Genomic DNA, 57671 nt, shown 5'->3' with positions numbered 1-57671 from the left:
CAGTTATTTATATTACACGATATACCATTAATTAATGTATCCTCTAGATGGTTTCTTTCACCAAAACTTGTTTATCTTGCTTCCTTACAGATTATTTTGATACCTATTTTAAATGTAGTTTATCCTAGAAAAAAGAAAATAATTTTAGTGTTGTTATTGTTCTCTTTAATTCTATTATCATTATTAGGAGCTAGAAATCTCCCTATTAAACTTCTAATTGCTTTTTTCATCACTGAAACATATATTAATAAAAAAAATATATTTAAAATATCAATTTTTTTTACGATAGGTGTACTAGTTATTGCTTTTACTGTTGGAATACTTACAAAAAGTGGGATTTATGGGATGAAAACTTCTGCATTATTAGGCCTTGGTTTGTTTTATACTGATAGTATAGGCCCCTTATACAATCTACAAGAGATTATAGAAAAATCTGGTCCTTTAGGTTATTTTCATGGCAAATTACTTTTTGATACTTTATTTGGAATAATCCCTGGAACAAATTTCGAATATGCAAATTATCAAATCGGTTCTTTCTTAAATGGCAGACAAATGGTATATGTAGGCGGAAAGTTAATTAATAGGTCAGTTTCCTTAGCTCCAACCTTCATAGGAGCTAGTTATGCTGATTTTGGTTTTATTGGGGCGTATCTAAATGTTTTTTTCTATGGCACATTACTGGGTATCTTACATAATCTAGCAAAAAAGAATATATTCGCCATTCCTTTGTTAGCTACGATATTTTCATACTTATTAGTAGGTATAAATGTAGGTTGGTATGATCCAACACTATTTATATATATTATAGCTACTCTAATCATACTGTCTCTTTTGTTTTTAAAAGTAAAATGTTTTCCATACAAATAATTTCTTAAAATAACAATACAAAAGCAATTTTCCTAAGACGGTGTTAAATCCAATAGTTAAATCCCCAATATAGCCGGAATAAAATTAAAAACCATAGTGTCATAAGAGGAGCTATGGTTCATAATTACGATAAGGGATTTTTTCAAAAGATAAGAAAGCATCCTACTTTTTGTGAAGATTTGCTTTCACAAACTGCGCGAATATTTGACTCAGATCCTTTGAAATCATACTCATCTACTAATCTTCGATTAATTCTTGCAGCTGTATGTTTTTGTTTTTCCCAACGTATAAGATCATCTTCGAGCCATTGATCAATGATCGGTAATACACGTTTCGTCTCATCCGAATAATCCTTGATACCTTTATAGATTTTCTGCCGATTCAATGTAGTTGGGGGTTCATTTGTCTCTGGGATAACCCTTCTACCTAATGTAAAAATTTGATATTATGAAAAATAAGAAATTCCATTAAGTGTGGGTACAAGATTTTGATGCAATGGATGATGGAGACCTTTCGGTTCCACCTATGTTTACTAGTGAAAACTGTGGGGATGTTAATGTCAATCAAAAAGTTTACCACCCCGTTTAAATAAAAACCACTGATCAGTGGTCAATTTTTAATGTTCTTCTTGCAAACTTTGTTTAAAGCGGTAGCTATTTCCATTCATTGGGAAAATATATGCCCTATGAGTTAAGCGATCAATGAGGGCAGCTGTCATTTGCTCATCTCCAAAAACCTGGGTCCACAAAGAAAATTCACGGTTACTTGTAATAATCATGCTTCCACGTTCATATCTTTGTGAAAAGAATAGTAATAATTGTTCAGATCCTTTTTGGCTGTATGGAATATAGCCATTTGATATGGATAAGTGCTTCTTTAATTCACATACATACCTGCGAATCGTTGATTCGCCTCCAGAGAAATCATATTCATCAACTAATCGTTGATAGATTCTGCGGGCTGAGTGTTTTTGCTTAGGAAGAGCCTTTTCATCATCCTTAAGCCAAGAGATAATAATGTCCTTTACAGAATCAACGACAGGTTTTGGTTTAGGCTTTTCCGTTTGGTACCGTGGAATTTCTGTTGAATTTAACGCTTTTCTAATCGTTTGACGAGCGTAACCAGTTTTTCGTGATATTTGACGTATTGACTTCCCTTTTACAAAGTATTATTTTCTGATAAACTCAATATTAGCCATCTCTAGCATATCCTTTCCTCCCGTATTTAAGATCTCGTCAATCTAAAGATACAGGAAAATTTGCTAGAGGTGGTCAATTTTTTAGTGATCACAAACCACTAAAGTGGTCAACTTTTACATTATCACTGACAGGGGAAGAAATGTATCCTGAATATTATAAAGGAATACATGGTGTCGAATATCGACTAAGTGATATTAAACCTACCAAATAAAAAGGACCGGGCTTTGCCCGGTTTTTCAAACGTTTTTTTATCCTCTACAAAAATTTGCTGCAGAACTCTGTACTTTTATTTTGCAATTAACAATCTATTCAGTATCTCTTCATATACACGAATTAACTTATCTCTTTCAGAATTCCAATTATATTCATGAATTGCAGCGTCTCTCCCTTTTCTCCCCATACCTTCTGCTTCTTCTGGATGTTCCAATAGCCAATTGATGGCATTGGCAATTTCATTTGGATTCATCGGATTTACACATATTCCGCAATGATGCTTTAAGACAATTTCTTCCCATAACGGAAAGTTGGATGCAATGACAGGAATTCCTGCAGCCATATATTCAAACATTTTAATCGGAAGAGAATCAATGAAATTCTCAATGGGATGAAGGACAACTAAACCCGCTTTCGATTTCGCTAAAGTCTGAGCTACTTCTTTTCGGTCAATTTGTCCTAATTCGATCACATTCTTCCATCCATCCATCTTTTTCGCCCTTTGGTGTTCATCTTCAGTGAAAAACTTACCCGCAAGGTATAAACGACTATTGGTTTGTGTCATGGCATCAACCATTTCAAACAATCCTCTTACGCCAGTAATTCCACCAACATAACATACCGCATTTTCCTTTGTAGACCAGTCGATGGCATTGTCCAGAAATTCTTCAAGGATGGGATAATTGCTTACATTCACCGTGTTACAGCCTAATTTTTTAAAGCGTTCGTTAATGTAGGGAGTCGCAGTAACAACAGCATCAAATCGCTTAGCTGAGAAATTTTCAAATTTTTCAAATACCCAGGATATGAGTTTTCTTAGTGGTTTCTTAATCCAGTATTTACTTAATATCTGTCTGGGAACATCCTCATGTACATCATAGATCACTTTTTTCCCTTGCAGTTTCAGAAGAAGGCCAATCGGAATCAGCTCTGGATCATGAAAATGGTAGAGCTTCGCATCAAGTGAACGAGCCTTTTGATAAACGTTCCAAACCGTTTTGGTCATCCGAGCCAACCGTCCACCCTTACTTTTTTGCACGTGATGAAGATGAACGCCATTGATGATCTTTTCATCTGCTTCCGGTACGACAAAATGAGTCTCATAATCGGCAGAAGCCAATGAACGACATTCCTTCATAAAAATCCGGGTATCTAGATAATGGTGTACAGAGGAGAGATGACAGATTCTAGTTTTCGCCATGATGAAGCACCGCCTTATAGAGATCGATGGTTTGTTGAACATTTTCTTTCCAAGTCAGTTGATCATAAACCATTTTTCTTGCATTTTGACCCATTTCTTCTCCTTTTGTTGGATCTGAAAGCAAATCATCTAATGCCTTAACTAAACTTTCTACATCTTTTGGTTTTACTAATACCCCCGTTACTCCCTGTTGAATGACATCTTCAATTCCTTCTCCAACGACTCCAATCACCGGTTTGCCAAAAGCCATAGCTTCGATATAAGCAATACCAAAGCCTTCTTTCCAGCTTGGCAGGGAAAAAATCTCACACGCTTGCATATATTCTAATGCTTTTTCGTGAGGCAATCGGCCGAGAAATTTCACATGTTCCTTAATCTGAAGATCTTCAGCTAATTTTCTCAAGCGATCTCTTTCCGGTCCGTCGCCCACAATATAATATTTTAAATTGGGATATTTGTTTTTCAGTTTACTGACGGCATATAAATTCAAATCGATCCCTTTACTCGGATAGAGGTTGGATACACTTAAGATCATTCGTTCATTTGACGGTATTTTTTTACTGTGAGTTGAACTGATCTTCTCTAGGTTCATTCCATTGTGGATCACAACCGATTTACTAGAGTAGCCAATCTCTTGATCCGCAATCCGTTTTAATTTTGAGCTTACGAGGATGATTTTATCTGCTTTTTGAAAAGTTTCAGTTATTTTCGCTTTACACTTCTTATTCCGATAAATGGTATGTTGTAAGTCTTGGCCATGAATGGTAACCACGAAAGGAACATGAAATTTTTCTTTCAGTTTAATTGCCGCAACCCCATCAGGCAAAGCGACATGAGCGTGAATGAGTTCAAAAGGGAACGTTTGATAGAGCTTGGCAATGACATTTTTCATCCCTAGATAAAAAAAATCGCCGTAGTATTCGAATAAATAGGAATGAGGCAAATTTAAATATCGCGTATAAAAAACCTCAATCCCATCGATCTGACTTTTTCTTGGTATCTTCGAATATTGATTCCACTTTTTACTTAATTGATTGAAAGGAAAAGGAGCCCAAGGAATGGGTGAAATTACCTTAACTTCATGACCTTGACGAACCAAAGTTTTGACTTGTTCATGCACGAAAATCCCAGAAGTCATATTAAAGTTAGAAGGGTACATATGCGAAATTACTAAAATCTTCATTCAGCTAGGGCATTCCTTTCCTGCTTGAGATATAAATAATTTAAATAGCCAACCGTAAAGGCAAAGAAAAGCCATTGTGGTCCAAAGGCAATGATTGTGCTTGAACTCGTACTTGCTAGGAAAAATATAACTAATCCGATGATTAATGATTCTGCGATCATCTTCTCGTTTCGATCAGTCAGGGTATGATATTGTTTTTTTAATAGGATGATTAGCGATAAATAGAACAGGACATATCCCGAGAAAATAAGGATTCCATAATTGACCAAAAGCTCAAACCACCAGTTATGAACATTGACGATTTTAGCCGTGTCATAGACTCGAAAATGTGCCATGTGGTATTCCGCGTTTCCTGCACCAACGCCAAAACCATAATGATCATATAAAAAGAGTAGAGAATTCTTTATGAGATTTGTTCTTACATTCACCGATTCCTTTCCTTGATCATGGACAAATAGGCTATCAATTTGAACCTTTAATGTATCTAAAGCAGAATGGAAAGGCTCAGGAAATAGAAAATATAGTACCATAGTTCCAGATAGCGTAAGAACAATTAAAAATAGTTTTTCTCTCCTTTTCATAAAGAAAAAGAACCAAAATGCGACTCCCATTGCGATCGCAAGATAATTCGAACGAGAATAGGTTAGGAAGACTAAAGATAAATTGAGTAAAGATAAGATAATACCAAATAGAGAAACCAATAGATTTCGTCCATAGCGAATTAAGGTCAATGTAAACGGTAGACTTAACGCTAAATAGGTTGCAAAATCATTTTGGTTATGAAAGATAGCAGTTGGCGTAAAACGCTGTTCATTGGTTAAACCCGCAAGTGTCGAGACGCTTAATTGCTGTCCGGTTAATACATTCCATAACCCCACTAAAATTAATACCGTTAATATGAATATCCATAAACGATAAAAATGGATATAGTCCCGTTTCTCAATAAAAAAGAAAACAACAAAGATAATGAGTGAAAAGCCGACAAATAAATGGTTAATATGTTTTACGGCATCAATGGTTGAATCTGCCCAAAGCAAAGATATGATGGAATAAACAAACCAAAAAATGAGAAACCAGACAAGGAGTCTTACTTTTAAATTAGTAATGGATATCTCCCCATCATTTTTTAACAATAATAGAACGAAGATGACCCATAAGGCATATAACGTTATTCTAAATAAAGATAAAGAGATTGGGCCAATATTCACATTAAAAAAAGCAGGACCTAAAACGGCAGCACCTAAAATAAAAAACAGAAGTATTTTTGAAATCGACCAAACTTTCAGTTGCAGTATCTTCTCCATCTAAAACCACTCTCTAATAATTTAGAAGGATGACATCATGCCATCCTCTTTTTGTTATGTTGAATTGGTTCTACATTGTTCTCTTCCAATATTCTCTTAAAAATGCAACAAAACCAGCAATGACGAATCCGACCATTCCAGCTAAAACCACGTTTTTAACCAAGATTTTCAATAATGAAGAACTCGTTTCAATAACCGGTTGTTCCATCGATACCGTCAAACCTGTTTCTTTCGCAATTTGCGGTAATCTTTTCTCCACCTTTTGTATTTCTTCATATTGGGACTTTGCATTATTTAATGCAATTTTATTACTAGATAGATTTTGAACATACATAATGTAAGCGGGATTCGGTTCCACTTTCGAAGATTGGTAAGCAATCGTTTTATCTACAGTAGCCATTTCCTTTTGCAGTCGATCGATTTTCGTTTCTAACAGACCAATATTAAATTCTAATTGATGTTTAATGGAAGATAATTTATTATGAATCATCTCAAAGTTTTGTTTTTCAACAAAGCTTTGAAAATCTTGGTTTACGATTTCTGCAAACTTTACTGCTTCTTCTTTTGTACTTGCCGTAACTTTAATCGTTAAAATATCTGAATCAGGAACCATGTCAAATGCGATCATCGATTTTAATGAAGAACCCGTGACTTGTTTAAATCTTGGAGATATCTTTCTTACTTCCTCGACTAGTTTTGTATTATTTGTTAACTCATTCGTATACTCAGTCAGTAAGGTATCGATTTTTACAACAGGATACTTAGAATCAGGTCTTGTCACCACATCAGGAAACTGAATGTTTGCTGATGAATTATATGTAGGAACGATGACTGCATTGAGTAAAGGTTCAATCGTAAAATTGCTCTCTGCTCCTTCTACTTGCTTCACTGTAGCCTCTGTTGTTACATTGACGATCGGTTTTGTGAAAAGGAAACTATATGCAGCTGCTAAAATAACAAAGATGAGAATCGAAGATAAGATGAACTTTTTGTTTCTTAAAAGTGTCTCAATCATATCTCTTAAGGATATCTGGTCAATTTTTGAACTCGCCATAATAACCACCTTTTAATGTTTACAATATGTTGCCTTATGATATCATAGCGTTTTATTTATTTCTTTGCAACCTAGTGAAGAAACATAATAAAAGACAGGGTTTGAGTGAAATAGTAAAATGAGAATGTTAAACAGACATTACTAATATTCTATTGTGAATGGAATTAAACGTGATTGGAAATGAAGGTATCATCACATTAAAGCCAAAAAGAACACGGAAGAAATACACATTGGAAGAACTAATATCACAGATTACACCTGAAAATCGACACGAGGAAATTGATTTTGGGATAGAAGGGCGTGAATTGATTTAATGCCAGCAGACGTACCAGAGAGAGGCGATCTCGTTGTTTTAAACTTCAATCCACAAGCTGGTCATGAGCAGGCTGGGAGAAGGAATGCTATTGTTTTATCGCCTAAAGAATTCAATCAAGCAACAGGATTTATAGCTGTTTGTCCGATTACCAATCAAAAGAAGGGTTATCCCTTCGAAGTGGATTTACCAAAAGAAGGAATATCCCTTGATGGCGATGGCTATCCAATAACAGGGGTAGTTTTAACTGATCAAAGTGAACCACTCACCACTTAACTATCGCTTGAAGTGGGAGCTTCTCAGCTCCACGACGAAAGCAACCTTTCATCTCCCTGAGCGTGACTTCGGGTCGTTCCAACCCTAGATGTCCGACAATTCGGAGTTCTTTTGTACCTTGGATATTTTACGCATGGAAGGATCAGCTTGGTTTTCGCATTTTATTTTCTCCATGCAACCCCATATATCCAGTTATCAAAGAACGTATGTTCTTATTCATTATAACATATGTTCGTGTGTTTTTCAAGATGGCAACAATTCATCTCCCACCTAAATAGGATAGGGGACTTCTTGTTGCATTAGGTTAAATCATTGGATTGGAAAGCTCGTAATCTAAAAATTTTAAAGAAGTATAATCCAGAAGATGAACAAATTGAAGAAATAGATAAAATAATCGATGAATGCCTAGCGAAAATAGAAACATATCTGACTTGACATAATCCTTTCTCTTTCAGAAAGGGTTATTTTTTGTACTTTAAAGTTTCTTGATAATTTTTGAGAAGCTAATTTAGTTGGGCAGGTGTCGAAAAACAAATAAATTTATTGGTGAAGTTAGCAAAATTGAATGAACAAAAACTACGTTTGTTCCAAAAAAAATAGGAACATCTATAAATAGACAGAGTTTGAGTGAAATAGTAAAATGAGAATGTTAAACAGATATTACTAATATTCTATATGTGAAGGAACATCAACATGGGGAAATCAAATAGTTTTATTAGGAATAGTACATCTACCTTAATAAGGCAAGTGACGAGTATTCTAATTGGACTAGTCACTCAAATTCTGATTGCTAGATATTTAGGAGCTGATGGGCAAGGGAAATATGCTTTAATTACCTTATTATCGACGTTACTCTTCACTTTTTTCAACTTAGGGGTAGGGGTTTCTAGCGCTTATTACATCGGTCAGGGAAAGGTGAAGTTAAGTTCCATTTATAAAACGAACAATATTTCTGCACTCGTGTTGGGTGCGATTTCCTTTTTCGTAGGTTTAGTCGTTATTTTTTTCTTCCATGAGCAATTTTTTAGTGGAATATCACAAAGCTATTTATTGCTGACATTATTGATTTTGCCAATTTTGTTCATGAACCAATTCATTCAAACGGTCTTTCAAGGGGTTGAAGATTTTATATCATATAATGTGATTGGTTTATTGAATCAATTAACGATTTTACTAGTTTCGATTCTTTTGATCGTTGTCTTTGATTTTGGCATAAATGGTGCTGTTTTTGCCTTTTTATTTGGGCAGGTGATTACCTATATCGTAAGTGTATATCTTGCAAAGAAACGGCTTTCTTTAGGAATAAAGGATGGTGAGTTCTCCTATTCTTATTTTAAGGACTCTTTGACATATGGTATCAAAGCACATTTATCCAACGTCATGACTTTTTTGAATTATCGTGTCAGCATGCTGATTATTTCTTATTTCATCAATCCCGCTGCGGTGGGAATTTATAATAATGCGGTAAGTATTGCAGAAAGAATCTGGATTTTCTCAACATCCATATCACTTGTTTTGTTTCCAAGAATCTCCTCTTATAAGAAAGAGGAAGAAAGGAACGCTTTGACCTCAATTGTGAGTAGAAATGTTTTACTATTATCTGTGTTCATTGGCGTTGTTTTCTACCTTCTATCAGATTTCATTATCCTTTTATTATTTGGTAAGGAATATATTTCAGGATCGATGGCCCTTAAATTACTACTACCTGGAATTATCCTTGGATCGACGACGCGAATTATATCCAATGATTTGTCAGGTAGAGGTAAGGTAGAGATTAATATGTACACCTCATTTATTACGGTTGCTTTGAATATCGTTTTAAATTTAATCATGGTGCCACGATTGGGAATCAATGGAGCGTCACTTGCATCAACGATTACCTATGGTATGGATTTTTTCATCAAAGTCATTTTATTTAAACGAATTACAGGTGTTCCCTATCATAAATTTTTATTGGTAGGACAAGAGGATTTTCAAATGTATGGAAGACTCATTCATAAAGTCTCAATCAGAGTAAGGAAGGTTTAGTGTCTTACTAGCTGCTGAAAAATGTCAATATTTTGGCACAAAAAAATATATCCAAATATATTGGACAAGTGTATAATGTATTGGTGTATTTGTGAAGTTATTTATATTCATCTAGATATGGTTAAGACTATATATGAGTGATAAAACAAGGGGGATTATCTATGAATTTCGCTATTGTCGGTTGTGGACGCATTGCACCAAAACATGCAGAATCGATTATGGCGCTAGAAGAAGCAAATTTAGTAGCGGTTTGCGATATTATTGACGAAAAAGCAGAAGAGTTTGCGAAGAAATATAATGCGAAGAAATATTTGAATTATGATGAAATGTTAGAAGATCCAGAAATTGAAGTCGTCAATATCTGTACACCAAGTGGTCTTCATGCAGAAATGGCGATTAAGGCGATTGAAAAAGGAAAACATGTGATGGTTGAAAAACCGATTGCGATGACGGTGGAAGATGCAAATCGAATCATCGAAGCGGCGAAAAGAAAAGGAGTAAAAGCAGCAGCTGTCCATCAAAACCGTTTCAATGACGCAATTCAAAAAACAAGACAAGCTTTAGAGGCAGGCCGCTTTGGCAAAATGTCTCACGGAGTGGCGAGCATCCGTTGGAACCGGAATCAGGCCTACTATGATCAAGCTTCTTGGCGGGGAACCAGAGAAATGGATGGCGGTACTCTTATGAATCAATGTATTCATAATATTGACTTATTACGTTGGATGATGGGACCTGTGAAAAAAGTTTATGGCAATACAGCAACCCGTTTCCGTCGTATTGAAATGGAAGATGTAGGAGTAGCTGTTCTTGAATTTGAGAGTGGCGCATTGGGAGTGATCGAAGGCGCGTCTACGATTTACCCAACGAACTTAGAAGAAACCTTAAATCTTTTTGGTGAAACAGGGACTGTAGTTGTTGGCGGCATTGCTGTTAATCGAATTGAGAAATGGCGCTTTAGCGAGAATTTTAAAGAAGAGGAAGAAGCCATTGTCAAAGCGCAAGCAGAAAATCCACCAACCGTTTATGGTTATGGCCATCAATTGATTATCAAAGATTTTATTGATGCAATCAAAGAAAATCGTGATCCTTATGTGACGCTTGAAGACGGAAAGAACGCGTTAGAAATTGTATTAGCGATTTATGAATCAGCTGAAAAGGATCAGCCTGTTTATTTGAATCAAAAATAATTCAATGTAGGAGGATATCGCGCATATGGCTTTAACAGAAAAAGAATTAGAATTGAATCCGATAGCTAAACAGCTATATGACAAGATTGAGAATAAAACAGCAACCATCGGTGTTGTTGGACTGGGTTATGTGGGTTTACCTTTAGCTGTTGAAAAAGCAAAAGCAGGCTATAAGGTGATTGGTTTTGATGTTCAACAAAAACGTGTAGATATGGTGAATCGTGGAGAAAATTATATTGGAGACGTTGTTGATGAAGATCTCGTTGAAATTGTAAAAAGTGGACAACTCAAGGCGACAACGGACTACTCCAAAATTCGTGAAGTAGATACCGTAGCCATTTGTGTTCCTACACCACTTGACGAACATCAACAACCTGACATTTCTTATGTGGAAAATTCGACAAAAGCAATCGCTGAGTATTTACATCAGGGAATGCTCGTTGTATTAGAAAGTACGACTTATCCTGGAACGACGGAAGAAGTCGTGAAACCGATCTTAGAACAAACTGGGTTAAAATGCGGGGAAGATTTCTTCGTCGCTTATTCACCAGAACGTGTCGATCCAGGTAACAAATATTTTAATACGAAAAACACACCAAAGGTGGTAGGGGGTATTACTCCTGCATGTACCACTTTGGCCAGTTCATTATATCGTAATGTACTTGAAGGGGAAGTTCATGAGGTTTCTAGTCCTGCAGTCGCTGAGATGGAGAAAATCTTAGAGAACACCTTCCGTAATATCAATATTGCGCTTGTGAATGAGATGGCGATTCTCTGTCATAAGATGGGAATTGATGTTTGGGAAGTCATCAATGCAGCAAAAACGAAACCTTATGGCTTTATGGCCTTCTATCCAGGTCCTGGTTTAGGTGGACATTGTATTCCCATTGATCCATTCTACTTAACGTGGAAGGCAAGAGAATTTAAGTATCATACACGTTTGATTGAGACTGCTGCCGAAATTAATAACTACATGCCAGAGTTCGTAATCGAAAGAACGATGAAAATCTTAAACGAGGAAAAGAAATCATTAAACGGTTCTAAAGTCTTGTTACTAGGAGCTGCGTATAAGAATGATATTGACGACTTAAGGGAATCCCCCGTTCTCGATATTATCGAGTTCTTGGAGAAATATGGTGCTGATGTTCATTACAGTGATCCATATATTCCACAATTCACCCATAAAGGAATTGAATATCATTCGGTCGATATCACTCCTGAATCCTTAAAAGAGATGGATATTGTCATCTTAACGACCAATCATAGTGATTTTCATTATGAAATGATTGCGGAATCGGCACAAATCATCTTTGATACACGCAATGCTTTTTCTAGGGTAAAAGATATCAAAGCGAAGTACTATAAGTTATAATGGGAATTAGGTTTTAGGCACCGCACAGTTTCGGTGCCTCTTGTTTATTCTCTCATTGGATGGTGAACATCTTTGAAGATTTTGTTTTTGACACAATATTTTCCACCAGAAGTTGGCGCTCCTCAGAATCGAATCTATGAGCTTGCAAAGTTGTTAGTAAAACGTGGTCATGAAGTCACGGTCTTGACGGGGATGCCCAATTATCCAGCGTATGAGATCTTTGATGGCTACAAAGGAAAAATCATACATAAAGAAGAAATGGAAGGAATAAAAGTGGTTCGGACCTGGCTTTATGTCACGAAGAATACAGGGTTTATTCCGCGGTTGATGAACTATTTTTCTTTTACCTTTTCATCGGTATTATTGGGAAGTTTTCTTGTGGGAAGACAAGATATCGTGATTACGGAATCGCCTCCTTTATTTTTAGGAGCATCAGGTTATATCCTAAGTAAACTAAAACGGGCAAAATTTATTTTTAATGTCTCTGATTTATGGCCAGAGTCAGCGGTGAAGTTAGGTGTGTTAAAAAATCAATTATTAATTCGTTTGTCCACTTGGCTGGAGGAGTTTTCCTATCGCAAGAGTCAGTTAATTACGGGGCAAACCCAAGGAATTATTGATGATATTGAACGTAGAGGTTATAAGCATACATTTCTCCTTACCAACGGTACCGATACCAAGTTCTTTACTCCAGAAAATCGAAGTGAAGAGTTACGAAAGGAATGGAACATTTCTGATAAATTTGCCGTTGTATATGCAGGAATCATCGGAATTGCTCAAGGTTTAGACATCATTCTTGAAGCAGCCGATTTATTAAAGGAAAATAGGAAGATTCAATTTCTACTGATCGGAGAAGGTCCTGAAAAGAAACGGTTAATGGAAAAGGCGGATAAGATGGGATTAACCAATATTTCCTTTATCCCGCTTCAAGAAAAGAAGAAAATGCCGAAAATTATTGCTTCAATGGATGCTACCATTGTTCCCTTAAAACGGTTAGAATTATTTAAGGGAGCACTGCCTTCGAAAATGTTTGAAGCATTGGCAAGCGAGCTTCCGATTATTCTTGCGGTTGAAGGCGAAGCACAAAGACTGATTGAGCGATCAGGCGGTGGGATTTGCGTCGAACCAGAAAATGCAAAAGAAGTAGCAGAAGCTGTTTTAAAATTGGCTAATCATCCTGACTTTGCAAAACAACTAGGCAAGAATGGCCGTCAATTTGTGAAAGAATATTATGACCGTGAAGTGATTGTCAAACGACTAGAAGAAAAACTCATTGATCTTGTGAAAAGAGGCGTATAATATGGAGAAGAATATCCCTTATGCACTTCCATGGATTGAGGAAGAGGAAATTGACGAGGTTGTTGCTGCATTACGTTCCAATTGGTTAAGCAAAGGACCAAGAACCGTAGAATTTGAAAAACAATTTGCGAACTACGTGGGATCGGATTATGCCTTGGCATTAAATTCAGCAACAGCAGGTTTACATTTATCCCAGTTAGCGGTTGGTATTGGTCCAGGGGATGAGGTGATTACCACTCCGTATACTTTTGTAGCCACAGCCAATACTATATTACACACAGGGGCCAAACCTGTTTTTGTCGATATTGACCCCGTTACATTCAATATGGATCCTGCATTGATTGAGAGCAAGATCACGAATAAAACCAAGGCGATTATCCCTGTCCATTTTGCCGGGTATCCCGTCGATATGGATCCAGTGATGGAAATTGCCCGCAAATATAACCTTTATGTGATTGAAGATGCCGCCCATGCCGTTTATACCATGTACAAAGGACGGATGGTTGGCAGTATTGGTGATTTAACCAACTTTAGTTTCTATGCCACGAAGAACCTCGTCACCGGTGAAGGTGGCATGGTGACAACCAACAACGAAGAATTAGCTGATAAAATTCGTGTCATGAGCCTTCATGGGATGAGCAAGAATGCATGGAATCGTTATTCTGATAAAGGATCTTGGTTTTACGAGGTGGAGTATCCTGGCTTTAAATACAATATGACTGATATCCAAGCAGCATTAGGGTTAGTTCAGCTAAGAAAATTAGAGAAGCTGCAACAAATCCGTGAAGAATATGCGATGATGTATAATGAAGCCTTAAAAGAGTTCGAAGGATTAACCTTACCTTATTATGATCATATCAACCGTCATGCATGGCATTTGTATGTGATTCGCTTAAAAGATAACTACTTCACCATCGACCGTGCGCAGTTTATTGAAGAATTAAAAGAACGAGGAATCGGTACAAGTGTTCATTTTATCCCTGTACATTTACATCCATATTATCAAAAACTTGGCTTCAAATATGGAGATTATCCATTAGCTGAAAAAGCGTATGAAGCAGCGATTTCGATCCCGTTATATCCGAAGATGACGAAAGAAGAAGTGGAAAGAGTGATTGAGGCCGTTTTTGATGTGGCCAATACCTATAAAAGATAGGGTGATGCGAATGACAACACGAACAGACTCCCCTTCTATAATCACTTTATTTTTTAAAAGACTGTTTGATATTGTCTTTTCTTTATTGGGGCTTATTGGATTATCCCCAGTTTTTCTCCTGATTTATTTATGGATAAAATTCGATTCCAAAGGGCCAGCGATTTTTAAGCAAACGAGAATTGGCAAGAATGGGAAGGAATTTAAAATCTATAAATTTCGGACGATGGTTGTTAACGCGGAAAAGCTGGGAAAACAGATTACTGTGGGTAATGATCAACGGATCACTCGAAGTGGCAAATTTTTGCGAAAATCAAAGCTCGATGAGTTACCCCAATTATGGAATGTCTTAATTGGGGATATGAGTTTTGTTGGTCCCAGGCCAGAAGTACCGCGTTATACAGCCTTGTATAATGCTGAACAGAAAAAGGTATTGACGGTTCGTCCGGGAATTACGGATTATGCCTCGATCAAATATCGTGATGAAAATGAAATTCTAGCGAAAAGTGATAACCCTGAAAAAACTTATATTGAACAAATCATGGTGGATAAATTAAAGTTAAATCTGAAATATATTGAAGAAATGTCTCTTTGGAATGATATTAAGATTATCTTTCGGACCTTATTGAAGATTGTGGAATAACCACTACATATTAGGTATTATGGAGGATTTTATGATGAATATACCAATGTTAGATTTATCTGAACAATATCAACATTTAAAAGAGGAAATTTTTCAAGCTTTAGAAAAAGTGATGAGTTCATCCCATTTTATTTTAGGCGAGAATGTAAAAAAATTAGAAAAAGATATTGCGAAATATAGTCATGTTGCCCATGGTATTGGTGTGGCAAATGGCAGTGACGCATTACATATTTCTTTATTAGCCTGTGGCATTCAGCCAGGGGATGAAGTCATTACCACTCCATTTACATTTTTTGCTACAGCGGGTTCGATCGCAAGAATTGGCGCAAAACCTGTTTTTGTCGATATTGATCCAAAAACCTTTAATATCAATCCTGCTTTAATTGAAGCAAAAATCACAGAAAAAACAAAAGCGATCATCCCTGTTCATCTCTATGGACAAGCAGCAGACATGGATCCTATTCTGGAAATCGCGGAAAAACATAACTTATTCGTTATTGAAGATGCGGCACAGGCTATTGGTGCGGAATATAAAGGCAGAAAAGTGGGTGGATTTGGCGATACGGCTTGTTTTAGTTTCTTCCCGACAAAGAACCTTGGTGCATATGGCGATGCGGGTATGATTGTCACAAACGATGATCAATTAGCAGAAAAAATAAGAGTGATTCGTGTACATGGTAGCAAGCCGAAATATTATCACCATGTTCTTGGCTACAATAGTCGTCTTGATGAGATGCAAGCTGCTATTCTAAATGTGAAGTTCCCTCACTTAGATGCGTGGAGTGAGTTAAGAAGGAAACATGCAGCTTATTATACACAACTACTTTCTGATCTAAAAGAAGTCGTTACACCTTACGAAGACGAAAACAGTTATCATATTTATCATCAATATACGATTCGAGTCAAAGATCGGGATGCGCTACAAGCCTATTTAAAGGAACAAGGTGTGCAAACGATGATTTATTATCCACTACCTTTACATATGCAACCTGTATTTGCTGACTTAGGATATAAAGAGGGAGATCTGCCCGAAAGTGAGAAAGCAGCGAAAGAAGCTCTTTCATTACCCATGTATCCTGAATTAAGGAAAGAGCAACAAGAATATGTTGTAGCCAAAATCAAAGAATTTTATCATCAATCATAATCAAAATAGGTGAATGAAATGCGTAAAATTGTGACAATTGTTGGTGCGAGGCCACAATTTATCAAGGTGGCTCCAGTCTCAAGAGAGCTTCGAAAGGTGTATCGAGAAATCTTAGTTAATACAGGGCAACATTATGATTATAAAATGTCAGGAATCTTCTTTGAGGAATTAAATATTCCAAAACCGGATTACGATCTTGGGGTTGGTTCAGCGAGTCATGGCAAGCAAACGGGCGAAATGTTGACCAAAATTGAAGAAGTCCTGCTACAAGAGAAACCAGATGCGGTACTTGTCTATGGGGATACGAACTCCACACTAGCGGGTGCTCTAGCTGCCAGCAAGCTTCATATTCCACTTTTTCATGTGGAAGCAGGTCTAAGGAGCTTTAACAAACGAATGCCCGAAGAAATCAATCGAATCTTAACCGACCATGTTTCGGAAATTCTCTTTGCTCCTACAGAAACTGCGATTCAAAATCTGAAAAATGAAGGAATTACCAAGAATGTCTTTCATGTAGGAGATGTGATGTATGATGCATTCGTTTATTACTCCCAAATGGCAGCAGAACAATATGAATTAAATGATTTCGGAGTAGAAGAGAAACAATACATTTTAGCGACGATTCACCGTGCAGAGAATACAGATGATTTAAATCGGTTAAAAGCAATTTTTGAATCGTTGGCGAAGTTAAATGAGACGGTATTGCTTCCGCTACATCCAAGAACAGAGAATAAATTAAAAGAGGCTGGAATTGAATCTGTATTACAAGCAACCAATCTTAAAGTCATTCCACCCATTTCTTATTTAGAAATGGTGTTTTTGGAAAATCACGCAAAAGCCATTGTAACCGATTCTGGTGGTGTGCAAAAAGAAGCCTACTTTGCAAAAGTACCATGTTTCACTTTGCGTGATCAAACGGAATGGGTAGAAACTGTTGAAGTAGGTTGGAACCGTTTAGTCAATCCAATCGAAGAAAATTTAGCGCAAATTGTTGGAGCATGGCAACCAACTACTTACAATGAACATCTATATGGGAATGGGGATGCCTCCAGCCAAATTGTCAATCATATTCATTTATTTTTTGATGAGGAACGAGGGAGATAAAGATGGGTCAACCTGTAGAAATGGGGAAAAACGTTGTAATCGGCAATCATGTAGAATTTGGTGAAAATGTGATTATTGGGCATAACGTCATCATTTATGATGGAACGAAAATTGGGAACAATGTAGTTATCCATGATAATGTGGTCATTGGGAAACAACCGATGAGAGCAAAAAATTCAGCGTTAAAGGAATTAAAAGTGGAACCACCAGCGGTTATTGGTGATGAATGTACCATTGGAACAAATTCCATCGTCTATGCGAATGCAAAATTAGCCAATGGAGTATTTGTAGCCGATTTAGCAACCATACGTGAACGGGTTACCATAGGTAAACGGACGATAATCGGTCGAGGTGTGGCCATTGAAAATGATTGTACGGTTGGTGATTATTGTAAACTAGAAACCAATGCTTACATCACTGCCTATTCCGAATTAGGAGATTATGTCTTTATTGCCCCTGGTGTCGTTACCACAAATGATAACTATATGGCAAGGAGTAAAGAACGCTTTGAAAAATTTAAAGGTGTTGTTGTCAAAAACGGTGGAAGAATCGGAGCAAATGTTACTGTTTTACCAGGGAAAGTGATTGAAGAAGATGGTGCAGTTGGGGCTGGTAGTGTCGTTACGAAAGATGTGGAAGCAAGAGCGCTTGTCGTTGGAAATCCAGCGAAGAAATTAAGGGACGTACCTGAGGAACAATTGTTAAAAAATCAATAATTCAGAAAAAGATTTAGGAATGAATAATTTATGATATATTCTATAATTGGTAAACAAGCTTAGAAGAGGGGATCAGAATGAACTCAAAGCAGAAAAGAAGAATCATCTTAATATTTATCGATGTTGCCCTAATCTCATTGTCTGTATTATGGGCTTATTTGCTACGTTTTGAGTATTCGATTCCTTCTTTTTATTGGAAATTCGTCCCTTATGCAGCCTTATCTTATGCGATTTTAACCGTACTCGTTTATCATTGGTATCATTTATATAAAAAGGTTTGGGCCTATGTAAGTGTTGGAGAATTATATACGTTAATTAAAGCCAATGTGATCTCAACGGCTGTTTTGTTAATCATCAATCATTTTGTTCAAGAATCAATCGAGACGAATATCATTCCACGGTCGATTTTTCTCATTAGTTTCTTTATCATGACCATTGCGATTGGTGGAAGTCGTTTAGCTTGGCGTCTCTTTCATGATCGATTTTTCCTAGGTGATTTAAAGCAAGGAGATCGAAGAACACTCGTTGTCGGAGCAGGGGATGCTGGAGCGTTGGTGATCAAAGAATTACGAAACACGACCCATTTCTACCCTGTTGCCATGATTGATGATGACCCTGAAAAATTAGGCTTAGAAATTCTAGGTGTACCGATTGTGGGAAACCGTAATGATATTCCCAAAATCGTTAAACAGCTAAGGGTACAAGATATTATCATTGCAATGCCTTCTGCATCGAAACAAGAATTACGCAAAATTATTGATATTTGTAAAACGACGGGTGCACAGGTGAAAATATTACCTGCCAGTGTGAAGGATATTTTGGAAGGAAAATTATCCGTTAAGATTCGTGATGTGGATGTGGAGGACTTGTTAGGGAGAGATCCTGTAAAAGTAGATCTAGAAGAAATATCTGATTATTTAAAGGATCGAGTTGTTTTAGTTACAGGAGCTGGAGGGTCCATTGGCTCAGAATTATCTAGGCAGATCGCACGTTTTCATCCCAAACAATTGGTATTGTTAGGTCATGGCGAAAATAGCATTTATGGAATCGATATGGAACTTCGTAACCAATATCCAGAATTACAAATTGAACCAATCATTGCCGATATCCAAGATAAGAGTCGAGTAGAAAGGATTTTCCGTGAGTTTCGACCAGAGGTGGTGTTTCATGCTGCTGCTCATAAACACGTTCCTTTGATGGAAAAAAACCCCTCTGAAGCGATCAAGAATAATGTGTTTGGTACCAAGAATATAGCAGAAGCAGCCCATGATTTCGGAGCGGAACGTTTCGTCTTAATCTCGACGGATAAGGCTGTAAACCCTACAAGTGTAATGGGAACCACAAAACGGATTGCGGAAATGTTCATCCAAGCTTTAGATAAAGTAAGTCCGACAAAGTTTGTTGCCGTCCGATTTGGAAATGTTTTAGGAAGTAGAGGCAGTGTCATTCCATTGTTTAAAAAACAAATTGAGCAAGGTGGACCTGTAACGGTTACTCATCCTGAGATGGTTCGTTTCTTTATGACGATTCCGGAAGCTGTTCAATTAGTCATTCAAGCTGGAGCCATGGCAAAAGGCGGGGAAATTTTTATTCTAGACATGGGTAATCCAGTTAAAATTGTCGATTTAGCGAAAGACTTGATTCGACTATCTGGCTTAAAGGTTGATGAAGATATTAAAATAAAATATACAGGGATAAGACCAGGGGAAAAATTGTATGAAGAGATTCTTACACAAGAAGAAGGAACAACCAAAACCAAACATCAAAGAATTTTTATTGCAAAACCAACAGAGATAGATTACACAGAATTCAATCAAGAAATTCAAAAATTAACAGTGGTTTTAGATAAGGATGAACATGAAATCAAACAAGCATTAAAGGATCTTGTTCCAACCTTTCAGTATAAAGGGAAAGAAAATGTGGAAGGGAAAAGTGAACCATTAAAAGTGTAAATTTTCCTAAATAGTTAAAAAGGCTTCGATAGAAGCTTTTTTTTGTAAATTTTGTAGATATAATTAAAGTAGTTTTGATACAATATATGAGAATGTTTGCTCAACAAGGAGGTCTAATCATTGAAATCCCGTACTAAGAAACGCCGTTATAGAAAATGGGTTATACGGACGGTATTTATTTTTTTGTTCTTATCATTAGTAACCGTTGGATATTCCTATTTTCGTTTAAATAAAACGATTGATCAAATGTACAAGCCTGTAGAAAGAATTAATACAGGAGTTAGTAATGATGAGAATCAAGAGTCTAGGGCCTTTTTACTTTTAGGAATCGATAGGGATTCAAAAAAGCAAAATGATGTTGGACGAACAGATGTGATTATTATCGCGATTGTGAATGACAAAACGAAAAAAATTACACTAACATCCATTCCACGAGATACTTATGTTGAAATTGCTGGAAAAGGTTATAAAGATAAAATTAATGCAGCTTACCAGTATGGTATAGCTACTACAATCGCTACTGTAGAAAACTTTGCAAATATTTATATTGACAATTATATTTTAACAAATTATGATGGGATTTATCGCGCTATTAAGGCTATCGGAGGTATTCGACTATACGTAGATAAAGATTTATCTAAATTTGTTCAAAAAGAAATACCATATTTAAATTATCCAGATGAGGGGTACCACGTATTAAATGCCGACCAAGCTTTATATTTTGCACGTTTTCGACATGATTCAAAGGGGGATTTTGGTAGGAACGATCGCCAACAGCAATTTATAAAAGCATTTATTGATCAAAGTACTGAAATAAGATCTCCTTTAAAAATAGATAAGTTTCTAGATGCCATTGGAAGTGGGATATCTACGGATTTAACAAAGAGTGACATGATATCTTTAGCAAAACAGTTTAAAGATTATACCAGTAACAATATTGAATCGATTCATTATAAAGCGATTCCTGCAAGATTTGGTCCTCAAGACTTATGGTATGTCTTAATTACTGATCAAGAAAGAGAGAGGGTTTCAGGTTTATTAAAGGAAAGACTGAATGCAGATGAGAACACCGTACTTACTGACCCAACTGTAGGCATGGACCAAAGAGAACCTACCCCAGCAGAGATCAAAGAATTAATTAGAGAACAAACTGGCTGGGAAAATCCGAAAAGTGGAAAGAGATGAATGAAAGATGCCTAAATGCTAGGCATCTTTTTGTTCGTAGGGTATATCTACATAAATTTGATCTTTTCGTGTTACTTTCGCTTGACCATTCGTTAAGTCGATTATCCAATTGATAAAGTTTTCTTCATTTCCTTCTTCAACCAATACATGGATCGTCACGCGGTCAAGATACTCAATATCCTTAATGCGATATGCGCGGTTATTCAATTCATTTTCTATTTTTCCTAACCATGTATAATCAATGTTGATATCAATAACAGTGTGTAAAACTCGTTCAATTACACCTGCAGCTTTGATCGCTTCACTTGCTGTTTGACCATAAGCACGAATGAGACCGCCAGCCCCTAGAAGAATACCCCCAAAGTAGCGGGTAACAACAATACAAGTGTCTTTTAACTGTTGTTTCTTGATTACTTCTAAAATCGGTTTACCGGCTGTTCCACTGGGCTCTCCATCATCATTAGCTTTTTGGATTTGATCATGTTCACCGATGACATAGGCGGAACAATTATGGGTGGCGTCCCAATGCTTCTTTTTTATAGAGTCAATAAACGCAATCGCTTCTTCTTCTGTTTCTACGTGTTTGACATAACCGATAAATTCGGATTTACGTATGATTATGGATGTTTCACCGTAGTCACGAGTAGTAAGATAACGTTTAAGCATCCTATCCACCTCGCTTCCCATTCTATTTTAGTTAATTACTCATACAAGCCACCTATTTCTTTCATTTCCTTTTATTCAAAAGAAATACACGGACAAGTGAGCATCTTGGAATATACTAACCATGTCATTTGCGACTTAAAAAAACCTCTGTTTTATTTTACAGAGGTTCTGTTAAATATTTTGTTTTTCGTTCTAATTTTTCAACTCGACGAATCAGGTCTTCTATGATTTTTTTATCTTCAGAGGTCGGGTTAGCTGTAGGCTGAGATTGCATATTGGGTGTATGGTATTGTTGACGGCTCAATTGAGCTTTTAATTGTTGATTTTCTTTTTTTAGATGCTGATTTTCTTCGATTAGTTTTGCATAATCTTGGATCACTTGATCTAAGAATTCATTGACTTCATCAATATCATATCCACGCATGGAACGTTTAAATTCTTTTTCAAAGATATCATCAGGTGTTAACATGTTTAAAACCCCTTTTTGATAACTGGTTTAGCAAAATTCGACAAAAATTGAAACTTTACTTATTAGATTAACACATGTATAGAAAAATGAAAACAGGTAGGATATAAATAACATTTGTTCCATGAAAATAATAGCGTAGAAAAACAAGACGATCAAATAATAATACTACCTCAATAAAAAAGGTGGTGAAAATATGGCAAGAGGACAATGGGGAAAACAACCATTAGTGCCTGAAGCACATAAAGCCTTAGATAATATGAAATATGAAATTGCTGCTGAGTTAGCGATCCCTGTTTATCAAGGAAGCGAAGATTATTGGGGATATATTTCTTCTCGAGACTGTGGAGCAGTAGGTGGCTCAATGACTCGCAAGCTTGTTCAGAATACTGAGCAATATTTGAAGACGATGATTTAATGATGTTCTAATTAAATAACATAAGGGTTATTGGTAACTCTATACCAATAACCCTTATCTGTCTATTTAGTAGTATGAAAAAATTATTCCATTTCATACACACTATTTATTCTATTTATGTAAATATCTAATATTGACACGTCTCAATATTTCTTATAATATAAATCATTGGTAATGAATACTCTTATTGACTTGGTTATAAGAGGTAATATAGGTGGATATGAACTGAAGCCTTTCCTCTGAGGAAGGTTTTTTTTCATTTTATCGAGTACCATCAAGATGGATGATACATACTAAAACTATGAAGGAGGTAATCTCTATGGCATTACAAAAGGGGCGCCATTTATTTACATCGGAATCCGTAACAGAAGGTCATCCAGACAAGATTTGTGACCAAATCTCTGATGCGATTCTTGATGCGATTTTGGAGAAAGACCCAAATGCTCGAGTTGCTGCAGAAACATCGGTAACTACGGGATTAGTGTTAGTTGCTGGTGAAATCACTACTTCTTGTTATGTGGATATCCCAAAAGTAGTTCGTGAAACCATCCGTGAAATTGGTTATACCAGAGCAAAATATGGCTTTGATGCAGATACATGTGCAGTTTTAACTTCCATTGATGAACAATCACCAGATATTGCCCAAGGTGTCAATCAAGCATTAGAGGCTCGTGAAGGGCAAATGACTGATGAAGAGATTGAAGCCATCGGTGCAGGGGATCAAGGCTTAATGTTTGGTTTTGCAGTAAATGAAACGCCAGAACTGATGCCTTTACCTATTTCATTGGCACATAAATTATCCCGCCGTTTGTCCGAAGTACGTAAAAACGAGACATTACCTTACTTACGTCCCGATGGGAAAACTCAAGTAACGGTAGAATACGAAGGAGATATACCTGTTCGAATCGATACCATTGTTATCTCAACACAACATCATCCTGATATACCTTATGAGCAACTTGTTGAAGATATGCATAAACATGTGATTCAACCTGTTGTACCTGCAGAATTATTAGATGAAAACACCAAGTATTTCATTAACCCTACAGGGCGCTTTGTGATTGGAGGTCCTCAAGGAGATGCAGGATTGACGGGACGTAAAATTATTGTGGATACCTATGGTGGATATGCTCGTCATGGTGGTGGAGCATTTTCGGGTAAGGACCCAACAAAAGTTGACCGTTCCGCAGCATATGCCGCTCGTTATGTCGCGAAAAATATTGTTGCAGCAGGTTTAGCGGATAAATGTGAAGTTCAGCTTGCTTATGCAATTGGTGTAGCACAACCTGTTTCCATTAGCGTAGATACCTTTGGTACAGGTAAAGTGGATGAAAGTGTTCTTGTTGAGCTAGTGCGTAAGCATTTTGATTTGCGTCCAGCTGGAATTATTAAATCTCTTGATCTTCGTCGTCCAATCTATCGTCAAACCGCTGCTTATGGCCACTTTGGTCGTAGTGATCTTGATCTTCCTTGGGAACGTACAGATAAAGCGGAAATCTTAAAACAAGAAGCATTAGCATATTCGAAATAGTTTTATACTAACTTGCCATCAAGTATGATTGGCAAGTTTTTTTTGCTATTTATTCTACCCAGTTGAAGATCATCCTGGAAAGTACGTAAATTCAAATAACAACAAAAATAATAAAAATATGACATTTGTCCCTTTACTTATAAATCGATAGATTGTTATAATTCAATATGGAAATAGATTGGTAGATTAAAAGACAACTTTAAAGACCTCAACAGATAAATGGGGTCTTTTATTTTTAAATAAAGGGAGAAAAAGGGAGGAGAAACTCTTTGAGGAGAAAGATTTTGTCGGTTATTGTGGTTTTAGCATTGATCATCACGCTAATTCCCATGTCAGGTGCTGTTGCGGCTGAGCAAACGATCTCTGTAAAGTTAGTAAACTATTTAGGCAACCAATCACAAGTAAACATTTCTTACGTTGGGACGTATCTAGTTCAGAATGATAGTAACATTAAACTAGCACCAAATACAACTTATACCGTAAAAGCAGAGAATGGTCACGTTGTTCTTTATCAAGGTGCACAACAAATCAAAGATTTTGGGACTTCTCTTACTTTAGCTCCTGTGAAATATGGGGAAGAATCGATCATTACAATTAATGGCCGTAAGTATTTAGGAACAATGGAATTTCGTGTAGAAGGAGGACAATATATCCGTCCGGTGAACCAAAATATACCGTTTGAAGATTATTTGAAAGGTGTTGTTCCTCGTGAGATGCCAGCTAGTTGGAATCTTGAAGCGCTGAAGGCTCAAGCTATCGCAGCTAGAACTTATGCGATCGATGATGTTGGTCAGACGGTTGCCGATGGGCAAAGCTATCAGGTTTATGGTGGATATTATTGGGATCCTAGGACAAATGAAGCGGTTGAATCTACACGAACACAAGTTTTAAAATATGATGGGAAATTGGTAGAGGCTTATTTTTCATCAAGCAACGGTGGGAAAGTCCTTTCTAATACGAACGCTTGGGGATCAACAAGACTAGATTATCTCGTTACGAAAGAAGATACCTTTGATGCTGCTGCAACTAGCAATCCTTACCGTACATGGTCTTTTGATCTTTACAAAACTCAAATTGACATGAATGGGAAGGATTTAACGAAGCCAGAAGAATGGTGGGGAAGCATTCAAGAAAAACAGTTAGATCGAATGAACAACATTAAGGCATGGATGAAAAAATATGATTCTTCCATTCCTGCTGATGCTGAAATCAAAATTATTGGGATTCCATCTATTTGGTTTACTACTTCTTTTAATCAAGACGACACATTAATGGGAAAAATCACGATTGAATATTATCTAAAGACGCAAACGGGATTCGTTAAAGATGTAAACGGTGAAATACTGAAAAATTCCGTAACGTATACGAAAAAATCATATGATATCCGTTCTATGATAGGCAGTACTTTAATGAGAAGCCCCTATATTAAAAGTATTGAAACGAAAGTAGATTCTCAGGGAAAGGCTTACTTCCGAGTTAACGGTGGCGGCTGGGGTCATGGAATCGGAATGAGTCAGTATGGGGCAAATGTAATGGCCTCACAAGGAAAAAATTATCGAGAGATTCTTAGCTTCTACTATCCTGGATCGAAAATATTCTCCTCTATTAACACGCCTGTTCGTTTAGCTGGAAAGGATCGCTTTGAAACAGCAAATAAAATTTCCCAAAAAGGTTGGTCAACGGCAGATACTGTCGTATTAGCATTCTATAATAATCATGCAGATGCATTAGCTGCTGCTCCATTAGCCTATAAAGTGAATGGACCGATTCTATTAACGGAGTCAAAGAGTTTAACACCAGTTACGAAAACAGAGATTCAACGCTTAAAGGCGAAAAACGCAATTATCGTTGGTGGAACTGGAGTTATCTCGATAAATGTAGAGAATCAGTTGAAACAAATGGGACTTAATGTCTTAAGATATGGTGGGGTTGATCGATTTGATACAGCTAACCGTATTGCTAGACAACTTGGAACCACAGATACTGCAGTTATTGCTTATGGCTTAAACTTCCCTGATGCCTTGGCAATTGCTCCTTATGCGGCTGCAAAGGGATATCCAATCTTACTAGTCGATAAAACAAAGATTCCTTCAAAAACGGTCGAAGCATTAAAGACGATGAATATCAAGAAAACCATCATTATTGGCGGATCCGGAGTGGTAAGCGATAGTGTATTAAAACAACTACCTACTCCTAGACGTATTGCAGGAATAGACCGTTTTAGTACTGCAACAGAAGTAATCCGACAACTAGACCTATCCACAGACCTTGTCTATGTTGCAACAGGAATGGATTATGCAGATGCCTTAACAGGTGCTGTGTTAGCAGCGAAGGATAATGCTCCGTTATTATTAACATTTCCAAATGAATTGCCAGATGTTACAAGAAGAGTTGTGATTGAAAAGAATATTCTTAACTTCACAATTTTAGGTGGAACAGGTGCAGTTTCCGATAAAATAAAGACTGCTTTAGTAAATTAAATATACCAATAAAGCCTACTGTTTCTTTAGTAGGCATTTTTTATGTGCGCCCAGCATGGGCGCAAACTAGTCGGTGAAAGTCCGATACAGGGGCTGGTAGTGCCAACCGCCGTATACCGAACGGTACGTACGGTGGTGTGAGAGGACGCTGAATAAAATAATTTTCAGCTCCTATTTGATAAAAATTGGAAATAATTTAAATCTTTATTAGGAAGGAATCAGTATTATTATCGAGTATATAGATATATAGAATAAATAATAGGAGAGGAGTTATTTGATTGAAAAAATCGCTAGTCTTTATCTTATCATTACTATTATTGCTTTCAGGACCGTTTAGTGCAGCTAATGCTAATGCTGCTAGCGTTACAGATTCAGTTAAAGTGGGGAAAGTTTTCCATTTAGACAAGAAAGCGAAATTCAAAGCTGGCGAAGTTATTGTGAAGTTTAAAGATCAACTTTCTGACAAAACAATCTCATCAAAGATAAAGAGTTTTAGCGCACAACAGAAAGGTGAAATTGAGTCAATTAAAGCAAATATTATCTCTGTTCCTCAAAACAAAAATATCGAGGAATTTATTAATGAATTATTAAAAGATCCAAATGTTGAATATGCTCAACCTAACTATTTGTATCATACATTCTCTAATCCAACAGATCCTTCCTTTGGACAACAGTGGTACCTATCTAAGGTGAAAGCACCTGATGCTTGGAACACCCTTCCAGCAAATGCAGCAGATGTCGTTGTTGCAGTTGTGGACAATGGGGTAGATGTAAATCACCCTGATTTAAAGAATAACATACTTCTTAATAATTATTATAATGCAGTGAATCCAAGCGTATCAATCGATGCAACAAAAACAAATGGACATGGAACTGAAGTTGCTGGAATTATTGGAGCAACCATTAATAATAACATTGGAATAGCGGGTGTTTCACCTAAAGTCAAAATTATGCCAATCAATGTTTTTAATGGAGAAGAAGCTAGTGAAACTGATTTAGTAGAGGGGATAAGCTACGCCGTCGATCATGGGGCTAAGGTGATTAATTTAAGTCTTGGTACCTATGGATATGGCTATTCTTTAAAAGAAGCAATTGATTATGCTTATCAGAAAAACGTTGTTGTTGTCGCGGCTGCAGGAAATGATAACATTGATTTACCAACTTATCCTGCATCTTATGCTAACGTAATCTCAGTTGGGGCAACTGATAATTTCGATAAAAAAGCGGACTTTTCTAATTATGGTTCAACTGTTGATATCGTAGCTCCTGGGGTTAATATTTATTCTACAGCTCCAAACAATCAGTATAAATTTGATAATGGAACCTCAATGGCCAGTCCAATAGTTGCTGGTGCAGCAGCATTGCTTTTAGCTAAGAACCCAAATTTAACCGTAGATGAAGTAACAAATATTCTATTGAAATCCTCTTTAGATATAGGTCCAAAAGGGGTCGATGACACATTTGGCTATGGCCGTCTTGATATTGCGAATGCAATGGTTACTGCTAGTACTTATACCGATGACCAATGGGAAAGCAATGACTCATTTTCAACTGCAAAAGCGATTACATTAGGTGGCTCAATTAAAGCTAGTCTCTCAAAACCAAAGGATGTGGATTACTTTAAGGTAACGTTAAGCAAACCTCAAAGGGTAAGATTTCGACTTACACCTCAATTGGATGAAGATCTTATTTTACAAGTTTATGATGGCTCTCAAAAAGAAATTATTCGCTTGAATTCGGAAGGTATACCAATTGGGGATGAATATTACGAGGGTGGAATAGAGGAATTTAATTTAAGTTTAAATGCCGGAACATACTATCTTAAGGTTACAGACCCGAATTCAAGTATGCAATTTGGTTCCTATACACTAACAACTTACTATCCAGTAAGTACACGGATAGCTGGGAATAACCGTTTCGAAACAGCGGTGAAGGTTTCCCAGAACGGATGGCAAACAGCAAACACAGTTATACTTGCTTATTACAATGGCTTTGCTGATGCATTAGCAGGTGCCCCTCTTGCCTATCAAAAGGATGCACCGATTCTATTAACAGAATCTCAAAAACTAACGACTGCAACAAAGACAGAAATACAAAGACTAAAAGCAAAAAATATTATTATTGTTGGTGGTACGGGTGTTATTAGTACTGCTGTAGAAAATGAATTAAAGCTAAATATGAAATTAAATGTTACACGACTAGGTGGAAAGGACCGATTTGCTACGGCAAAACTCATTGCAGGTGCGATGGGAAAAACAGATACTGCAGTGGTTGCTTATGGATTTAACTTTCCAGATGCATTAGCGATTGCACCTTATGCCGCTATTAATGGTTATCCAATTTTACTTGTGGATAAGAATACGATTCCAGCAATGACAAAAGAAGCATTAAGCGTGATGGGAATACGAAAAACAGTTATAATTGGTGGAACAGGTGTTGTCAGTGATGGGGTTTCAAAACAATTACCTTCCCCTTCTAGAATTTCAGGAAAGGATCGTTTTTCAACTGCTACTGAAATCATCCGTAGGGTAAATGAGCCTACCGAGAAAGTTTATGTAGCTACAGGAATGAATTATGCGGACGCACTTACTGGTGCAGTATTAGCAGCAAAGAATAATGCACCGTTACTATTAACAATGCCTAATGAGTTACCAACAGCGACAAGAGACATTTCGCTTGAAAGAAATATATTAAATTTTACAATTTTAGGTGGAACAGGTGCAGTTTCTAACCAAGTCCTTACTGAACTATTAAAATAGAAAATGAACTAACTTTTGCACATCTTAGGATATATATATAGTAAATAAAGTAAATGGGGGGCAATGCTCCCTATTTTTTTTTGAATATCTGTTAAAATAAGTAATGTTGAATTGTCAGGAGTTATACTAGCAGCAAAAAATAAAGGTGCAATACTTTTGGTATCTCCATTTAAGCCTTCAAATAGTACGATTGAACTATTGAACGAAATGTTAGTTAGTGATGTTATTGTACTAGGTAGAATTGGTGCTGTTAGCAATCAGGTTATGGATCTGATGAAGTCTATGATCCTGATAATGTGAGATATGCTATTGGTATCAAGTCAGTTCCCGGATTTTTTTCTCAACTGAGTGAAACTTTGAGAAGTAAAGTTCAGGATATTGATTAGGCTTGTGTTGAATAGTAAATGAGGTGGTGAAGTGGTTGGTTTTATCAAATTGTTAATGGAACTTGTAAATAATATCCATGATATACTAATTACCATTTTTGATCAACTAGGGTTCCATTTAACAGATAAGGATTTACACTTTTGGATTGTAGGAGTCATTGGAATAGTACTGTTTATCCTTACTGATCAACTCTTTAAATGGTTAGCTGATTGGAATGTATCTATTATTTCTTTTATTTATACATTTACAGTTTTAATAGTACTAGTTTTCAGTATTGAAATCGAACAGAAGATTACGAAGCGTGGTCACATGGAATTTAATGATATTGTTGCAGGTTTATGGGGCTTTATTGCGGTTTTTAGTGTTTATGTTGGTATAAGGCTTATTGTTTATATCATCTCAAAAGTATTTAAGTCAAAAGAAAAGAACGTTTAAAAGAGAAAGATTTTAAAAAAATAGGAATGGGAGAGATCGTCAGTTGCGTAAATCAAAAGTTATTATTCTATTATTACCTCTATTTTTCATTTTATTTTCCACTTATTCATTTGCCCAAGAATTGACTGTAGATCGATTGGCTGGAAAGGATCGGTTTGAAACAGCAGTTGAAGTTTCTAAAAAAGGCTGGTCATCAGCTGATACAGTGATACTTGCACATTATAATGGATATGCTGACGCTTTAACGGCAACTCCACTAGCTTACAAGCAGAATGGACCTATTCTATTAACAGAAACAAATAGATTAACCCCAGTAACAAAGTCTGAAATCCAGCGATTACATGCAAAGAATGTAATTATCGTTGGTGGTGATGGTGTGGTGTCACCAACAGTAGCCAATGAATTGAAAAATATGAATATAAATGTAAAAAGATTAGGAGGAAAGGACCGTTTTGATACTGCCCTTCAAATCGCGCAACAATTAGGAACCGTTGATACCTCTATTATTGCTTATGGTCGTAATTTTCCTGACGCTTTAACAATAGGTTCATATGCTGCTCAAAATGGTTATCCGATTCTCCTTGTTGAGAAGGACACGATTCCTACAAAAACTGCAGAGGCTTTAAGGGAAAAAAATATTAAGAAAACAATCATCGTTGGAGGACCTGGGGTAATTAGTTCTAATGTCTATAACAAGATTCCTTCTCCAAGACGCATTTATGGAAATGACCGTTTTGGAACAGCGGTAGCTGTTGTAAAAAATTTAAATATGTCAACGGCTAAAATGTATATTGCAACAGGAATGAATTTTGCAGATGCATTAACGGGTGCCGTCCTTGCCGCAAAAGAAAATGCGCCATTGCTTTTAACGTATAAGGATAAGTTGCCTACAGAAACCTTAAATTTGATTAAAGAAAAAAAGGTAACGACATTTACCATCCTTGGTGGTACAGGGGTTGTAAGCAATACTTTGTTATCTAAAACCTCGTTATCGATTTTAGAGAACAGCTTCACTTTAGCAGGCAAAATTATCGTATTGGATGCTGGACATGGACCTTTTGACCCTGGAGCTGATGGAGTGATTCCGGGATATGATGAGCGCGATTTTAATCTTCAATTGGTGAATCGTATTGCAGAGAAGCTAAAAGAGTATAATCCTACACTCTATATTGCACCTCGTGATACGAGTAAAGATTCTAAGCAATCATTGAAGGATCGCGTAGATTTTGCTAACTCTAAAAATGCAGATTTATTTATCAGTATTCACCATGATTCTTCAACCAATCCAAATGCACAAGGGATAAGTACTCACTATAGTAGTTATCGGCCAGGGATTGCTGGGAGTACTGACGATGCTTATGTCATTTATTCTGGTAAACAATATCCATTCGTAAAGGAAGAAGATAGGAGAATTTACTTTAACGATAATGGTACCGTTAAAAGTGCAAGTGTCGACGATGTCATTGTTTATGATCCAACCCCAACAGAAGCTGCACAAAAGAGTAAAATTTTAGCGGAGAGATTAGCTCAAGATATCTCGGCTTTAGGTTTCAAAAAGGCATATACGGTTTCGGGGGCTAGAGACCATAATCTCTATGTGACAAGATGGACAAATATGCCATCCGTCTTGATTGAAAATGGGTTTATCTCTAACCCAGATGAAGCCAAAAAAGTGACTGATCCTACGATGCAAGATAAAATTGCTCAAGTCATCGTCAATCATATCCTTGAGTTTTTCAAAAACAAATAATATAAGATAAGATTGCTCATACGGGCAATCTTTTTTGTTTACGTTGTATGGTAAATAACTTGGGGTTGAAACTCCAGTCCTTACATTTTTGTCACTTTTATGAATACGTAAACATACTTGTTTAAATTTTCTATTTTATCTTGTATGATGGAGTGTAGGAATATTTAGAATAATTCTCGGTTGAAAATGAATTTTGGGGGTTTAAGGGGGACGATTTATGACGGTTGGTAAGAAGCTAGGGTTGGGTTTTTTATCCATAATGGTCATGTTTTTTATTGCAGTATTATTTATTTATTATCAAATTCATGTTTTAGGGACATCTGTCCAGACATTTGTGTCTCATGGAAAGGATTATAACCAAGTCATGTTCATTGTGAAAGATAAAATTGAATTAATCAAAGGTTTGATTTGGATCATTATCCCTCTAGGAATTGTGGGTGCAGGTACAATTGCTTATTTCATCACTATCAGTATCTCAAGGCCTGTTCGAAGTGTGACAGCACATGTATCGGAAGTAGCGAAAGGAAACCTAAAATTAGGGCAGATTCAAGTAAAAAATAAAGATGAAATTGGAGAACTTGCAACCCAGTTTAATATCATGGTGAATTCATTGCGGGAACTGATTCAACATATTCAAGAAAGTTCACAGAATGTCACATTGGCTGCTGAACAATTGTCTACAAGCTCCGATGAAGTGGCAAGAGCAGCTGAACAAGTTGCGGAAACGACGAATAGTGTAGCAGATGGCACAAACAAACAAGTTAATCTCTTACAAGAGAATGAGCAAATCCTTCATCGTGTTGTAGGAACCATTCATGATGTCAATGAGAAGACAAAATCAATCGAGTTAGCCTCTTACCAGTCAATGGAAACCGCCGAACAAGGGGATTATGTGATTAAAGAAACGATTGAACAAATGAGCAAAATGAATCACACGATTCAGGAAGCAGGACAGTATGTGGATACCCTAGGGCAAAAAAGTGGACAAATTGAGAAAGTCATTGAGATTATCCAATCGGTATCCGAACAGACGAATCTTTTAGCCTTAAATGCTGCGATTGAAGCATCAAGAGCAGGAGATGCTGGTCGTGGTTTTGCCGTTGTAGCCACAGAGATTCGGAAATTAGCTGAACAATCTTCAAAGGCAGGGGAAGAAATTGTACAAGTGATCCGTGAACTTCAACAAGAAACGGCCCAGGTGATGACATCGATGAAAAAAGGTGAACAAGAAGTTCAACATGGAATTGACTTTGTTGCGCAAGCTCAACAAGCATTTAAAGCCATTTATGATTCGAACGTCGAGATGTCAAGCTTGATCCAAGAAACGAGAAAAAAATCTGAAAATATGGTTGAAGGAATCGAGAAGATGACGAATTCTAGTGAAATGGTGAAACATGTGGCCGATGAAACTTCTAATTATGCTCAACAAATTGCTGCAGCTACGCAAGAAACAGGTGCTTCGATGGAAGAAATTACTGCTTCCGCCAATACCCTGAATCAAATGGCAATCGATTTACAACAGTTAATTAAAAAATTTGATGTGTAGGTATGTGATATTGATATACAATGGTGTAGGTTTGTATATTCCAACGCATCTCCGTTGTCCTTATGGAATATACAAACCTATTTTTTTTCGAAATTAGTGTAGAATCGACAAAAATAGAACAGATTTACTGACTTAAAGTGACAGTATTTTTCACGTGATACAGGTACAATACAAATGAAAGATAAATATGAAGGAGAGATGACGATGATTGTTCTTTCAAAAAAAACAGATCAACCACCTCCAAAGCAATTGATTAGCATCCGACTTGATCCAGAACTTCTTAAAAAAATTGATTTATTAGCAAGTGAGAGTAATAGTAATCGAACAGCCGTAATTACAGAGATCCTTGAGAAAGTAGTGCCTAAGATTCGAGTGATTTAAAAAAACTAAAATTAGCTGTGATGAAGTCTTCGTCTTGAAGACTTTTTCTTTTCCTTCCCACCCTCATAATCCCTGCTAAGAGCACGAATATATTATATTAAATTTAAAATATAGGTCAAAAGAACTAGAATATCGTGAATGAATAGGACAGATTGCAGACGTGTATAAGAAGTGATGGGTATGTTACAATGAAACTATAACGAGTTCGGATGGGGTGTAATATCTTTGATACAGAAAGATTTTGATGGTCAAAGTTTAGAAAGGGTGTTAAAAAAAACGATTGAAGCCATCGAAAACAGCAAAAAACAAATCTTTGAAATTACTGAAAATTCAAGGGCAGATAAAGAAAAATTGCTGCAAAAATTAGAGTTATTAAATATAGAAACAAAGAAAGTGATTGATGAGGTTGATCATTTAGAAGAAAAATATCGTCGAGCAAGAATGAATTTGGCTCATGTAAGTCGTAATTTTAAAAAGTTTACAGAAGAAGACATTCAAAGGGCATATGAAGAGGCAAATGAACTTCAAGTTCGTTTATATATCACAAGGGAACGAGAAGGGAATCTAAAAGCTCGCCGCAATGAATTGCAACTCAGTTTACGAAATATAGAATTCATGATTGAGCGAGCAGAGGTATTGATGACCCAGATTGGAGTCGTTTTTGACTATTTATCTGGCGATTTATTTAAAGTTTCAGAAGTGATTGAATCGGCACAATACCGTCAATTGTATGGTTTGAAAATTATTCAGGCCCAAGAGGAAGAACGTAAGCGGGTAGCAAGAGAGATTCATGACGGCCCTGCTCAATCGATGGCCAATGTGGTATTGCGAACAGAAATTGCAGAACGCTTCCTTCACCATCAACAAATGGATCAAGCCATGCAAGAATTACGAGATTTAAAGGATATGGTGCGGCAGAGTTTAGCTGATGTTCGTAAAATTATTTTTGACTTGCGACCGATGGCGTTAGATGATTTAGGTTTATTTCCAACTCTACGCAAATATACTCAAGAACTGGCAGCTCGAGAGAATTTCAATTTAGAGCTAAAGTTAACAGGAAGGGAACGCCGTTTACCATCCATGATGGAGGTCGCCATTTTTCGTTTGATTCAAGAAGCTCTAAATAATGTGGTCAAACATGCGAATGCTTCAAATGTTAGTGTTCATGTCGATTTGCAGGATAATTTGATTAAAGTAATGGTAAAAGATGATGGCGTAGGCTTTTCCGAAGATCGACTAAATAGAGAACGTGATCACTTTGGCTTAATGGGGATGAAAGAAAGAGTACAACTATTAGAAGGTAAAATGGATATTCAGTCAGAAAAAAATAAAGGTACCACCGTAACCTTTGTCATTCAAATCAAGGAGGGTGAGGAAAAGACCAATGAACTCAAAAAGTAAAATTCGTATTTTAATCGCGGATGACCATCAACTTTTCCGTGAAGGAATCAAACGGATTATTAATTTAGAAGAAGATATGGAAGTGATTGCCGAATGTTCAGATGGACAAGGAATTCTAAACCAATATCATGGTGTTACGCTAGATGTGATCTTGATGGATATCAATATGCCGAATATGAATGGAGTTGAGGCAACCAGAAAAGTGAAAGAGATTTTTCCGAAATCCAAAGTGATTATATTATCCATTCATGATGATGAAGGGTATGTATTTGAGACATTAAGAGCAGGGGCTTCTGGCTACTTATTAAAAGATATGGAAGCAGAGACTTTAATTCAAGCGATTCGTTCTGTGGCAAAAGGAAACGCCTATATTCATCCACAAGTCACGGGGAAAGTGATTGAAGAATATCGTCGACTAAGTAATAAAGAGCTTCATGGTTCTCAACATGAATCCGTTTTTATCGACAAATCACTCGATTGGCGTCTCATATTAACCCCACGGGAGATTGAGGTCCTTCAACTCTTGGCAGAGGGAAATAGTAATCGCCAGATTGGTGAGAAATTATTTATCAGTGAAAAAACGGTAAAAAATCATGTGAGTAGTATATTACAAAAGATGAATGTCCAAGATCGCACACAAGCGGTAATTACAGCGATTAAAAATGGTTGGGTTCACATTTCGTAATCCAATAGAAAACGTTTCTCGAACCAGATAAGGCATAGGGGCATATACTCTACTAAGGAGGGGGCCACTATGCTTTCTTTAGTTTTATGGACCATATGCCTCTATGGAATCATTCTACTTGGCTTTAAACTTTTTTATTCCTATTTTTGTATGAAATTAGCAAAAAAAACAGGAAGCAATAATTCCCATTACCTGATCTTAGCAAAAGATAATCAATCGATTATTGAATGGGTGATTCGTTCGCTTTGGTTTTGGCAATGTATCGATGGGAAACCCATCAAAATGACAATCATTGACTTTGGTTCAAGCGATGACACATTTGCAATTATCCAACGATTGCACCACCAATCTTTTCAAGTAAAGTTGATCCTAGAACAGGAAATGGCTGAAAAAGAAGAGATCATAGGAAGAAAGATAGAAGAAATATGTAGAAATGGTGAACAAGTGGAAATTATTGATCTTATGGATTATGACAAAAGGAACAAACATGGGGCAAATTCAGCGATTCGAGTATCCTGATAGGTCAATGAGAGCAGGGAATAGGGACTTAATTGCCTGAATTTTTGGATATAAGTACAGAAAACATGTGTTTTTACCTAGTAAAAAATAGGAAGTTAGAAAGATAACAAACCCTATATTTCTTCGTACAATTAAAGTAAAGAAAGGCTCAAAAGAAAACAATCAATAAAGGCAAACTACTCGAAAGGGTAGGACGCAAAGCCATGGGTCTAAGGTTCATATGAACGATGATTGCCAGGTTGCTGATTGCTTCGTTACATAGACGAACTCCTCAGCAATGTGAGGAGTTTTTTTCTTAGACTTAGCAGTCAGACCATTTGCGCACCATCTGTGCTACTCCGAATTCATAATGAGCCGATATTAAAAAGGAGGAATGGTCAAATGAAAAAGTTTTTCACAAAATTATGGGTGAAACAGTTGGATTGGAAGTCAAGGGCAAAGAAATCTTTAGAAAATGAAGCTGGACAAGGTATGGTAGAATACGGTTTAATCATTGCTCTGATTGCAGTCGTGGTGATTGGAGCGTTATCGTTAATGGGTACTAGTATTAGGGATTTGTTCACCAATGTTACCTCTAGTCTCCAACAATAAAAAGGAATGATCATGCAATAATTTATTATTATCTCTATTAACCCTATGAAAGGTCCTACTATCCGAAGTAGGGCCTTATTTACAGGACGGAAGGCGCTTCTTTTATAGAATAGTAAACCTCTTATGAGAATCGGAGGTTAGAAGAGTGATTAAGAGATTACGAAAACGGATCAAAGGGGAAGAGGGGCAATCCTTAGTAGAATTTACCCTAGTGATTCCGATCCTTCTTCTTCTATTACTAGGAATTATTGAATTTGGACATATCTTTTATGCGTATCTTCTGATTGAAAATGCTTCAAGAGATGGAGCAAGATATGGTTCCGTGTGGGCGACAGATACCGAGATAAGGCAAATCATTGATGAAAAAACCTATTCCTTAGAACCAACAAATCTTGTAGTTACCATCTCCCCAGCTTACGAGTATCGCCAAAGAGGGGAGAAGGTGGAAGTGAAGATTGATTATAAAGTCCCATTATGGGGCCCAATATGGGGAGAGCTTTTACCCAATCCTTTTCCGATAACGGCAAAGACGGTGATGCGAGTTGAATAACCAAAAAGGGAATATATCGATCATGATGTTATTTGCCATGATTGTCATTCTAGGAATGACGGCGATGGTCATCGATTTAGGGAATCTAATGTTAGAAAAACAGAAGTTATCTGATGCGGTTGATGCTGCTGCCATCTCAGGAGCACAGGAATTGGTAAATGGAGCTGAACAGGCAAAAGAAACCGCGATTCAATTTGCCAATGAAAATGGCGTGATGGATCCATCCATTACGGTTAATGTGGACAACCATAAAATTACTGTTGCTGGAAAGCGAGATGTTCCATTTTTCTTTGCCAAAATTTTTGGTTTTGATCATGTATTAGTAGAATCGACTGCTACAGCACAGATTAAGCCACTTTCGGGTGCAAAAGGCATTGTACCATTATCAGTAGTAGCGCCTAACCCTAATGCAGAAGATTATGGTTTTCAATTTGGTTCCTTATATACCTTAAAATACGACCCGTTCAACGTAGCCAATGGGAATTTCGGTCCATTAGCACTTGGTGGGACGGGGGCTTCTAATTATGAGAATAATCTATTAAATGGTTACATTAGTAAACTTAGTATTAATGATTCAGTAAAGACGGAAACAGGTAATATGTCAGGGCCAACAGAACGGGTCATTAAGGAACGAATCAATCTTGATGCTTATGATTCTGAATGCCAAACCTATGACTTAGCCAAAAAAAATCGAAACTGTAAACGGATCATCTACCTTCCTGTTATCGAGAGTTTGAATTTAAACGGAAGAGAAACGGTAAAAATTATCGGGTTTGCATCCTTCTATATTGAAAATGTAGGTGGCAATGGAAATGATTCCTATGTTACAGGAAGGTTTATGAAAAACATCTACTCTGGTGATTGGGATGATGAAAACACGAAAGATTCAGGATTATATGCGGTGAAATTAGTCAAGTAGGGGAGAGAAAGAGATGAAAGTGACCAATCGACACTTATTCTTGCTCGCGTTATTTCTTGGACTTACTACTACCTTTTTCATCTATTTTTATTTATCAAAGGTAGAAACGGTGAATCAGTCACTTGAACCAACGAAAAAAGTAGTCGTAGCAAAAGTAACGATTCAACCGAAAACAAAGATTACAAAAGAAATGGTAGAAATGAAAGGACTAAAGGTTAGTGCCTTATCGGAGTCTACATATACAGATATAAAAGATATTCTTGGAAAGACGGTAAAGGAAACCATCTACTCTGGAGAGCCGATTGTCAATCAACGATTAGCAGATCAAGAATATCAGAAAACTCATTTAGCTTATTCTGTTCCAAAAGGGTATCGAGCGATTACCTTACAATACAGTTCAGTAATGGGTGTTGGTGGATTTATTGAATCAGGGGATTATGTGGATGTGATAGGAACCTTTGATCAGAAGATCATGCAAGGAGCTTCTCCAGAAAAAGATGTATCGAAAATTATCTTACAAAATGTACTGGTTTTGGCTGTGGGAAATCAAACAGATGAAAAGCAAGGAGGAGAAAAAGAGAAAAAACAAATTGAGACGGTTACATTAGCGGTAAAGCCACATGATGCGGAACGGTTAACCTTCACAGAAGAAAGAGGTAGCATTCGACTGATTTTAAGACCGATCAATGAACAGGATCAGCCACAAACAGGTGGCATAACGAATCAAAATCTTTTTACACCTTAGGGGTGATCACGATGACAGATTGGATACGGGTGTTAATCGTTGATGATATAGAGGAAACAAGAATGAATCTACGCAAGGCTTTGTCCTTTGAGAGCCGGATCGATGTCGTTGCTGAAGCAGAGAACGGCTTCCAAGCGATTGATTTTGCATGTAAATATAAACCAGATATTATCTTGATGGATATCAATATGCCAGATATGGATGGAATACAGGCAACAGAAAGAATTAGTTTGAAATGCCCATCGGCTAATGTGATTGTCATTTCCGTACAAAGAGAACAGGATTATCTGCGTAAAGCAATGTTAGCAGGAGCAAAGGAATTTCTCATTAAACCCTTTTCTCCTGATGAATTAATCCAAGCCGTGATCACAGTGTATGAGAAAAATAAACAGCGGGCTGTTCAAGTTTATGCCCATCAAATTTTAGAACAAGGATATGTCCAAAGTCCAAAGATTATTACGGTTTTTAGTGGGAAAGGCGGAGTGGGCAAGAGTTTGATTGCGGCAAATCTAGCTGCAGGCTTAAATCAACGGAATAAAAAAGTGGTTGTTCTTGATCTCGATCTAATGTTTGGCGATATCGCAGCGATGTTTAACTTGAAAGTGAAAGAGACAATATACCACGTGGTTCAAGAAATTGAAAGGCTTGATGCAGAATCCCTTCTCTCTTATTTATATGAAACCAACTCAGGAGTTCGCGTACTAGCGGCTCCGCTTCGTCCAGAACAAAGTGAAGTTGTCACAGGGAAACATGTAGAAAAAATCTTGCGACTTTTAAAAGAAACACATGATTATGTCATTGTCGATACACCGGCACAATTAACAGATCCAGTCCTTGCGTTAGATTCATCCAATCTTACACTATTAGTCAATACGTTAAATATACCTGTATTTCGACACAATCGAACCGTTCTAGAAGTGATGGACGCCGTCAATTATCCAACAGATCGGGTGAGACTGATTATTAATCGAGCTGATCTAGATACAGGGATCAAGCCGAAAGATATTAAGACAGCTCTTGGAATGGAACCTTACAGCTTACTACCTGAAGATAAATATGCCGATCTATCGATTAATCGAGGCGAACCCTTAATCGAGATGAAACCAGGAAGCAAGTGGGCAAAACAAATGAACAAATTGATTGAGATGATTAGCGCAGAAGATGAGCGGAGTAAATCTGAGTCTTGGTTAAGTCGATTTGTCTGGAAAAAGAAACGGAAATAACAGGAGGTGAAGGGATATGTCCTTACTTCAACGACTGCAAGGGGAGCAAGGAAAACATGATCTAAACCAAAAAAAACAAAAGATCGTTGCAGAAAAAACGGTCATAGCGGAAGAACCCTTTAAAGAATTAAAACGAAAAATTCATGACAAATTGCTAGAAGAATTGGGGAGTGAACCCTTAACTGACGAGTCGACAGAAAATGAAGATGAGATCCGAAAACTAATCGAATCGATTTTAAATGGGGAAGAAGAACCACTAACAAGACAGCAAAAAGAATCGATTATTGAGGATATGCTTGCTGAGATTAACGGGTTTGGCCCAATTAATGCATTACTAAAAGATGATGAAATCTCTGAGGTGATGGTGAATCATGCGAAACAGGTCTATGTGGAGCGGAGAGGAAAACTTGAATTAGCACCTGCTCAATTTCGTGATGATGCCCATGTCATGCGAGTGATTGAAAAAATTGTTTCTCCACTTGGGCGAAGAATTGACGAAAGTTCGCCAATGGTTGATGCACGATTACCCGATGGATCAAGGGTGAATGCAATCATTCCACCACTTGCGATCAAAGGGCCTTGTATTACGATTCGTAAGTTTTCCAAAGATCCGTTTCAAATTGAAGATTTGATTCGTTTTGGTACTTTAACGGAGAAAATGGCAAAATTCCTCGAAGCAGCAGTAAAAGCAAGGTTGAACATCGTTGTTTCTGGGGGTACAGGAAGTGGGAAAACAACAACCTTGAATGTCTTATCCTCATTTATTCCTGCCGATGAACGAATCGTTACCATTGAAGATGCTGCAGAGCTTCAATTACGTCAAGATCATGTTATTACGTTAGAGACTCGTCCTGCAAACATTGAAGGGAAAGGTGCAATTACGATGAGAGATCTGGTTCGAAACAGTTTGCGGATGAGACCGGATCGAATTGTCGTTGGCGAGGTAAGAAGTGGAGAAGCATTAGATATGTTACAAGCGATGAATACTGGACATGATGGATCATTAACCACAGGTCATGCCAATTCTCCTCGGGATATGTTGGCTCGTTTGGAAACAATGGTGCTAATGGCAGGGATGGATTTGCCTGTACGCGCGATCCGAGAACAAATTGCTTCCGCGATTGATTTAATCGTTCAGCAAAATCGAATGAAGGATGGCTCAAGAAAGATTACGCATATTACTGAGGTATTAGGGATGGAAGGGGATATCATTACATTACAAGATATATTCGTCTATAAACAGCAAGGAAAGGATGCGGATGGAAGAGTCATTGGTAGGTTCCAGCCAACAGGTATCGTTCCAAAATCATTAGAGACGATCCAATCTTTTGGTATCCCGATAGGTACGGAGTTATTTCAATTTCATTAGACGAGTGAATTTGAACAACGAGGGAGTGATAAAGATGAAATGGGTCGTCCTTCTCAGCTTCTTTTTCTTTAGTTTTAGTTTCTTTTTCTGGTTGGTGCAATATCTCGATCAAAGAAGAAGTCGAATTCGCAAACGGGTGCATGAGATTGAGAAGAAGGAATGGCAAGTAACAGAAGAGACAACTGCAAAAGCAAAAAGAAAGGAAAAGAGTTTTATTCTTGCTCGTTTGTTTGAGAGAATTTTTTACAATCTGAAATGGTTACGGATATTAGATGAAAAATTGCAAGTGGAACTAAAACGAGCCAATCTTTTGATGAAATCATCGGAATTTATGTCACTTACCTTTCTATTTGTTATATTTGGTGGGATTGTGGGAACGATCATCGCAGGTGGACATATCGAACGGGGAATCTGGTTCGGAGGAATCACTTGGATTTTTCCTTCAATATGGCTAAAGAATAAGATCAAGAAACGAAAACGATTATTAGAAATGCAACTTCCAGAAATGATCAATATGATCTCCAACTCTTTGAAGGCAGGGTATTCTTTAATCCAATCCTTAGAACTTTTATCCCAAGAAATGTCTGCGCCTTTATCGGAAGAGATTCAACGAATGTTACAAGAAATGCGGATTGGAGTTCCAACCGAAGATGCTTTAATTCATTTTAACCAACGAATCGACAGTCAAGATTTAGATTTAATCATTACAGCAATGTTAATTCAAAGACAGGTTGGAGGGAATCTATCCGAGATTTTAGATACGATTGGTGAAACGATACGTGAACGGATTCGTATTCAAGGCGAAATAAAATCGTTAACGGCTCAAGGAAGAATGTCCATGATAATTTTTATGCTTTTACCGATTGGGCTAGGAATTTTTATTGGGTTATCTAATCCAGAATATATCAAGCCTCTATTCGTAAATCCTCTGGGATGGGCCATGATGACCCTTGCATTTATGGGGCAAATTATTGGTGCTTTGCTGATTAAAAAGATTACAAGTATTGAGGTGTGATTGATGAATCAACCGATTCTATTTTTATTAGTGATAGCTATTCTCATTATTTCCTTTTTTTATTTGGTTTTAAAAATGATCTTCACAACTCGCTTAAAAGTGGCGAAACGAATTGAAGAGATTCAAGCACCTCAGCCTGAAGAAAAAGGAGAGGAAGATCCTTACTCCTTACCTATCCAAGAACGATTGTTGAAACCTCTGTTCCATAAAGCAGAAAAGTCAATTATGAAATGGACGCCGTATGCCCTAAAATTAAGGGAACAACAAATGCTCACAGCTGCTGGACATCCGCATCATTTGACCCTTCAAGAATGGATGACATGGCGAATGGTGTTCTGGATTGGATTTGGTAGTCTGTTTACTTTCTTTGCATCGTTTCTTGAGACTAGGATTTTGAAGGTTGTAATACCGCTCGTCGGCTGGATTGTCGGTTATCTTGCTCCAATTTTTTATTTGAAGCGGAAAAAAGATGAACGAATTCAGGCGATTGAAAAGGGACTTCCCGATGTTTTGGATATTTTAACGGTTAGTGTTGAGGCAGGTCTTGGTTTTGATGCGGCGATCGTCAAAGTCGTGGAAAAGACCTCAGGAATATTGTCCGATGAGTTTCATAAAATGCTACAAGAGATGAAGATGGGAAAAAGTCGTCGCGAAGCACTGCGTAATCTTGGGAGTCGAACAAGCACAGATGATATGAATCAATTTGTTGGTGCCATTATTCAAGCTGATCAATTAGGAATTCGGATAGGAAATGTGTTACGGATTCAATCTGAAGATATGCGGCAAAAACGACGACAACGAGCAGAAGAAAAAGCAATGAAAGCACCGATCAAAATTTTGTTCCCGCTTGTCTTTTTTATCTTCCCAGCCATTTTTATTATTGTACTAGGGCCAGCGGTGATTCAAATCATTCATACCTTTATGAAATAGGTGAACAAAAATGGAAGAATGGATAATGATGAACGATGAAACAAAGCAAGTAGTTGGTCAGCGAATCCTAGTGGCCAACTCTTTTTTTCGACGATTGAAGGGATTGATGTTTCAAAAATCTTTCGGTGAATATGATGGGTTACTCTTAACGCAAACTAAGCAAATTCATATGTTTTGGATGCGTTTTCCACTCGATGTTGTCTATCTAAAAAGAATAGGGAAAAAAGAGGAAGACTGGATTTTTCAAATTGTTGATCTTCATGAAAACATGAAGCCGTGGACCATGGGGAAATGGGTTTCGCAAGCTACTGATGTATTGGAGGTAAAAGCTGGATGGATTCGTGAGCAGAAGATCAGAAAGGGGAATCTACTCCGTGTAAATAAATTGTCTTAATTTTCTTTTTTATCATTCTATTCATTTGAAATTGGAACGAAAATGATATAATGGGTATGAAGCAGTTGTTGGTGGAAAATAGAATAGAGGTGAAAAACGTGCCAAAGATCGCTATTGTTACAGATAGTACTGCTTACTTGAGTCAAGAGATCATTGACCGTTATGGGATTCACGTTGTACCATTATCTGTAAATTTTGGAAATCAAACATTAAAAGAAGGAAAAGATATAAGTACAGCAGAGTTTTATCAGCGCTTAAGGGAAAGTGACCAATTACCTACTACTTCCCAACCAGCAATTGGTGACTTTATTGCCCTTTATGAACGCCTAGCGAAAGATTATGATCAAGCCATAGCGATTCATCTATCGAGTGGAATTAGTGGTACGATGAACACATCACAATCAGCTGCACGAATGGTAGAGGGAATTGAAGTAGTTGTCCTCGATTCCGAAAGTGCTTGTTATGGTTTAGGCTTTATGGTAATTGAAGCGGCTAAAATGGTTGAGGAAGGGAAAAAACTTGAAGAAATCGTTGAACGAATTCAATGGATGGTTGGGAATTTACGGGCTTATTTTGTGGTAGATGATCTATCTTATCTTCACCGTGGAGGCCGTTTAAATGCGGCTCAATTCTTAATAGGCAGTATGTTAAAGATTAAACCGATTATTTATTTTGAAAATAAGAAGTTAGAACCTTTTGAAAAGATTCGGACGAAGAAAAAAGCGATTGATCGAATCTTGCAGTTATTAGATCAAGATGCAAGGGATGGAACGCCAATTCGTCTATCTGTTGTTCATGCAGATGTGATCGATGAGGCAAATGAACTATTAGAAAAAATCGAACGTACCTATCCTAATATTGAGGGAGATATTTCTGATTTTGGCCCAGTCATCGGTGCCCATACAGGCCCAGGTACAATTGGTATTGCTTGGTATAAGAAGTAGTCATCAAGAAACCGTTCCTATGTTTCATATTGGAATAACTTTTTCCATTAATCATCTTGGGGGTTTGTATATTCCATAAGCTGCGACATAGCGTGACTCGCAGCTTTAGCTGTGTAGCACGACTTGTACACGTTGTGTGCTTTCAGAAGTGCCCTTCTCTCCTTATTCTTTATTCATAGAAGGGCACGGATGACGGAGCGCGATGGAATATACAAACCTTTATTTATAGGAAGATACTAACCCACATGTTTCCTACCAACTGTTAGGTTTATATATTCCATAAGTGAAGAAATAGCACGACGGTAATGGGGGATATGAATGAGAAAATGTATCGTTTATTTGGTTGAAGAAAATGGAACATCTGAGTTCAGATTTAGTTTTGATCTAGAAATGGACCAGTTTTATTTTGCCAACCAACAGGTAAAAGAAATTATTGTCATTTCCCCTCCCCTTTCCATAGGAACCGCTCAGGCACTGATTCGATGTCTTAATGATGGAATGAAAAAGAGGGGTTTCATTATATTTGGCAGAAGAGAACGAAAAGAAGAAGTGGAACGTGAGCGAATTTGGCGATGTCAAGAAAAACTTGGCATAGCAAAGGTATATGATGTTTTTCCTAGTAAGGGGAACTTACTTGAGGGGATCACCGAAACAAGGAATAACAAAAGGGATTGGATGTGTGACCTAGCTACTTCTTATGCAAAGTGGAAAGAAGAAATTGCTCCTTTTGTCTTTGGCAAACAATTACTATTAGATGAGTTAAAAGGAATTCCAAATCTTGTTCTCGATGAATCTTTTTATCAAATGTTGCAATATGGGATTTTGACAGGAGAAGTAAAGGTTATGTCTAGTGTTGCTTCACCGCTTGATTCGGCAAGACCCATTTGCCATCGCTGTGGGTCGAGCGAGAAGGTACATGTTCAACCTTGTGCCAGTTGTGGCGATGCTTGTGCCACTTGTGAAGAATGTATTGCGATGGGAAGGAGTAAAACTTGTATCCCTTTGCTTCAGTTTACTTATTTTGGGGCGAAGATGATTAAGAAGGATCATAGACAGCGAGATATCCCCCCTACAATCAACACCCATTGTTACCAGTTAACTCCACATCAAGCACGGGTGGCCGAATATGCGGTTCATTTTCTTCATAATCAAGAATTTAAGGAACTACTCATCTGGGCAGTGACAGGAGCAGGTAAGACAGAGATGATTTTCCCAACGATTCATAAGGGGATCAGTAATGGATACCGCATTTTGCTTGCTTCGCCAAGGAAAGATGTGATTCGGGAATTAACGCCTAGGTTTCGTAAAGCCTTTCCTGAGATACCGATCGTTAGTCTTTATGGAGGTAGTCCTGAACGTTGGAATAGTGGCCAATTCTATTTGGCAACGACACATCAGACGTTGAGATTTGTTGATTTTTTTGATCTGGTGATCATTGATGAGATGGATGCTTTCCCTTATCATGGTGACTCTGTTTTACATCGTGTTGTACGTCGTGCATTAAAAAAAGACGGAAAACTTATTTATTTAACGGCTACACCTTCTAAAGATTGGATCGATCGTATTCAGCACCGTGAAATTGATGTAACGGTGCTGCCAATTCGTTATCACGGGAATCCCCTTCCTGTTCCAGAGTTGAAATATATTAATGATTTGCGGAAACGATTAAAACAAGAGAAGCCATTTCAAATCATGGAGGAATTTATTGCAGAAGTAAAGAAAAGAAAAGGACAAGCATTTATCTTTGTTTCTGAAGTTCGTTTGGTTAAAATCTGGCAGAATCAACTAAGGAAGTGGTTTCCCGATGCAAAAGTAGAAGGTGTTCATGCCACCGATTATTTGCGGGATGATAAAGTAGAACAGTTTCGCAAAGGGGATATTCAGTTCCTTGTTACGACGACCATTATGGAACGCGGGGTTACCGTACCCAATGTCCACGTTCTTGTGTTAGGTGCAGATACGCAAGTGTTTGATGAAGCGACATTAGTACAAATCGCGGGCCGCGTCGGAAGGTCGAAGGATTATCCTGATGGATTGGTGTGGTTTATTGCGGAAACAAAAACAAAAGACTTGGTCAAAGCTAAAGATCAAATCGAAAGAATGAATCAGTTAGCAAAAAATTGGATAAACAACAAAAAATAGTATAATTCTGATGGAAACAATAAGTATTGAAGGAGGAGTCGTGCGAATGAAAGCACTAGAGAAACGTAGAATCGAACGCATGAATACAGAAGTTACCTTTTTCGGCTTTGGAGCATTATCTATAGGACGTGATTGGGGATATGGGAGTGAAGAAGAGAAGAGGCGTCCAGAGGAAAAAGAAGCAGGACGAGTACTAAATTCGATTTTAGATTTAGGTGTAAACTTAATCGATACGGCAAGGGCCTATCACCGGAGCGAAGAACGTATTGGCAAGTATATTTCTCATCGGCGAAACGAATATATTTTGGCAACCAAATGTGGTGAACATAGTAACGAACCTCGTACTTATTATGATTTTTCCTACAAAGCGATTAAAGAATCGATTGATCATAGCTTACGTTTATTAAAAACGGATGTGATCGACCTGATCCAGATCCATTTTGGCCCTGAACCAGAGAAGGTTATTCAAGAAGGAGAAACATTAGCAGCAATGAAAGATGCGCAAAAGGAAGAAAAAGTACGTTTTCTTGGTGCATCTATCGATGGAGAATTAGCGACCCAATTGATTCAATCTGGGGATTTTGATGTGATGCAAATGGAATATCATCTGCTTAATCAAGCCAATAAGAAGAATATTGAATTAGCAAAAGAAAAAGGCATCGGTGTTTTGATTCGTACGGGGATTGGACGGGGATTATTAACTTCAAAAGTTTTGGGATTTATGGACACTGAATTTCCGGGAAAGGAGAATGTTCAACGGTTATTACAATTGATGAATCATGATGGGGAATTATTACATGCTCTTGCTTTACATTTTCTCTATCAAGAAGAGGGGATCAGTTCTGTTCTGATTGGAAGTAAAAGCATTGAGCGTTTTAAACAAAATATGAATTTGCTGGAAAGAGAAATTGATCTTGATTTATTAGAAAAAGCGATTGCGATTGGTCAAGGAAAAGGAGAAGCATAAAGTGGTGCGACAATGTCATTCTTACGACCAGAGGATTAAGTTCACGACTGATAATAAGTAATGGTTTGGCTTCGGAGAGGAGTAAGGAATGTTACAACAAAAAGAGAAACGGGGAAAAATGGATTGGAAACGACGCGCGAAACAACTCAAATTGGAACTGATGGTTCTCTATCTATCTTATCGCGATCCAAGGGTTCCTTGGTATGCAAAACTATGGACGGCCATGGTTTTAGTCTATGCCTTTAGCCCGATTGATCTGATTCCCGATTTTATTCCAATTTTGGGTTATTTGGATGATTTGCTTCTCATTCCATTGGGGATTTTATTGGCCTTACGCTTAATCCCGAAAGAAGTGATCGAAGAATATCGGGAGAAAGCAAAAGATATGAAACATCCAAAAAGCTGGATAGGGGCGATCGTAATTTTCCTTTTTTGGGTCATGGTTCTTTCACTGGTTGTTAAGCTGTTTTTAGGATAGTTTGCAAAATGTTGTGTGAAATGCAATGGGGGAGAGGGTATGGAATTAAAGGTTTTGCTTCGTTCCTTTTTTCATGATTTGCTCTTTCCAGAGCAAAAGTGCTTGTTATGTGAAAAGCCCATCGTCGGATATGCTAAAGATGTATCCCATCATCTGTCACAAATGAAATACGTCTGCATGACATGCAAAGAACAAATCGAAATTCCAACTTCTCCTTATTGTCAACATTGTCATAAACCATTGGATCATACTACTTCGACCAAAATCAATCAATCTTCTGATCCTCTTCTTTGTCTCGATTGTCAATATCAACCGAATCATGCGATTGTCATGAATCGGAGTGCCGTATTGTATAATACGTTTTTGAAGGAAGCGATTGCGCTATATAAGTATCGGGGAAAAGAAAGTTTGTCAATTGTCTTTAGTCGCTTATTAAAGATCGCTTATGATCGATATTATCAAGATCTATCGATTGATTACATTACATTTGTTCCTCTACATCCCAATCGTTTACAAGAAAGAAGTTTCAACCAAGCTGAGCAACTTTCGCTGCGTTTAAGCCGGATGGTCGGTATCCCTATTATCGATTCGATAGAACGGGTGAAAGAAACCCATAAACAGAGTAAAAGTGGGAAATGGGAACGGATCAATGAGATGAAAGATGCGTTTCAAGTTAAGAGGGAAGTAATTGAACAAATTGAAGGGAAAACTCTTTTAATCGTTGATGATATTTATACAACCGGTGCAACGATCAATGAGTGTGCTAAGGAATTGACACATTCTGGTGCTAGCATGGTTTATAGTTTAACACTATCCAGAGCGTGAATTCACGAAATTGTTTCATGACAAGGATTCACTTTTTCGGTACACTTAATGTAAGAAAAGTTTGGGGAGGAGACATGATGGGGATAGGTAATCTTCAAAACTGTCCACGTTGTGGAAAGCTTTTTGTGAAGGGGATCAAGGACGTTTGCCCTGCTTGTGATCGAGAGATCGAAGAAGAGTATCAACGATGCGCAGAATATATCCGTGAACATCGGCTTGTGAATCTTTACGAGTTAAGTGAAGCAACAAAAGTTAGCGTGAAACAGATTACCAAATTCATCAAAGAAGGCAGAATCTCGATTGCAGAAATGCCCAATATGACATACCCCTGTGAGTCATGCGGGGAACCGATTCGCGAAGGGAAACTATGCCCGAGTTGTCGAAGTCGATTAGAAAAGGGAATCAAGCAAGCCATTGAAAAGCAAACCATGAAGGAAGAACAAAGTAAAGGGATAGGCTTTCGCCGAGACTTTTTAGATAAAGGCCAAAATGGAAGATGAAAAATAGAGAAAACCACTAAATATTTTTCTTTCATTTGTCGATATATAAGATAAACCTTATGCATCGGCTTTTTTATTGTAAAGGAGTGGTATCAGTGAGGATCAATGATATCAATCGAATCCAGGGGATCAATCAATACCAAAAAATGAACCAGAAAAAAGAAGAAATAAAGAAAACCGAACAGAAAAAAGATCAAATTTTGATTTCGGAAGAAGCAAAAGAACTTCTAGAGAAGTCTAAAGATCTGACTCGCCGTGAGAAAATCGATCAGATCAAAGAACAGATTCAAAACGGAACCTATATGATTGATCCGAAAAAAGTAGCGGATAAGATTCTTGATTGGTTGAAGTAAATCGGGGATCAGGAGGAAGTGATATGTCCACTTTTCAATTATTGATGAATGTAATGAGTGATCTTTATCGAGCGCATACAGAAATGGTGGAAATCGCGAAATATAAGAAGCAAATTCTTATTGAAGGAAATATAGAAGAATTATCTAGAATCATGAACGTTGAATCTCAATGGGTGAAACATGTTGGCAAGCTAGAAGAGGAAAGAGCGTTTACTGTAAAACAGCTATTAAAAGAAAAAGGACTTTCCCTACAAGAAGTAACCATGAATGATCTAGTCAAAATGATGACCTCACCCCAGGAAAAAGAACAGCTTCAGCAAATACGTTTAAAACTTACTGAAGTCATTCAAGAGATTCAGGAGTTACATAATTTGAATTCCTTATTAATTCAGCAATCACTCGATTACATTTCTCATTCAATTGAAATGGTGATGGGAGAACCCAAGAATTTTTACACCTATGGAAATCCGATTTCAGCTAAACAACAAACGGTTGGATCCAGACGGGGGTTTTTTGATCAAAAAGCATGAACATACTCAAAAAGTGGCGATACCTTTAGCTTATTCCGAATCCTTTTGCGTGGACCCAATCGATTGGACACAAAGTTTATAAAGGGAAGGAGTGGAAGAAATGCGTTCCACATTTCATAATTTAGAAACAGCAAAACGTGGGTTATTTGCTGCACAAACAGCCATTCAGACGACTGGACATAATATTGCAAATGCGAATACGAAAGGATATACCAGACAGGCAGTCGATTTCGTCGCTTCAAAGCCAATGGAGGCTCTTGCTTGGACAAGAAGTACCTCGCCTGGACAATTAGGAACAGGTGTCGATTATTCCAACATTCGTCGATTACGAGACTCTTACCTGGATGGACAATTTCGCAATCAAAATCAAAACTTTGGTGATTGGGAAGTCCGTCAAAGCACCTTTGAAAAATTAGAAGCAATTATTAATGAACCTTCCGATTATGGAATTCGTACCGTCATCGATCATTTTTGGAATGCATGGCAAGATTTAGCTGGACAACCGGATAACCTCACTGCTCGATCGGTTGTTATTGAAAGAGCTGCTGCAATGACCGATGCGCTTAACGATGTGGCTCAGAAGCTAGAAGATTTAAAATCTGATCTCGTAGAAAGTTTGAAAGTAAAATTAGGTTCAGGGTCAATCGATGTAAATGGAAAACTACAGATCGAGAATATTGGTGATGTGAATACCCTTCTCACGCAGATTGCCAAATTAAATGAGCAAATTTATCAAGTAGAGGCCCAAGGTGATCATGCTAATGATTTACGTGATCAGCGTGATCTCTTAACCGATCAATTGTCTAAATTAATCGATATCACCGTGAAGGATGAAAAGGATAATAGCGGGTATACGATTACATTGTCAAATGGAACACAATTGGTAAAAGCGAATCATGCAAACCAGGTATACATGGATTCTTCAAATCCATCTGCATTGAAAGGATTTTTGTATGATCCAGAGACAAAGACGATTACTGATCTTACACCAAATACGCAAACATTGAAAGATGTTTTTAGTAGCGGAGAAGTACATGGATATTTGCAATCGATCGAAGAAGTAGAAAAGATCCAAAGTCAGTTGGATGATTTAGTGAATGGGTTAGTTTCGGGAAACATTGATCTGACATTAGTAAGTGGTACCCAGTTACCCCCAAACATGGCTAATCTTCTCGGCTTAGATGCAACAAATTATGATTCTTCTACACAGACCGTTACAAAGGATGTTGCGGTTAAAGTCCCTGGTATCAATGGTCTTCATCAAATGGGTTATGACTTGAATAGCAATCCGGGAATAGAATTCTTTACAAAAAAGGATAATACGAAGCCAATGTCTGCAAGCAATATTCAAGTCAACACGGCGATCCTTAATGATGTGACCAAAATCGCGACGTCGAATCGTTTAGAGAATGGAGTCGTATTAAAAGGGAATAACCAAATCGCTTTATGGATTGCGGATATGCGCTATACCAAGATTGAGGGAATCGGGAGCTCTGATGAATACTTCCGCTCAATGGTTGGTAATTTGGGTGTTAGATCCCAGGAAGCTGTTCGCCAATATAAAAGCCAAAAAGTATTGGTTGAACAAGTTGACCATCGTAGACAAGCTGTAAGTGGAGTCTCTTTAGATGAAGAGATGGCTGATTTAATTAAATACCAACATGCCTATAATGCTTCAGCCCGGATGATAACAGCAATTGATGAAATGTTAGATAAGGTGATTAATGGCATGGGGATTGTTGGTAGATAGTAGCAGAAAGTAGGTGGAACAAAATGCGAGTCACACAAGGGATGTTAAATAATCAATTGTTACGTAATCTAAATACGAATCTTTCTCGATTAGAAGTGTTGCAAAACCAAATGGCAACGGGAAAACGGATTAATAAACCTTCCGATGATCCTGTAGGCTTGAGTTTTGCTTTACGCTATCGTAGTGAGCTTGTTTCGAATGAGCAATATCAGAGGAATGTGGATTCTGCTACTTCTTGGTTAGAATATACCGATAAATTGATTAGTGAGACGAATGATGTTCTGCAAAGAGCAAGAGAACTTGCGGTGCAAGGGGCAAATGGCACGAACTCTGATGAATCAATGGAAGCATTAGCAATGGAAGTAGAGCAATTATATGAACAACTGGTGAATATAGGGAATAGCCAATTTAACGGCAAATACGTGTTTAATGGACAAAAAACGGATCAACCGCCTTATGATATGGCTACGGCCAAGCTATTAGGGACAGCGGATCCCGATACAGGGAAAATTTTATTTGAGATTGGGACTGGAATTACCATTCCAGTGAATATATCTGGGAAAGAGTTATTTGGGGCAAATGATGCTACGAATCCTAATGCTTTTCAAGTATTAGAAGAATTGAGAAGTGCGTTAATGAATCATAATCAATCGGATGTCAATACAGTTCTTGGAAAACTTGATAACGTGTTAGATAATGCCATGTCCAAATGGGCTGAAGTAGGAGCAAGGTCTAATCGAGTAGAGTTGATGAAAAATCGTTTAGATAATGAGAATATCAATATTCAAACTCTTTTGTCAAAAGCAGAGGATGCTGACTTAGCTGAAGTGATGATTAACTTGAAGATGGAAGAGAACATCTACCAAGCTTCCCTATCAACAGGTGCAAGAATTATTCGCCCAACATTAGTTGATTTTTTAAGGTAAGATAAAGGGGAATGACATATGCCTTCTATTCCTCAAATCCAGATTCGTCAAACTTATGCAAAAATCGGTATGGATAGCACTCCAGCCAAGTTAGAAATCAGACAACCGCAAGCAACAATCGAGATGCATCAAGAACCAGCAAAGCTTGAGATTGAGCATTCTTACCCTCAAGTAGAGATTGATCAACGAAAGGCATGGGGAGCATTAGGCTACGTCCCATTTCCTGACTTTCCTGATCGAATTTATGAACGTTTGCAACAAGTGTTTGTAAACAATCTAGCACAAATGGCCGAAAAGGGGGATCGATTTGCAGCGATCCATCTACAAGAAGACCCTTTTGCAGAAATGGCGACAGATCTATCCGTTTCTTTACCTGAATTGGATTATTTTGATACTCCTTCTTATGACAATGTGGATATTGATGTGAAACCACCCACATTGAATATCCAATGGATCAAAGGCGGAGTGGAATTGGAGGTTCAACCCAATAAACCAGAGATGCATTATATTCCCGGAAACGTGGACATCTATCTAAAACAAAGAAATTCACTACAAATCTTTCTACCAAAAATTGAACAAAGGATTTAATCGATAGAAACGAGAAATGCTATAGTAGATTCTATAGCATTTTTTGATGTATTTGTTGATGCACTGGTTTGTATATTCAACGCGCTCCGTTGTCCGTGTATTTCTATTTAATGAAAAATAAGGTAAGAAATACACTCCCAAAAGTCGCTGCTTATGAATATACAAACCAACATTGGGAAAAGTTTCAGGATGTGAAGATAATTGAAAAAATCTAATAGAAGGGGAAATTAGAATGGCAAAAATCGAAACGACCCGTTTTGGTCGGGTGAAGTATAACGAAGAAGATATCATCCATTTTGAAAACGGAATCCCTGGATTTGAGAAGGAGCAACTGTTTCTACTCATTCAACCTGATGTTGATCAGCCCTATGCCTTCTTGCAATCGATTCAAACATCAGATTTGGCTTTTGTGATTGTCAATCCTTTTATCTTTTATCCAAATTATGAGTTTGACTTAGATGAACAGAGTAAAGAAGAATTAGAAATAAATCATGTTGAGGATATCACAGTATGGGGAATTCTTTCGATTCCAGAAGACTTTAAAAAAACAACCATCAATTTAAAAGCACCTGTGATTATCAACGTGAAAAATAGAAAAGGGAAACAAGTTATTTTACATGATACGCTTTATGAAATCAAAACCCCTTTATTTTCGCAAAAATTAATAGAGGGGGTTAAATAGATGTTGGTTTTAACCCGGAAAAAAGGCGAATCGATTATGCTAGGTCATGATATAGAGATCACGGTTGTTGACATAGACGGTGATCAGATCAAACTGGGCATTAATGCACCCAAACATATTGAGATTCATCGTAAAGAAATCTATTTAACAATTCAAGAAGAGAATAAGAAGGCAGCAAAACCAACCATTTCTATTCATACATTAAAAGAAGTCTTCCAAAATACGAGAAAAATAGATGAATGAATGAGAAAAAGGGAGATGGAATGGGAAGATTCACTCTATTTACTTTTAATCGCAAAATTTAAATAAAAAAGTATTTCTTCCTTTGATCGATATATAAAATAGATTGGGAATTCGTGAGCGGCCGCATGAATTCCCATCCAGTCACATGGATGTGGGAATACAAAAATTCAAGGAGGAAAATAAAAATGAGAATTAATCACAATATTTCGGCTCTTAACACTTATCGTCAGTTAACCAATGGTACAAATGCTGCTTCAAAGTCCATGGAGAAATTATCTTCCGGTCTTCGTATTAATAAAGCTGGAGATGATGCAGCAGGTCTTGCAATTTCTGAAAAAATGCGTGGGCAAATTCGCGGTCTTCAACAAGCAAGCCGAAATGCTCAAGATGGAATTTCCCTTATTCAAACAGCAGAGGGTGCCTTAAATGAAACACATGCTATTCTTCAAAGAATGAGAGAACTTGCTGTTCAAGCATCCAACGATACAAACGTAACTGCTGATCGTACAGCAATTAGTAATGAGCTTACACAATTACAACAAGAAATTACAAGGATCTCAAATGAGACTGAGTTTAACACTCAAAAATTGCTTCAAACAGCAGCAACATATAATTTCCAAGTTGGTGCAAATAGTGGACAAAATATTAAATTAACAATTAATAAAATGGCAGCAACTGCACTAAGTTTAACTACAACAAATCTAAAAGTTGATACTTTTACAAACGCAAATAATGCAATTAGCAAAATTAATGCTGCTATTGAAACTGTATCTTCTGAACGTGCTAAATTAGGTGCTGTACAAAATCGTCTAGAGCATACAATTAATAATCTAGATACAGGTGCAGAAAACTTACAAGCTGCAGAATCCCGCATTCGTGATGTTGATATGGCGAAAGAAATGATGGAATTTACGAAGAATAATATCTTACAACAGGCTGCACAGGCTATGTTAGCACAAGCTAACCAGCAACCTCAGGGAGTACTTCAATTACTACGATAAATAACAATAATTTTTCAAAACAAAAAAGGGTCTAAGGATAAATATCCTTTGACTCTTTTTTAATAAGGCAACAAGGGGAAAATAGTATGAATATCTTTAAAAAAAACATAGAAGTTTTCAAAAAAAAATATCATTATGATCCTTACTTTGAGGATTATCATGATATTGTAGTTGAACCAACTAGAAAAGAAGATTCAATAACGTTAAAGTATAAAATTGATAATAAATTCTATTATTTGCATAGTCTTTACGATCCTAAAGTAGAAGCTGACAATATTGTTGAAAATTTATATGAAGAAGGAAACTTATATATAATAATAGGATTAGGTTTAGGATATATAGCTAAGTCGCTTTTAAAACGTATAAAGGATTCAGATTATATATTTATTATTGAACCTTCAAATAAAATATTTACAAAATGTATGGAATTAGTTGATATACATGAGTTAATTGAACATAAGCAAGTATTTCTTTATATAGATAGAGAAAATAAAAATGAAATTAGTTATTACTTAAACCAACTTGTTCGACAACGATTATTTAATCATTTTAAATTATATATATCTAGAAATTATGATAAGTTATTTCCAGAAAAAGTTCTTAGTATTTTGGAAAAAATTAAAGAGGCAATCAAAACACATCAAATAAATCTCAATACTACATTTCTTTTTTCTGAGGAATGGCAATTAAATTATCTTAAGAATCTCAAACATAGCATAAAAGCTATACCATTTAATAAATTTAAAAATTTTATATCTTTACCAGCAATTATTGTTTCTGCGGGACCTTCTTTAATGGAGGAGATTGATAAATTAAGATTATTAAAAAATAAAGCGTTAATTATTGCGTCTGGTTCAGCTGTTACGACATTAGAGTATTATCAAATTAAACCCCACATTATTGTTTCTATTGATGGTGGAGTGGTTAACTACGAACATTTTAAAAAAATTAATTATACAGATGTCCCGTTATTTTATGCTCCAATGATAAATCATAAAATATTGGATGAATATCGTGGCCCAAAAGTTATATTTCAAGGTCTAAATAATGAAATTAATGAATGGTATAATAAATTGTTAGGTTTTGAAACAGGAGAGATTGCATTAGGACCTTCTGTTGCAAATGTTGCATTAGATATTGCATGTAATGTTACCTCTGGGCCAATTTGTTTTATAGGTCAAGATTTAGG

The 57671-nt window shown here is 37.0% G+C and carries 56 protein-coding genes, 2 pseudogenes and 1 riboswitch (2 of these 59 cut by a window edge); of the genes and pseudogenes, 50 read left to right on the top strand and 8 right to left on the bottom strand.

Going from position 1 to position 57671, the window contains the following annotated elements; translation table 11 throughout:
• On the top strand, positions 1 to 867 hold the 3' portion of the coding sequence (locus tag EDD72_RS04940; RefSeq protein WP_165894970.1) for an oligosaccharide repeat unit polymerase. 456 nt of this gene lie to the left of the window's left edge; only the last 867 of its 1323 coding nucleotides appear in the window; the start codon falls outside the window, past its left edge; it ends in the stop codon at positions 865 to 867.
• Positions 868 to 1009: 142 nt separating this feature from the next.
• Here the strand turns inward: EDD72_RS04940 and EDD72_RS04935 are convergent, their stop codons facing one another.
• From EDD72_RS04935 to EDD72_RS04910, 6 genes are all read right to left on the bottom strand, one after another.
• Complete coding sequence (locus tag EDD72_RS04935; RefSeq protein WP_207893643.1) at positions 1010 to 1252, bottom strand: hypothetical protein; 243 nt, start codon at positions 1250 to 1252, stop codon at positions 1010 to 1012.
• A 231-nt stretch (positions 1253 to 1483) separates the two neighbouring features.
• The gene (locus tag EDD72_RS12820) at positions 1484 to 1714 is read right to left on the bottom strand and encodes an ATP-binding protein (protein WP_279388088.1); all 231 of its coding nucleotides are present in this window, start codon (positions 1712 to 1714) and stop codon (positions 1484 to 1486) included.
• Between the two features lie 638 nt (positions 1715 to 2352).
• Positions 2353 to 3480, bottom strand: coding sequence for a glycosyltransferase family 4 protein (locus tag EDD72_RS04925; protein ID WP_132767831.1), 1128 nt, complete (start codon positions 3478 to 3480; stop codon positions 2353 to 2355).
• Positions 3467 to 4663, bottom strand: coding sequence for a glycosyltransferase family 4 protein (locus tag EDD72_RS04920; protein ID WP_132767829.1), 1197 nt, complete (start codon positions 4661 to 4663; stop codon positions 3467 to 3469). Before EDD72_RS04920 ends, EDD72_RS04925 begins: the two co-directional genes overlap by 14 nt.
• Positions 4660 to 5967, bottom strand: a complete 1308-nt coding sequence (locus tag EDD72_RS04915; protein ID WP_132767827.1) for an O-antigen ligase family protein — start codon at positions 5965 to 5967, stop codon at positions 4660 to 4662. The genes EDD72_RS04920 and EDD72_RS04915 overlap by 4 nt, the downstream gene beginning before the upstream one ends.
• Before the next feature lie 70 nt (positions 5968 to 6037).
• Positions 6038 to 7021 carry a Wzz/FepE/Etk N-terminal domain-containing protein gene (locus EDD72_RS04910; RefSeq protein WP_132767825.1) on the bottom strand — a complete coding sequence of 328 codons (984 nt, stop codon included), beginning with the start codon at positions 7019 to 7021 and terminating at the stop codon, positions 6038 to 6040.
• 158 nt (positions 7022 to 7179) lie between these two features.
• Between EDD72_RS04910 and EDD72_RS04905 the strand changes: the two are divergent.
• The 13 genes and pseudogenes from EDD72_RS04905 to EDD72_RS04840 form a co-directional block, all read left to right on the top strand.
• Positions 7180 to 7335, top strand: a pseudogene (locus EDD72_RS04905) (AbrB/MazE/SpoVT family DNA-binding domain-containing protein); the annotation flags it as partial.
• Positions 7335 to 7601: pseudogene (locus EDD72_RS04900) on the top strand (type II toxin-antitoxin system PemK/MazF family toxin); the annotation flags it as partial. The pseudogenes EDD72_RS04905 and EDD72_RS04900, both read left to right, overlap by 1 nt.
• Before the next feature lie 702 nt (positions 7602 to 8303).
• A complete protein-coding gene (locus tag EDD72_RS04890) occupies positions 8304 to 9638 on the top strand; it encodes a flippase (RefSeq protein ID WP_132767819.1) in 1335 nt (444 codons plus the stop codon).
• 161 nt (positions 9639 to 9799) lie between these two features.
• Positions 9800 to 10825, top strand: coding sequence for a Gfo/Idh/MocA family protein (locus EDD72_RS04885; RefSeq protein WP_132767817.1), 1026 nt, complete (start codon positions 9800 to 9802; stop codon positions 10823 to 10825).
• 25 nt (positions 10826 to 10850) lie between these two features.
• A complete protein-coding gene (locus EDD72_RS04880; protein ID WP_243643777.1) occupies positions 10851 to 12197 on the top strand; it encodes a nucleotide sugar dehydrogenase in 1347 nt (448 codons plus the stop codon).
• Between the two features lie 72 nt (positions 12198 to 12269).
• Entirely contained in the window at positions 12270 to 13496 is a 1227-nt protein-coding gene (locus EDD72_RS04875) for a glycosyltransferase family 4 protein (RefSeq protein WP_132767815.1), read from the top strand.
• Position 13497: 1 nt separating this feature from the next.
• Complete coding sequence (gene pseC, locus EDD72_RS04870) at positions 13498 to 14652, top strand: UDP-4-amino-4,6-dideoxy-N-acetyl-beta-L-altrosamine transaminase (protein WP_132767813.1); 1155 nt, start codon at positions 13498 to 13500, stop codon at positions 14650 to 14652.
• A 10-nt stretch (positions 14653 to 14662) separates the two neighbouring features.
• The gene (locus EDD72_RS04865; RefSeq protein ID WP_132767811.1) at positions 14663 to 15292 is read left to right on the top strand and encodes a sugar transferase; all 630 of its coding nucleotides are present in this window, start codon (positions 14663 to 14665) and stop codon (positions 15290 to 15292) included.
• A 34-nt stretch (positions 15293 to 15326) separates the two neighbouring features.
• Positions 15327 to 16436 (top strand): DegT/DnrJ/EryC1/StrS family aminotransferase, encoded by a 1110-nt coding sequence (locus tag EDD72_RS04860; RefSeq protein WP_132767809.1) that lies wholly within the window; start codon positions 15327 to 15329, stop codon positions 16434 to 16436.
• A gap of 18 nt (positions 16437 to 16454) precedes the next feature.
• The gene (wecB, locus tag EDD72_RS04855; RefSeq protein ID WP_132767807.1) at positions 16455 to 17540 is read left to right on the top strand and encodes a non-hydrolyzing UDP-N-acetylglucosamine 2-epimerase; all 1086 of its coding nucleotides are present in this window, start codon (positions 16455 to 16457) and stop codon (positions 17538 to 17540) included.
• 2 nt (positions 17541 to 17542) lie between these two features.
• Positions 17543 to 18256, top strand: coding sequence for an acyltransferase (locus EDD72_RS04850; RefSeq protein WP_132767805.1), 714 nt, complete (start codon positions 17543 to 17545; stop codon positions 18254 to 18256).
• Positions 18257 to 18333: 77 nt separating this feature from the next.
• On the top strand, positions 18334 to 20208 hold the full coding sequence (locus EDD72_RS04845) for a polysaccharide biosynthesis protein (protein ID WP_132767803.1): 1875 nt from the start codon (positions 18334 to 18336) through the stop codon (positions 20206 to 20208).
• Positions 20209 to 20328: 120 nt separating this feature from the next.
• On the top strand, positions 20329 to 21393 hold the full coding sequence (locus EDD72_RS04840; protein ID WP_132767801.1) for an LCP family protein: 1065 nt from the start codon (positions 20329 to 20331) through the stop codon (positions 21391 to 21393).
• Between the two features lie 18 nt (positions 21394 to 21411).
• On the opposite strand, the gene EDD72_RS04835 is transcribed toward EDD72_RS04840, so the two are convergent.
• Both EDD72_RS04835 and EDD72_RS04830 read right to left on the bottom strand, forming a co-directional pair.
• Positions 21412 to 22059: a YigZ family protein gene (locus EDD72_RS04835; protein ID WP_132767937.1), complete on the bottom strand. Its 648-nt coding sequence runs from the start codon at positions 22057 to 22059 to the stop codon at positions 21412 to 21414.
• A 157-nt stretch (positions 22060 to 22216) separates the two neighbouring features.
• Positions 22217 to 22528 (bottom strand): DivIVA domain-containing protein, encoded by a 312-nt coding sequence (locus EDD72_RS04830; RefSeq protein ID WP_132767799.1) that lies wholly within the window; start codon positions 22526 to 22528, stop codon positions 22217 to 22219.
• Between the two features lie 193 nt (positions 22529 to 22721).
• On the opposite strand from EDD72_RS04830, the gene EDD72_RS04825 reads away from it, so the two are divergent.
• The 36 genes from EDD72_RS04825 to EDD72_RS04650 all read left to right on the top strand — a co-directional run.
• Positions 22722 to 22943, top strand: coding sequence for an alpha/beta-type small acid-soluble spore protein (locus tag EDD72_RS04825; RefSeq protein ID WP_132767797.1), 222 nt, complete (start codon positions 22722 to 22724; stop codon positions 22941 to 22943).
• 319 nt (positions 22944 to 23262) lie between these two features.
• A complete protein-coding gene (gene metK / locus EDD72_RS04820) occupies positions 23263 to 24474 on the top strand; it encodes a methionine adenosyltransferase (protein WP_132767795.1) in 1212 nt (403 codons plus the stop codon).
• A 269-nt stretch (positions 24475 to 24743) separates the two neighbouring features.
• Positions 24744 to 26954 (top strand): SpoIID/LytB domain-containing protein, encoded by a 2211-nt coding sequence (locus EDD72_RS04815; RefSeq protein WP_132767792.1) that lies wholly within the window; start codon positions 24744 to 24746, stop codon positions 26952 to 26954.
• Between the two features lie 278 nt (positions 26955 to 27232).
• Positions 27233 to 29713 carry a S8 family serine peptidase gene (locus EDD72_RS04810; protein ID WP_132767790.1) on the top strand — a complete coding sequence of 827 codons (2481 nt, stop codon included), beginning with the start codon at positions 27233 to 27235 and terminating at the stop codon, positions 29711 to 29713.
• A 111-nt stretch (positions 29714 to 29824) separates the two neighbouring features.
• Entirely contained in the window at positions 29825 to 30013 is a 189-nt protein-coding gene (locus EDD72_RS04805; RefSeq protein WP_132767788.1) for a cell wall-binding repeat-containing protein, read from the top strand.
• A 117-nt stretch (positions 30014 to 30130) separates the two neighbouring features.
• Positions 30131 to 30535: a hypothetical protein gene (locus EDD72_RS04800; RefSeq protein WP_165894969.1), complete on the top strand. Its 405-nt coding sequence runs from the start codon at positions 30131 to 30133 to the stop codon at positions 30533 to 30535.
• 43 nt (positions 30536 to 30578) lie between these two features.
• Entirely contained in the window at positions 30579 to 32285 is a 1707-nt protein-coding gene (locus tag EDD72_RS04795) for an N-acetylmuramoyl-L-alanine amidase (protein ID WP_132767786.1), read from the top strand.
• A gap of 217 nt (positions 32286 to 32502) precedes the next feature.
• The gene (locus EDD72_RS04790; RefSeq protein ID WP_132767784.1) at positions 32503 to 33831 is read left to right on the top strand and encodes a methyl-accepting chemotaxis protein; all 1329 of its coding nucleotides are present in this window, start codon (positions 32503 to 32505) and stop codon (positions 33829 to 33831) included.
• A gap of 174 nt (positions 33832 to 34005) precedes the next feature.
• Complete coding sequence (locus tag EDD72_RS04785) at positions 34006 to 34212, top strand: ribbon-helix-helix protein, CopG family (RefSeq protein WP_132767782.1); 207 nt, start codon at positions 34006 to 34008, stop codon at positions 34210 to 34212.
• A gap of 228 nt (positions 34213 to 34440) precedes the next feature.
• The gene (locus tag EDD72_RS04780) at positions 34441 to 35613 is read left to right on the top strand and encodes a sensor histidine kinase (protein ID WP_132767933.1); all 1173 of its coding nucleotides are present in this window, start codon (positions 34441 to 34443) and stop codon (positions 35611 to 35613) included.
• Complete coding sequence (locus tag EDD72_RS04775; RefSeq protein WP_132767780.1) at positions 35597 to 36298, top strand: response regulator; 702 nt, start codon at positions 35597 to 35599, stop codon at positions 36296 to 36298. The genes EDD72_RS04780 and EDD72_RS04775 overlap by 17 nt, the downstream gene beginning before the upstream one ends.
• A gap of 69 nt (positions 36299 to 36367) precedes the next feature.
• The gene (locus EDD72_RS04770; protein WP_132767778.1) at positions 36368 to 36817 is read left to right on the top strand and encodes a glycosyltransferase family A protein; all 450 of its coding nucleotides are present in this window, start codon (positions 36368 to 36370) and stop codon (positions 36815 to 36817) included.
• A 160-nt stretch (positions 36818 to 36977) separates the two neighbouring features.
• Positions 36978 to 37064: riboswitch (cyclic di-GMP riboswitch) on the top strand.
• Between the two features lie 134 nt (positions 37065 to 37198).
• Complete coding sequence (locus EDD72_RS04765; protein WP_132767776.1) at positions 37199 to 37408, top strand: Flp family type IVb pilin; 210 nt, start codon at positions 37199 to 37201, stop codon at positions 37406 to 37408.
• 145 nt (positions 37409 to 37553) lie between these two features.
• Positions 37554 to 37958: a TadE/TadG family type IV pilus assembly protein gene (locus EDD72_RS04760; RefSeq protein WP_132767774.1), complete on the top strand. Its 405-nt coding sequence runs from the start codon at positions 37554 to 37556 to the stop codon at positions 37956 to 37958.
• Entirely contained in the window at positions 37951 to 38877 is a 927-nt protein-coding gene (locus tag EDD72_RS04755) for a pilus assembly protein TadG-related protein (protein WP_132767772.1), read from the top strand. Before EDD72_RS04760 ends, EDD72_RS04755 begins: the two co-directional genes overlap by 8 nt.
• A gap of 13 nt (positions 38878 to 38890) precedes the next feature.
• Positions 38891 to 39622: a Flp pilus assembly protein CpaB gene (gene cpaB, locus EDD72_RS04750; protein ID WP_132767770.1), complete on the top strand. Its 732-nt coding sequence runs from the start codon at positions 38891 to 38893 to the stop codon at positions 39620 to 39622.
• 11 nt (positions 39623 to 39633) lie between these two features.
• Positions 39634 to 40845 carry a CpaE/TadZ family protein gene (locus EDD72_RS04745; RefSeq protein WP_132767768.1) on the top strand — a complete coding sequence of 404 codons (1212 nt, stop codon included), beginning with the start codon at positions 39634 to 39636 and terminating at the stop codon, positions 40843 to 40845.
• Positions 40846 to 40861: 16 nt separating this feature from the next.
• A complete protein-coding gene (locus EDD72_RS04740) occupies positions 40862 to 42214 on the top strand; it encodes a TadA family conjugal transfer-associated ATPase (RefSeq protein ID WP_132767766.1) in 1353 nt (450 codons plus the stop codon).
• Between the two features lie 34 nt (positions 42215 to 42248).
• Positions 42249 to 43229 carry a type II secretion system F family protein gene (locus tag EDD72_RS04735; RefSeq protein WP_132767764.1) on the top strand — a complete coding sequence of 327 codons (981 nt, stop codon included), beginning with the start codon at positions 42249 to 42251 and terminating at the stop codon, positions 43227 to 43229.
• Between the two features lie 3 nt (positions 43230 to 43232).
• Complete coding sequence (locus tag EDD72_RS04730) at positions 43233 to 44159, top strand: type II secretion system F family protein (RefSeq protein ID WP_207893642.1); 927 nt, start codon at positions 43233 to 43235, stop codon at positions 44157 to 44159.
• 10 nt (positions 44160 to 44169) lie between these two features.
• Positions 44170 to 44553: a DUF192 domain-containing protein gene (locus EDD72_RS04725; RefSeq protein WP_132767762.1), complete on the top strand. Its 384-nt coding sequence runs from the start codon at positions 44170 to 44172 to the stop codon at positions 44551 to 44553.
• Positions 44554 to 44651: 98 nt separating this feature from the next.
• The gene (locus EDD72_RS04720) at positions 44652 to 45497 is read left to right on the top strand and encodes a DegV family protein (RefSeq protein ID WP_279388085.1); all 846 of its coding nucleotides are present in this window, start codon (positions 44652 to 44654) and stop codon (positions 45495 to 45497) included.
• A gap of 318 nt (positions 45498 to 45815) precedes the next feature.
• On the top strand, positions 45816 to 47639 hold the full coding sequence (locus EDD72_RS04715) for an ATP-dependent helicase ComFA (protein WP_132767758.1): 1824 nt from the start codon (positions 45816 to 45818) through the stop codon (positions 47637 to 47639).
• 46 nt (positions 47640 to 47685) lie between these two features.
• Positions 47686 to 48606 (top strand): aldo/keto reductase, encoded by a 921-nt coding sequence (locus EDD72_RS04710; RefSeq protein WP_165894967.1) that lies wholly within the window; start codon positions 47686 to 47688, stop codon positions 48604 to 48606.
• A gap of 88 nt (positions 48607 to 48694) precedes the next feature.
• Positions 48695 to 49084: a YkvA family protein gene (locus EDD72_RS04705; RefSeq protein WP_132767754.1), complete on the top strand. Its 390-nt coding sequence runs from the start codon at positions 48695 to 48697 to the stop codon at positions 49082 to 49084.
• Between the two features lie 39 nt (positions 49085 to 49123).
• Entirely contained in the window at positions 49124 to 49909 is a 786-nt protein-coding gene (locus EDD72_RS04700) for a ComF family protein (protein WP_132767752.1), read from the top strand.
• A 77-nt stretch (positions 49910 to 49986) separates the two neighbouring features.
• Entirely contained in the window at positions 49987 to 50409 is a 423-nt protein-coding gene (locus EDD72_RS04695; RefSeq protein ID WP_132767750.1) for a TIGR03826 family flagellar region protein, read from the top strand.
• 95 nt (positions 50410 to 50504) lie between these two features.
• Positions 50505 to 50762 carry a flagellar biosynthesis anti-sigma factor FlgM gene (gene flgM / locus EDD72_RS04690; protein WP_165894966.1) on the top strand — a complete coding sequence of 86 codons (258 nt, stop codon included), beginning with the start codon at positions 50505 to 50507 and terminating at the stop codon, positions 50760 to 50762.
• A 23-nt stretch (positions 50763 to 50785) separates the two neighbouring features.
• Complete coding sequence (locus tag EDD72_RS04685) at positions 50786 to 51292, top strand: flagellar protein FlgN (RefSeq protein ID WP_132767746.1); 507 nt, start codon at positions 50786 to 50788, stop codon at positions 51290 to 51292.
• A 100-nt stretch (positions 51293 to 51392) separates the two neighbouring features.
• Positions 51393 to 53042 (top strand): flagellar hook-associated protein FlgK, encoded by a 1650-nt coding sequence (gene flgK, locus EDD72_RS04680; protein WP_132767744.1) that lies wholly within the window; start codon positions 51393 to 51395, stop codon positions 53040 to 53042.
• A 23-nt stretch (positions 53043 to 53065) separates the two neighbouring features.
• Positions 53066 to 53968, top strand: a complete 903-nt coding sequence (gene flgL / locus EDD72_RS04675; RefSeq protein WP_132767742.1) for a flagellar hook-associated protein FlgL — start codon at positions 53066 to 53068, stop codon at positions 53966 to 53968.
• A gap of 18 nt (positions 53969 to 53986) precedes the next feature.
• A complete protein-coding gene (locus EDD72_RS04670) occupies positions 53987 to 54556 on the top strand; it encodes a DUF6470 family protein (RefSeq protein ID WP_132767739.1) in 570 nt (189 codons plus the stop codon).
• A 232-nt stretch (positions 54557 to 54788) separates the two neighbouring features.
• Positions 54789 to 55238 (top strand): flagellar assembly protein FliW, encoded by a 450-nt coding sequence (fliW, locus tag EDD72_RS04665; RefSeq protein WP_132767737.1) that lies wholly within the window; start codon positions 54789 to 54791, stop codon positions 55236 to 55238.
• Positions 55239 to 55481 (top strand): carbon storage regulator CsrA, encoded by a 243-nt coding sequence (gene csrA / locus EDD72_RS04660; RefSeq protein ID WP_132767735.1) that lies wholly within the window; start codon positions 55239 to 55241, stop codon positions 55479 to 55481.
• A 185-nt stretch (positions 55482 to 55666) separates the two neighbouring features.
• Positions 55667 to 56482: a flagellin Hag gene (gene hag / locus EDD72_RS04655; RefSeq protein ID WP_132767927.1), complete on the top strand. Its 816-nt coding sequence runs from the start codon at positions 55667 to 55669 to the stop codon at positions 56480 to 56482.
• Positions 56483 to 56568: 86 nt separating this feature from the next.
• Positions 56569 to 57671: the 5' portion of a motility associated factor glycosyltransferase family protein gene (locus EDD72_RS04650; protein ID WP_132767733.1), read on the top strand. 721 nt of this gene lie beyond the right edge of the window; 1103 of the gene's 1824 nt are visible here — the first part of the coding sequence; its start codon is at positions 56569 to 56571; the stop codon falls past the right edge of the window.

It is taken from the genome of Tepidibacillus fermentans (assembly GCF_004342885.1).
Classification (GTDB): Bacteria; Bacillota; Bacilli; order Tepidibacillales; family Tepidibacillaceae; genus Tepidibacillus; species Tepidibacillus fermentans.
This window is presented reverse-complemented; position numbering and strand designations above follow the sequence as displayed.

What these genes read in the sequence shown, in the direction of transcription:
- EDD72_RS04730 (WP_207893642.1), top strand. Translation starts at nt 43,233, where the DNA reads ATGAATCAACCGATTCTATTTTTATTAGTGATAGCTATTCTCATTATT.
- EDD72_RS04830 (WP_132767799.1), bottom strand. Translation starts at nt 22,528, where the DNA reads ATGTTAACACCTGATGATATCTTTGAAAAAGAATTTAAACGTTCCATG.
- EDD72_RS04685 (WP_132767746.1), top strand. Translation starts at nt 50,786, where the DNA reads ATGTCCACTTTTCAATTATTGATGAATGTAATGAGTGATCTTTATCGA.
- EDD72_RS04925 (WP_132767831.1), bottom strand. Translation starts at nt 3,480, where the DNA reads ATGGCGAAAACTAGAATCTGTCATCTCTCCTCTGTACACCATTATCTA.
- EDD72_RS04705 (WP_132767754.1), top strand. Translation starts at nt 48,695, where the DNA reads ATGTTACAACAAAAAGAGAAACGGGGAAAAATGGATTGGAAACGACGC.
- EDD72_RS04910 (WP_132767825.1), bottom strand. Translation starts at nt 7,021, where the DNA reads ATGGCGAGTTCAAAAATTGACCAGATATCCTTAAGAGATATGATTGAG.
- EDD72_RS04865 (WP_132767811.1), top strand. Translation starts at nt 14,663, where the DNA reads ATGACAACACGAACAGACTCCCCTTCTATAATCACTTTATTTTTTAAA.
- EDD72_RS04670 (WP_132767739.1), top strand. Translation starts at nt 53,987, where the DNA reads ATGCCTTCTATTCCTCAAATCCAGATTCGTCAAACTTATGCAAAAATC.
- flgK (WP_132767744.1), top strand. Translation starts at nt 51,393, where the DNA reads ATGCGTTCCACATTTCATAATTTAGAAACAGCAAAACGTGGGTTATTT.
- EDD72_RS04700 (WP_132767752.1), top strand. Translation starts at nt 49,124, where the DNA reads ATGGAATTAAAGGTTTTGCTTCGTTCCTTTTTTCATGATTTGCTCTTT.
- EDD72_RS04695 (WP_132767750.1), top strand. Translation starts at nt 49,987, where the DNA reads ATGGGGATAGGTAATCTTCAAAACTGTCCACGTTGTGGAAAGCTTTTT.
- EDD72_RS04740 (WP_132767766.1), top strand. Translation starts at nt 40,862, where the DNA reads ATGTCCTTACTTCAACGACTGCAAGGGGAGCAAGGAAAACATGATCTA.
- cpaB (WP_132767770.1), top strand. Translation starts at nt 38,891, where the DNA reads ATGAAAGTGACCAATCGACACTTATTCTTGCTCGCGTTATTTCTTGGA.
- EDD72_RS04915 (WP_132767827.1), bottom strand. Translation starts at nt 5,967, where the DNA reads ATGGAGAAGATACTGCAACTGAAAGTTTGGTCGATTTCAAAAATACTT.
- EDD72_RS04785 (WP_132767782.1), top strand. Translation starts at nt 34,006, where the DNA reads ATGAAAGATAAATATGAAGGAGAGATGACGATGATTGTTCTTTCAAAA.
- EDD72_RS04845 (WP_132767803.1), top strand. Translation starts at nt 18,334, where the DNA reads ATGAACTCAAAGCAGAAAAGAAGAATCATCTTAATATTTATCGATGTT.
- EDD72_RS04920 (WP_132767829.1), bottom strand. Translation starts at nt 4,663, where the DNA reads ATGAAGATTTTAGTAATTTCGCATATGTACCCTTCTAACTTTAATATG.
- EDD72_RS04775 (WP_132767780.1), top strand. Translation starts at nt 35,597, where the DNA reads ATGAACTCAAAAAGTAAAATTCGTATTTTAATCGCGGATGACCATCAA.
- EDD72_RS04735 (WP_132767764.1), top strand. Translation starts at nt 42,249, where the DNA reads ATGAAATGGGTCGTCCTTCTCAGCTTCTTTTTCTTTAGTTTTAGTTTC.
- EDD72_RS04850 (WP_132767805.1), top strand. Translation starts at nt 17,543, where the DNA reads ATGGGTCAACCTGTAGAAATGGGGAAAAACGTTGTAATCGGCAATCAT.
- EDD72_RS04710 (WP_165894967.1), top strand. Translation starts at nt 47,686, where the DNA reads ATGAAAGCACTAGAGAAACGTAGAATCGAACGCATGAATACAGAAGTT.
- EDD72_RS04860 (WP_132767809.1), top strand. Translation starts at nt 15,327, where the DNA reads ATGAATATACCAATGTTAGATTTATCTGAACAATATCAACATTTAAAA.
- csrA (WP_132767735.1), top strand. Translation starts at nt 55,239, where the DNA reads ATGTTGGTTTTAACCCGGAAAAAAGGCGAATCGATTATGCTAGGTCAT.
- flgL (WP_132767742.1), top strand. Translation starts at nt 53,066, where the DNA reads ATGCGAGTCACACAAGGGATGTTAAATAATCAATTGTTACGTAATCTA.
- hag (WP_132767927.1), top strand. Translation starts at nt 55,667, where the DNA reads ATGAGAATTAATCACAATATTTCGGCTCTTAACACTTATCGTCAGTTA.
- EDD72_RS04715 (WP_132767758.1), top strand. Translation starts at nt 45,816, where the DNA reads ATGAGAAAATGTATCGTTTATTTGGTTGAAGAAAATGGAACATCTGAG.
- wecB (WP_132767807.1), top strand. Translation starts at nt 16,455, where the DNA reads ATGCGTAAAATTGTGACAATTGTTGGTGCGAGGCCACAATTTATCAAG.
- pseC (WP_132767813.1), top strand. Translation starts at nt 13,498, where the DNA reads ATGGAGAAGAATATCCCTTATGCACTTCCATGGATTGAGGAAGAGGAA.
- EDD72_RS04890 (WP_132767819.1), top strand. Translation starts at nt 8,304, where the DNA reads ATGGGGAAATCAAATAGTTTTATTAGGAATAGTACATCTACCTTAATA.
- EDD72_RS04745 (WP_132767768.1), top strand. Translation starts at nt 39,634, where the DNA reads ATGACAGATTGGATACGGGTGTTAATCGTTGATGATATAGAGGAAACA.
- EDD72_RS04885 (WP_132767817.1), top strand. Translation starts at nt 9,800, where the DNA reads ATGAATTTCGCTATTGTCGGTTGTGGACGCATTGCACCAAAACATGCA.
- EDD72_RS04790 (WP_132767784.1), top strand. Translation starts at nt 32,503, where the DNA reads ATGACGGTTGGTAAGAAGCTAGGGTTGGGTTTTTTATCCATAATGGTC.
- EDD72_RS04765 (WP_132767776.1), top strand. Translation starts at nt 37,199, where the DNA reads ATGAAAAAGTTTTTCACAAAATTATGGGTGAAACAGTTGGATTGGAAG.
- EDD72_RS04835 (WP_132767937.1), bottom strand. Translation starts at nt 22,059, where the DNA reads ATGCTTAAACGTTATCTTACTACTCGTGACTACGGTGAAACATCCATA.
- EDD72_RS04880 (WP_243643777.1), top strand. Translation starts at nt 10,851, where the DNA reads ATGGCTTTAACAGAAAAAGAATTAGAATTGAATCCGATAGCTAAACAG.
- fliW (WP_132767737.1), top strand. Translation starts at nt 54,789, where the DNA reads ATGGCAAAAATCGAAACGACCCGTTTTGGTCGGGTGAAGTATAACGAA.
- EDD72_RS04725 (WP_132767762.1), top strand. Translation starts at nt 44,170, where the DNA reads ATGGAAGAATGGATAATGATGAACGATGAAACAAAGCAAGTAGTTGGT.
- metK (WP_132767795.1), top strand. Translation starts at nt 23,263, where the DNA reads ATGGCATTACAAAAGGGGCGCCATTTATTTACATCGGAATCCGTAACA.
- EDD72_RS04770 (WP_132767778.1), top strand. Translation starts at nt 36,368, where the DNA reads ATGCTTTCTTTAGTTTTATGGACCATATGCCTCTATGGAATCATTCTA.
- EDD72_RS04825 (WP_132767797.1), top strand. Translation starts at nt 22,722, where the DNA reads ATGGCAAGAGGACAATGGGGAAAACAACCATTAGTGCCTGAAGCACAT.